The sequence below is a fragment of the Rhizobium sp. M1 genome (assembly GCF_002531805.1).
Classification (GTDB): Bacteria; Pseudomonadota; Alphaproteobacteria; order Rhizobiales; family Rhizobiaceae; genus Rhizobium; species Rhizobium etli_C.
Genome location: NZ_NWSW01000006.1, coordinates 227,971 through 279,829 on the forward strand (window position 1 = coordinate 227,971; position 51,859 = coordinate 279,829).

The window sequence follows — 51,859 nt, forward strand, 5'->3', positions numbered from 1 at the left end:
GCGCCTGTCCTGGAGTCGAGGTCAGTGCGATAGAGGACAATGGCGGCTATCTCGAGCATCTCCTGGTCGGCGGCGAACTCGATGTCGCCGTCATGGTGATATCGAACCTGCGCGACCGCATGGCGCTGCAGGCGGAAATCCTCGAAACCTCACCCTATCGGCTATGGCTGCCGATGGGCCATCCGCTGGTTTCGGCCGACATTATCTCGGTGGCCGATATCGCTCGCGAACCGCTGATCATGCTGACGGTCGACGAGATCGAGGAGAATACCGGCAAGCTGCTGTCGGCGCTCGGCGCCCGCCCGCATGTCGCCTTCCGCACCCGCTCGGTGGAGGCGGTGCGCAGCCTGGTTGCAACGGGCGCCGGCGTGGCGCTGCTTCCCGATCTCGTCTACCGCCCGTGGTCGCTGGAAGGCGACCGCATCGAGAGCCGCGACGTCTCCGGTTCGCTGCCGGTGGTCCAGGTCGGCATGGTCTGGCGCAAGGGCTCCAGCCTGCCGCAGGCGGCGCGCGACTTCGTTGGTATCGCCGAAAGCCTGCGATCCGGCCGCGTCCGTTGATATCGGAATTTCCGATATCGCCTTTCTGATAAATGAATTTGCGAAAGCGCCCATTTGGGATCACCTTCTTGAGCGGGAACAAACCGCCACGGAAAGTGGCACCAGACCGGGAGCCGGACGATGACGAATCTCTTGAAATCCTGCACGGCAGCGATCGCCTGCCTGAGCTTCGCGACGCAGGTGACCGCCGCCGAACCGCTGAAGGCGCTCGGCAAAGGCGAGGGTGCGGTCAGCATCGTCGCCTGGGCCGGCTACATCGAACGCGGCGAAACCGACAAGAACTACGACTGGGTCACCGGTTTCGAAAAGGAGACCGGCTGCAAGGTTTCCGTCAAGACCGCCGCCACCTCGGATGAAATGGTCTCGCTGATGAACGAGGGCGGCTTCGACCTCGTCACTGCATCGGGCGACGCGTCGCTGCGCCTCATCGCCGGCAAGCGTGTTCAGCCGATCAACACCGATCTGATCCCGAGCTTCAAGAATGTCGACCAGCGCCTGCAGAACGGCGCCTGGTATACGGTCGGCGGCGTACATTATGGCGTGCCCTACCTCTGGGGCCCGAATGTGCTGATGTACAATACCGATGCCTTCAAGGACAAGGCGCCGACCAGCTGGAACGTCGTCTTCGAAGAAGAGACGCTGCCCGACGGCAAATCGAACAAGGGCCGCGTCCAAGCCTATGACGGCGCGATCTATATTGCCGACGCGGCCATCTATTTGATGGCCCACAAGCCGGATCTCGGCATCAAGGACCCCTACGAGCTGACTGAAGATCAGTACAAGGCGGCCCTCGACCTGCTGCGCGGCCAGCGCAAGCTGGTCTCGCGCTACTGGCACGATGCGATGATCCAGATCGACGACTTCAAGAATGAAGGCGTCGTCGCCTCCGGCTCCTGGCCCTTCCAGGTGAACCTGCTGCAGGCCGACAAGCAGAAGATCGCCTCCACCTTCCCGGAGGAAGGCGTCACCGGCTGGGCCGACACCACCATGCTGCACGCCGACAGCGAACACCCGAACTGCGCCTATATGTGGATGGAACATTCGCTGCAGGCCAAGGTCCAGGGCGACGCCGCCGCCTGGTTCGGCGCCGTCCCCTCCGTCCCCGCAGCCTGCAAGGGCAACGAACTGATGGGTGAGGCCGGCTGCGCCACCAACGGCTTCGATCACTTCGACAAGATCAAGTTCTGGAAGACCCCGGTCGCCAAATGCACGACGCAGAGCGAATGCGTGCCGTACCATCGCTGGGTGTCGGATTATATCGGCGTGATTGGCGGGCGGTAATAGCCAGACCGGCTTATGTCGTCAAAGACCCCTCCCCAACCCCTCCCCACAAGGGGGAGGGGCTATAGGGGGCATCGCCTCACTCCTCTCTGAACGCCGAATTCTTCGCGAGGGTGCGGCAGGTTAAGCCCCTCCCCCTTGTGGGGAGGGGTTTGGGGCGGGGTCTTTTTTAGGCCCGGACCAAAGCCCTCTCTGAACATGCAAGACCCGGAGTTCCCAATGACCTCAGCCGTCCGTTTCCAGCAGGTATCGCGCTATTTCGGTCAGGTTCGCGCCGTCGACGGCGTCGATCTCGAGATCGCGGCCGGCGAATTCTTCGCCATGCTCGGCCCCTCCGGCTCCGGCAAGACGACGTGCCTGAGATTGATCGCTGGCTTCGAGCAGCCGAGCGCCGGCCATATCCAGATCTTCGGCGAGACGGCCGAGGGCGTTCCGCCCTATCGTCGCAACGTCAACACCGTGTTCCAGGACTACGCGCTCTTCCCGCATCTGAACATCCTCGACAATGTCGCCTACGGGCTGATGGTCAAGGGCGTCGGCAAGGCGGAACGGCTGAAGGCGGCGAACGATGCGCTGGAGCTCGTCAAGCTGCCGGGCTACGGCGCCCGCCGCCCCGGTCAACTGTCCGGCGGCCAGCGGCAACGCGTGGCGCTTGCCCGCGCGCTCGTCAACAAGCCGAAAGTGCTGCTGCTCGACGAGCCGCTCGGCGCGCTGGACCTCAAGTTGCGCGAGCAGATGCAGGAAGAATTGAAGAGCCTGCAACGCGCGCTCGGCATCACCTTCGTCTTCGTCACGCACGATCAGGGCGAGGCGCTGTCCATGGCCGATCGCGTCGCCGTCTTCAACAATGGCAACATCGTCCAGGAAGGCACGCCGCAGGATATCTACCGCCGCCCGAGGACCCGCTTCGTCGCCGATTTCGTCGGCTCCTCGAATGTGATCGCGCCGGATCTGATGGCCGCGCTCGGCGGCGAGAAACGCTGGGCGAGCCTGCGGCCCGAGGCCATCCGCCTGGCAGGCGACGGCATCGAGGCGACAATCGAACATGCAAGCTTCCTCGGCGCCGCCACCCGTCTCGGCGTCGATGTCAGGGGCAGCCGGCTGCATATCATGCTGCCGGCCGGCGCGCCTGTGCCCGACATCGGCACCGGCATCCGGCTTGCCTGGCAGCCTGCCGATATCCACTACATGGACGATGCGGCATGACGGCGCTCACCCTCTCCGACGCCAAGACATCGATCCTGCCGGGACGCAGCGGGCTCTTCGGCCGCATGTCGGACGTCTTCTGGCGGCACCCGAAACTCCTGCTCTTCCTGATGCTGACGCCGCCGCTGCTCTGGCTCGGCATCATCTATATCGGCTCGCTGATCGCCTTGCTCCTGCAGAGCTTCTTCTCGATCGACGATTTTTCCGGCCTGGTGAATTACGAATTCACCCTTGCGACCTATGCCCAGCTGCTGAGCCCGACGAATTTCGACATCATCATCCGCACCGTCGTCATGGCGGCGCTGGTTACCGTTGCCGCCGCGCTGATTGCCTTTCCGATCGCCTATTACGCGGCGCGCTATGCGCAAGGCAAATGGAAGGCGCTCTTCTATCTCGGCGTCATGCTGCCGCTCTGGTCGAGCTATCTCGTCAAGATCTACGCCTGGAAGCTGATCCTCGCCAAGGAAGGCATCCTCACCTGGCTCTTCGAGAAGCTCCATCTCACCTGGCTGCTCGACGGCATCCTCAATCTGCCCGTGGTCGGCGGCAATTCGCTCTCGGTGAGCTACCTCGGCACCTTCATCGTCTTCGTCTATATCTGGCTCCCCTACATGATCCTGCCGACGCAGGCGGCCCTCGAACGTGTGCCCGGCAATCTGATCGAGGCCTCGGCCGATCTCGGCGCCACGCCGCCCCAGACCTTCCGCACCGTGCTTCTGCCTCTGGCGCTGCCCGGCATCGTCGCCGGGTCGATCTTCACCTTCTCGCTGACATTGGGCGATTACATCATCCCGCAGATCATCGGCTCGTCCAGGCTCTTCATCGGCCAGGCCGTCTACGCCCAACAGGGAACGGCCGGCAACGTGCCGCTCGCCGCCGCCTTCTCCGTCGTGCCGATCGTCATCATGGCGCTTTATCTGTCGCTCGCCAAAAAGCTGGGGGCCTTCGATGCGCTCTGACCTCAAGACATCGCCGCTGCCCTTGAAGATCGCCGCCGCCGGCGGGCTGCTCTTCCTGCATCTGCCGATCCTGCTGATCTTCGTTTATGCCTTCACGACGGAGGAAAAGAGCTATCAATGGCCGCCGCCCGGCCTGACGCTGCAATGGTTCGCCGTCGCCTGGAACCGGCCGGACGTGTGGTCGGCGCTTGGCCTCTCCGTCCAGGTCGCCGTCATCGCCACCGCGATCGCGCTCGTCCTCGGCACGCTCTGCGCAGCAGCCGTCAGCCAGACGAAGTTCTTCGGCCGTGAGGCGATCTCGCTGCTGGTCATCCTGCCGATCGCCCTTCCCGGCATCATCACGGGCATTGCGCTGCGCTCCGCCTTCAGCCTGTTCGACATCCCGTTTTCGGTCTGGACCATCGTGCTCGGCCACGCCACCTTCTGCGTGGTCGTCGTCTACAACAATGCGGTCGCCCGCTTCCGCCGCACCTCGGGCTCGCTGATCGAGGCCTCGATGGATCTAGGCGCCGACGGCTTCCAGACCTTCCGCCACGTGATCCTGCCGAATATCGGCACCGCCCTTCTGGCAGGCGGCATGCTGGCTTTCGCGCTGTCTTTCGACGAGGTCATCGTCACCACCTTCACCGGCGGCCAGCAATCGACCCTGCCGATCTGGATGCTCGAAGAACTCATCCGCCCGCGCCAGCGCCCGGTCACCAATGTGGTCGCCATGGTCGTGGTGCTCGTCACCTTCCTGCCGATCCTGGCAGCCTATTACCTCACCCGCGACGGCGACCAGATCGCCGGCGCCGGCAAATAACAGGGAGAACGTCATGGATACTCAGATGCTGATCGGTTCGCGCTTCGAAAAAGGCACGGAGACGGAAGAGCACATCCTGAACCCGAAGACAGGCGCGACGGTGATCGACCTTGCCGAGGCCTCGCTATCGCAGATCGACGCCGCCGTCGATGCCGCCGAGAAAGCCTTCACAGGCTGGTCGCAAACGACACCGGGCGAGCGCTCCGGTTATCTCCTGAAGATCGCGGACGCCATCGAGAAGGATGCGGCCGGATTCGCTGCGCTGGAGGCGTTGAATTGCGGCAAGCCGATCAAATCAGTGCTCAACGATGAAATCCCGGCGATCGTCGATTGTTATCGTTTCTTCGCCGGCGCCGTGCGCAACCTGCATGCACCGGCCGCGGGCGAATATCTGCCCGGCCACACCTCGATGATCCGCCGCGATCCGATCGGCGTCGTCGGCTCGATCGCGCCGTGGAACTATCCGCTGATGATGATGGCCTGGAAACTGGCGCCGGCGATCGCCGGCGGCAATACCGTCGTCTTCAAGCCTTCGGAGCAGACACCGCTGACGGCACTGAAGATGGCGAGGCTGCTCTCCAAAATCCTGCCCGAAGGCGTCGTCAACGTCATCCTCGGCCGCGGCGAAAGCGTCGGCAACGCGCTGATCAATCACGCAAAGATCGGCATGGTCTCGATAACAGGCGATATCGCCACCGGCAAAAAGGTGCTGCAGGCCGCCGCCAAGACGGTCAAGCGCACCCATCTGGAACTCGGCGGCAAGGCCCCGGTTATCGTCTTCGACGATGCCGATATCGACGCCGTCGTCTCAGGCATCCGCACCTTCGGCTATTACAATGCCGGACAGGACTGCACGGCCGCCTGCCGCATCTATGCTGACGCCAGGGTCTACGACAATTTCGTCGCCGATCTCTCCTCGGCCGTCGCAAGCATCCGCTTCAACCACGCCGACGATACCGAAAACGAAATCGGCCCGCTGATCTCCCGGCGCCAGCGCGATCGCGTCGAAAGCTTCGTTGCCCGCGCCTCCGAACACAAGCACATGGAGATTACCACCGGCGGCAAGGTCTCCGGCGACAAGGGCTTCTTCTTCACCCCGACCGTCATTGCAGGCGCCGTGCAGGACGACGAAATCGTCCGCCGCGAGGTCTTCGGCCCGGTCGTCTCGGTCACCCGCTTTTCCGATACCGACGATGCAGTCGCCTGGGCAAACGACAGCGATTACGGCTTGGCCTCCTCGGTCTGGACCAAGGATATCGGCCGCGGCATGAAGACCGCCGCCCGTCTGCAATATGGCTGCACCTGGATCAACACGCATTTCATGCTGGTCAACGAGATGCCGCATGGCGGCCTCAAACAGTCTGGATACGGCAAGGACCTGTCGACCTATGCGCTGGAGGATTACACCGCCGTTCGCCACGTGATGATCAATCACGGCTGAACGGCGAACAGCCTGATCTGCTCAGCCAGTCTGGCGCAAGGCGCGAGCAACTGCTTGCCGCCGCGCCAGACCATATCGGAGCGCAGCCTAGACGATGGTTGCCGGTGATTGATCATCGATCGGCAAATCCCAGCCGGTTTACGCTTTGAAGTGAGCCGCGTTTCACCCCGAGGCGATGCGGTCTGGAGCCAACGATCTGGAACAATTTCCCGGCTGCGGCGTCTTCTCAGGCAAAAGCAAAGGATGACGCCATGCTGAAATGGGCTCTGATATTTTTCGTGATTTCGATCATCGCCGGCTTCTTCGGGTTTTCCGGTGTTTCCGCAGCCACGGCGACCATCGCCCGCGTGCTCTTCGGCATCGCCTTGGTGATCTTCCTGATCTTCCTCGTCCTCGCGCTGATGGCCGGACAGGCGGTGCTGTAAGCGGGCGCGGACGACCTGAAGCCACCTCTCGCTCTCTATCCGGCCTTTCGATGGCAGCGGGGCAGGATCGCGCCTGCTATAACATCGCCCTTAGCCAGCGGGGCATATGGTCCGTCCGCTTTTTCAGCAGATGGCCGATCGATATCGATCCAGTGCCCGCAGCCACCAGGACGAACATGCCGCCGGCAATCGCCAGATCCTTCTCGAAATGCAGGAGCTCGTTCTGGCTGGCAAAGTTGGTGTGGAAGAGGAAGGCGGTTGCCAGGCAAAAGAGCGCCAGCGCCAAGGCGCCGAGCCGGCTTAGGAACCCGGTCGCAACGCAAAGGCCGGCGCCGATCTGAAGGACGATGGTGGCAAAGGCGATCGGCGCCGAAAGACCCAGTTTTTCGAAGGTGTCTATGGTCGCGGCGAGATCGGCCGCAAGCGACAACCCCTCGTGCAGGAAGATCAGCGACAGCAGAAGCCTGCCCAGGAGAAGAATGAGATCGGACGGCCGCAGCCGGCTCGAGGCGCTTTCCATCTTACCCTCCGGTCGAAGAGCGGCGATCGGCAGCCGTTCTTGCTTCAGCTTTCCCCGTGGAAGCCGCATTATAGCAGGCTAGCGCCGACATTGATCGCCAGCGCCAGGATCGTCGTATTGAACAGGAAAGACAGCACGGCATGCAACAGCGTCAGCTTACGCATGCCGGTCGACCCGACTGCGACATCCGCCGTCTGCGCCGCAACACCGATGGTGAAGGAGAAATAGAGGAAGTCCCAATAGCTGGGCTCTTCGATCCCGTCGGGAAACTTCAAGCCACCCTCTTCGTCGGCCCCGCCATAGAAATAATGGGCATAGTGAATGGTGAAGAGCGTGTGCAGAAAAACCCAGGAGATCAGGATCGTCAGCACGGCGCCGCCTGCCCGCGTGAGCGCGACGTCGGGTGTAGCCTCCTTGATCGAATGAAGCTCGAGGCCGATGCCGGCGATGCTGGCAACGGCCGCGCCGATCGAAAGGACCAAAAGGACCGTATCGGAAAAATCGAGATCTGCGGCGCGTTCGCGGATGCTTTCCACCGACGCCCGCAGCATCTTGCGCCAGCTGAGCACGATGAACACACCGGCGCTGACATTCCATCCGAACAGGATATTGCGGGCGCTGACCTCGCGCGATGTCACCAGCAGAAACACCGCCAGCCCGGCCAGGAAAGCGATGATGAAGCTTGCATGTCTTCGGAAAAACGTCGCCAAAGAACTTGCCCGCTTCTCTTGCACGATCGTCGCCTCCGGCCGCATAGGCCGTTGATATCAGCACGAAAAAGGCGCGGGGGCCAGCCGGCCTCCGCGCCTCCAATTGTTTGCGCAGCTCGATCAGGCGGCAGCGAGCTGCAGTTCCTTCTGCACCATGCTGCGTAGCGTCGTCAGGTCCTTGGCGAAGGCACGGATGCCTTCGGCGAGCTTTTCCGTCGCCATCGCGTCTTCGTTCATCATCCAGCGGAAGGTCTTCTCGTCGACCGAGACCTTGGCGTCGGGCTTGCGGCTCTCCGGCGAGAGCCTGCGCTCCAGCTTGCCTTCATCCTTGGAAAGTTCGTCGAGCAGGGCCGGGCTGATGGTCAGACGGTCGCAGCCGGCAAGGGCTTCGATTTCGCCGGCATTGCGGAAGGAGGCGCCCATGACGATCGTCTTGATGTCGTTCGCCTTGTAATAGTTGTAGATATCACGCACGGAGATGACGCCCGGATCTTCCTCGGCGGTGTAATCCTTGCCGGTCGATTTCTTGTACCAGTCGAGAATGCGGCCGACGAAGGGCGAGATCAGGAACACTTTGGCATCGGCGCAGGCGATCGCCTGGGCCTTGCTGAAGAGAAGCGTCAGGTTGCAGTCGATGCCCTCCTTCTGCAGCACTTCAGCGGCGCGGATGCCCTCCCAGGTGGACGCGAGCTTGATAAGAATGCGATCCCGTTCGATGCCGCGATCCTTATAGGCGGCGATGATCGAGCGCGCCTTGGCAAGGGAAGCCTCGGTGTCGAAGGAAAGGTCGGCATCGACCTCGGTCGAGACCCGGCCGGGAACGAGATTCACCAGCGCAGCGCCGACCGAGATCGCAAGGCGATCGGCGACGGCGGAGGAGACGGCTTCAGGGTTGCCGCCCTGCGTCTTGCCCCAGGCGACGGCTTCCTTGATGGCGTCGGCGAACATCGGTGTGCCGAGCGCTTTCAGCACAATGCTCGGATTCGTCGTGCAATCGACCGGCTTCAGGCGCGCGACCGCCTCGATGTCGCCGGTATCGGCGACGACGGTGGTGATCTCGCGGAGTTGGTCAAGCTTGGATGTCATGGTCAATAATCCTTGTTGAACTTGGGCTGCGACCGGCGCGAGTTCCGCCCGGCAAAGGTGATCTACCGACAGGCTGTCGGCATGCTGCAGGCGAAAATGCGCACATCCGTCACGGATGATTCATAAACGTGAAGGACAGTGGCCATGTTCCCGCGGCCAAACCGCACGCCGAACGCAAGCGATGTCGCCTGCGGCTGGAAGGCCGGTCGTGACTTTCGGCATGCCCGCACTATGTCCTCCTCGGACGGACAGAACGACTTCGTGTCGCCGGGACTATCGCCATTCGCCCGAGGAAAAGTCAAGGACATTTGTGCATTTCAATTGACATAAGTGTCACACCCGTCATTATCCCGGCAACAAACGCGCCGCGACAGCCGTTCATTCCTGATGGGATTTAGGGCCAGGAAGTCGGCTGGAGGACATGTGGTCAAGCTCAAACGCGGCACGCATACGGCCTATTCGGAGGCATCCTCGCTGCGGCTGCGGGCCGCGTGGCTCTATTACAACGAGGGCCTGACCCAGAAGGATGTCGCCGAACAGCTCGGTATCAGCCGCACCACCGTCATCCGCCTGCTCGACGAGGCGATGAAGCGCAGCGAAGTCCAGATCTGGATCAACGATTCGATCGGCGATTGCGTCGAGCTTTCGGTGAAGCTGGAGCGCGCCTACGGCCTCGACGAGGCGATCGTCGTGCCGGCGCCGGTCCATGGCGACGTCGCCTCGCTGGCAAAGAATGTCGGCCTGGCGCTTGGCCAGTTCCTTTCCGAGGCCATCCCGGACGACTATACGATCGGCGTCGGCTGGGGCCGCACGATGACCGCCTCGCTGTCGAGCTTCCGGCCACCGCGCCGCGCCAATTGCAAGGTCGTGTCGCTGCTCGGCGGCATCGTCGCCGTCCACCAGACGAACCCGATCGATTACACGTGGCGGCTGGCCAATCAGCTCGGCGCCGAATGCTATATGTTCCTGGCGCCGCTTCTGGTCGATTCCGTCGAAACCAAACGCAATCTCATCGAGAAGTGCGGCCTGGACACCATCTACCGTCTCGCCGAGAATCTTGACCTGGCGATCGTCAGCTGCGGCGATATCGGCCCGCATTCGACCTCGCTGTCGGAAGGCTGGATATCGAAAGCCGAACTGCAGGAACTGATCGACGCCGGCTGCGTCTGCGACACCATGTTCAACTTCCTCGACAGAGATGGCAATTCGGTCGACCACTCGATCAATCGTCGGGTGATGTCCGTCGATCTCGACACGCTGAAGGAAGCCAAGCACATCGTGCTCTCCTCCGGCGGCGCCCATCGTGCCGTCGCCATCCGCGCCACGATCAAGCGCATCGGCTGCAACACGCTGATCACCGACGAAAGCGCGGCGCGAGAGCTATTACGACTGGCGGAATGAGTTCATGCTTTCACTCGATAGTCGGCGTTGGGGTGACTTGCGGCACTGCTATGGTCCTGCGACAAATACGCCTGAGCTGCTGAAAACGCTCGAAGAATCGCCTGGGCCAATGCCCGCCCCTGACGCAGAACCCTGGTTCAGCCTGTGGTCGAGCCTTTGTCATCAGGGTGATGTCTACACGGCTTCATATGCGGCCGTTCCTCATATCGTCAGGGTCGCCCTCACCACGGCGACGCCAATCGACTTCTCATTCTATCAGTTGCCGGCGAGTATCGAAGTTTCTCGAAGAATGGGGCGAGGACCGGATATACCTGGTGATCTGGAGCAAGCCTACCGGCACGCGATCGCATCCTTAACCGACTGTGTAAGCGTTCATCGCCATGAAGCATGGGATCGGCCGACCTTGCTGTCGGCAAGCGCGGCCCAGGCAGTTGCCAAGGGGCATATCGATATCGCGGAGGCGCTATCCAATCTGGATGACGACATCATCGCCCGGATCATCAATTCCGATTTTGACTAGCTCCGGCATCTATCAGGCGTGCGCCGATTCCCAGCCGAGCATGGCCCGCTTGCGGGTCAGGCCCCAATGATATCCGGTCAATGCTCCGTTCTTGCCAAGCGCGCGATGGCAGGGCACGACGAAGGAAATCGGATTGGCCCCGACAGCAGCCCCGACAGCGCGCATGGCGGTCGGCCGGCCGATATCTCTGGCGATATCGCTATAGGTCACCGCCTTGCCGAACGGGATCTTCAGCAGGCTCTGCCAGACGCTGACCTGGAAATCCGTTCCGATCAGGACGACCCGCAGCGGCTGGTCCGACGTCCAGCGGCCCGGCTGGAAGATGCGCTCGGCATAGGGAGCCGTCGCCTGCCGGTCCTCGATGTATTCCGCATTCGGCCAACGGCAGGTCATGTCTTCCAGGCAGGCCTTTTCGTCGCCGCTGTCGCTGAAGGCAAGGCCGGCGAGGCCGCGATCCGTGACCATGACGAGAGCCGCACCGAAGGGGCAATTATGGAAGCCGTAGCGGATCGTCAGGCCGCCGCCCTTCGCCTTCCATTCGCCCGGAGACATCGCCTCATGGGTGACAAAGAGATCGTGCAGGCGGCTCGGGCCGGAAAGCCCGACCTCGATGGAGGTTTCGAGCAAGGGCATCTCTTCCTTGCGCAGCAGCCGCTTGGCGTGATCGAGCGTGACGGCTTGCAGAAAGGCCTTGGGAGAGAGGCCGGCCCAGCGGGTGAAGGTCTTCTGAAGCTGCGTTGGGGACTGGTTCAGCCGCGCCGCGATCGCTTCCAGCGACGGCTGGTCGCGATATTCTTCGCTGATGAGTTCGATGACCCGACGGACGGTATCGTAGTCGGGGCCGCCGGGGGTGATATCTGTGTCGAGCTTCGCGATCATATTCATCGTTTTTCTCCTTTAGACAGGAGATAATCAAGGGCGGACGGCCAAACCACCCGATTCTTGCGCCTCCGGCAGATCGGTTCAGAGACGCTGCTTGACCGTGGCGAGCGCCCCTTTGAAAGCCTTGGCAAAACTCTCGCGGTCATCAGGGTTCAGGAAGGAGCCGACATCCGTGCGCCGGCCCTCGCCGAAAATCTGCATGGAGAGGATGCCGATTTCCTGATGCCGGCGGACGAGGAACCGCGCCCAGAACGGGTTGAAATGATGCTCCACCATCCGCCCCGACGGCGCAAACTTGCGCACCGAAACATCCGTGCGCGACACCATGACTTCCTCGCGCGCCCTTCCGGAGCGGTAACTCAGCCAGAAAGCACCGTAAAGCAGGACGAAATCCAGCCCGAAGAAGAAGCCGATCGGCCAGGCGCCGGTCACGGTGAAGAACATGCCGTAGAGAAAACAGACGGCGCCCGACAAAATGAGCAGCACCTTGAAGCCCTTGCGCCCGAGCGATCGGTGGGGAAAGAGTTCGGCTGCGAAAACAGGCTTTTCGTTGAAGCTGTCGGCGTTGCTTTCCATCATGGCCGTTGAGTATAGATTCTCCATGGCGAATCCGAAACTCAAATCCGTTGGCAAACCGTCCCAAAACTCGAATGTCATCACCCGCCGCAAACCGGCAGCGGCGGTGAAAACCGCCTATTCCGCGGCTGAGCGCGAGGAGATCTTCCGCCGTTTCTCGGTGCAGCGGCCGGAACCGAGGGGCGAACTCGAGCATACCAACCCCTTCACCCTCGTCGTCGCCGTGGCGCTTTCCGCCCAGGCGACCGACGCCGGGGTCAACAAGGCGACGCGGGCGCTCTTCAAGATCGCCGACACGCCGCAGAAAATGCTCGATCTCGGCGAGGAGAAGGTCCGCGATTACATCAAGACGATCGGCCTCTATCGCAACAAGGCAAAGAACGTCATCGCGCTTTCCCAGATGCTGGTCGACGAATTTGCAGGCAAGGTACCGGAAACGCGCGAGGAGCTGGTCCGCCTGCCCGGCGTCGGGCGCAAGACCGCCAATGTCGTGCTCTCCATGGCCTTCGGCCAGGCGACGATGGCGGTCGACACCCACATTTTCCGCATCGCCAACCGCATCCGGCTGGCCCCCGGCAAGACGCCCGACGAGGTCGAGGCGCGGCTGATGAAGGTGGTGCCAAAACAGTATCTCTATCACGCCCATCACTGGCTGATCCTGCACGGCCGCTACACTTGCAAGGCGCGCCGCCCCGAATGCGAGCGCTGCGTCATCGCCGACATCTGCAAGTCGCCGGAAAAGAGTTCGGATATTCCGGCGCCGCTCGTCGAGCTACCGCCGCAGCTGATCGGCGAGACCGTCGAGTAAGGCCGCAATCGCCCGCTCATAATCTCGCCGTTCCCCACCCGCTTCAATCGCAATCGCGGCACGATCAAAAGACGCCGACAGCAGCGATGTCAGCGGGTCAAGCAGGGCGCCTGCCTCCGGCAAAAGCGCCGCAAGTCCTTCCCGTAAACTCGCCTCCGCATTCTCCGCATCCAGTGCCGCGACCGCCGGCGATCCGAGAACGGCAGGTGCTTCCATCAGCAGCAGCCGTGTCCGCCCCGGCTGCGCCATCGCGGCGAAATAGGCTGAAGCGCCGGCGATCAGTGCAGCCCGCGCCCCTTGTTCCGGCGCCGAAGCCGCCTCGATTGCCTTGGCCACCGCTTGCGCCTCGCTCGTGATCACCGCCTGGAACAGTGCCTTCTTGTCCTCGAAATGATGGTAGAGCGCCCCGCGCGTCACGCCTGCCGCCGCGACGATCTCCGGCGTCGCCGTTTCGGCATAACCTTTCTCGACGAAGATACGCCGCCCGGCGTGGATCAGCGCCTGCCTTGTCTGTTCGGTTCTCTCGCGATTGCTGCGACTCATACCGTCTATATACATACAAACTGCATGTATGTTAATACACAAAAACATACAGATTGTATGTAAAAGGGAAGGACGCAAGAGATGAAATCGACCAGCTATTATCCTGTCATCATGACGGGCGACGTTGCGGGCACCGCCGCCTTCTACTGCGCCCACTTCGGCTTCAAGGCGCTTTTTGAAAGCGACTGGTACGTTCACCTGCAATCGGCCGAGGCGGAGCATGTCGCGCTCGCCATCCTCGACGGCAGCCACGAGACCATCCCTACCGCTGCGCGCGGTGAGGTTCGCGGCTTGCTGCTCAATTTCGAGGTCGAGGATGTCGATCGTATCTACGAGGCCTGCCGGAGCGCCGGCCTGCCGATTTTGAGAGAGATCCGCGATGAGGATTTCGGTCAGCGGCATTTCATCACCGCTGATCCGAACGGCGTGCTGATCGACATCATCAAGCCGATCCCGCCCAGCGCGGAATTCGCCGCGATGTACGACGCCTCCGCCCTGCCCGGCTGAGCCTCAGGCGCGCGAACCCTCGCGAGCCGAAATCAGCTTGTGCAGATGCACCATCATGCCGGCGGCAAAGAGCGGCGTCAGCAGATTGATGAAGGGGATCATCAGAAACAGCGCAATCACCAGCCCGCCGAGAAAGACGGTGGGCGCATGCTTGGCGCGAAAAAGCCGCGCCTCCTGCGGCGGGCGGAAGCGCATGGCGGCGAATTCGAAAAATTCCCGCCCAAGCAGGTAGCCGTTCACCAGAAAGAAGGCGACCAGATTGACGCCGGGAATGAACAGCAGCAGCAAGGCGACGATATTGCCGAGGATCACCACGCCAAGGAACTTGATCGAGCTTGCCATCGCCGGTCCGAGCGGCATGGCGGTGCCCGGTGCGTCGCCGGGATAATCGCGTTTTTCGATGACATCGGCGACATCGTCGAGAAACAGGCCGGCGATCAGCGCCGTGACCGGTGACAGCAGCAGCGCCAGCATGAGCGCAAGGCCGATGCCCGCGAGGATCGCGAAGACCAGGGTGAACCACCCTGCCCATTCCGGCAGATCGGGAAAGAAGCCCGTCAGCCAGGGAAAGAGAAAGGCCATGAAGGCTCCGCGCAATGCGAACCACAGGCCGACCAGCACCAGAATCGTCAAGCCGAGCACTTTCCAGAAGACCGAACGCGTTTCCGGCGCGAAAAGGTTGGCGAGCGATAGTCGAGCGGCGTCAAGGATCATTTCTTCAGCGTCTCCGGTTGCGCAGAAGATGTAGGAAAGGCGAATGCGACCGACAAGAGAGAATAAAATTGCAGGCTGTAATAGAAACTTGTCGCAATATAAGTGCTAATATAATATTATGGCCAATAGAAATAAGCATGGGCCTGAGAAGCAGCTTCCGACAATAGTTGCAAAGACAAGGGATCGCGATAGCGCTCCACGGAACGCCTCTGAGGGAAGACGGGGGGAGGCTGACGTGGAAGATTTTGTGCACAAACTCAGGCAATACGTTAAAAGCGGCACACCGGCCGAGCGTCGTATCGCGAAATATTTCTCCGAACACCTGAATGACCTGCCGTTTGAGACGGCGGCGTCGGTCGCCGACCGGCTGGATCTGTCGCCGATGACCGTCGGGCGCTTCCTGCGCGCGCTCGGTTACCAGGGGCTGGACAGCGTCAAGGTGGAGATCCGCGAGACCGTGACGACATCGCCGGCACAGTTGCAGAGCGCCATGAGTGAGCTGCATGCGGATGCCGCGGAAGGCAAACCGCTCGCCGTGCTGGTCGCCGAACAGATCCAGGCGCTCCATCATATCTATCATCTGACGGCGCAGCCGCACTGGTCCGAAGCCGTCAGCCTGATCAGAACCGCCCGGGAAGTGTCGATCGCCACCCACGCGCGGCTTGCAAGCCTCGCCAATCATTTCTGCCAGCGGCTGACACAGGCCCGCGACGGCGTGCGCACGCTCGACGGCGCCGACAACCGTTTTGCCGACCTCTTTGCCCGGCTGGCGGTCGACGACGCGCTGCTCGTCATCATCGACTGTCGCCGCTTCGCCAAGGCGCGCCTGCTTGCCAGAACCGCGCGGCGCTACGGCTACAAGGTCGTCCTCATTTCACCGCAGCAGGCGGATTGGATGGCGGATCAGTCGAACGTCATGCTGCCCCTGCCGCCCGCCCGCGCCCCCGATCTCGACAATCTTCCACCGCTGATCGCGCTGCTCGATTGCCTGTCGGAATCGGTCATCCTCGAAGTCGGGGAAGAGGCCGCGCTTCGCCGCCGCCGCATGCTGGAATTCGCAACCGTGCTCGGCGAGACGGCCAACCACTGAAACAGCTTCAAACACGCGCTTTCGGCGGCTACTGCATCGCTTCCAGCTCGGCGCGGTGCCGATACATCGCCAGAAGGCGGCGATAATCGCGGTCGTAGAAGGCTTGCTTCGCCCTGTCGGGCAGCCGTTCCTCGCCGCCCGGATACATCGCCTCGCCGGCCGCCGCCAAATCCTTGTGCAGGCCGCAGGCAACCGATGCCGCGATCGCCGTGCCGAGCAGCACCGCCTCGTTCATCTTCGGCACCACGACCCTGCAGCCGGTGGCATCGCTATAGAGTTCCATCAGCACCGGGTTTTTCACATGCCCGCCGGCGACATGCAGCGTATCCGGCACGTAGCCATATTCCTTCATTTTCTCCAGGATATGGCGAATGCCCAGCGCAATAGCCACTGCAGACCGCCAATAGAGCGCACAGAGCCCGTCGAAGGAGGTATCGAGCGTCAGCCCGCTGACGACACCGACCGCATGCGGATCGGCGCGAGGCGAACGGTTGCCGTGAAAATCCGGCAGCACGAAGATGCGCTCCCCGAAAGCATCACCTTCCTCGGCCCGCAATTCGGCAATGCGCGCGACGATCCTCTGATGCAGCGCCGCCGTCGGCTCGCCGCCGGCCGCATGCATGCGCACCATATGGTCGAGCAGCGCCCCGGTCGCCGATTGCCCGGCCTCCACCAGCCAGGACTGCGGGAAGACCACTTCATAATAGGGACCCCACATACCGTGGCTCGGTTTGCGGTCCTGCGAAAAGGCGACGATGCAGCTCGACGTGCCGGCGATCAGCGCCAGCTGATGCTCGCGTTTCACGGGATCGGCGGCATAACCGCCGAGTGCGCCGAGCGCGCCGGCATAGGCGTCGATCATCCCGGCCGACACGTGGCAATCGGTGGTCAGCCCCAGGGCTGCCGCCGCCTCCGGCCTCAGCCGGCCGACGCTACCGCCGACCGGCGTCGTCTCATCCGGCAGGCGCCCGCGCGCCTGAAGATCTTCGAGACCGATGCGCTGCAGGAAATCCTGCTGCCAGCCCTTTTCGAGATGGGCGAGATAATTCCATTTTGCCGTCAGCGTGCAGCGCGAGCGGGCGGGCGATCCGGTCGATTTCCATGTCATGAAATCGGCGAGATCGAAGAAGTAGCCGGCCTTTTCCCATGTGGCGGGCAGCTTCTTCTTCAGCCACATCAGCTTCGGCATTTCCATTTCCGGCGACATCACGTGGCCGGAATGCTCGAGCACCGCGTGCTCCGTCGCCGTACAGAAATCGGCTTCCTTCAGCGCCCGATGGTCGAGCCAGACGATGGTGTCGAAACGCTGCTCGCCGCCGGTGGAAACGCTGATCTGCCGGCCCTCGACGTCGCGCACCACGAGCGAACAGGTGGCGTCGAAACCAATCGCGCCGACCGAGGCGGCGGCAATGCCGGATTGCGCCATCGCGCGACGCACCGCCGTGCAGGCGGCCGACCAGATGTCTTCAGAATCGTGCTCGGCGTGGTTTTCGCGCGGCCGGTTCATTGCAATCGGATGTTCGGCCTTGGCCAGCAAACGGCCGGCGGCATTGAAGACACCGGCGCGCGCGCTGCCGGTGCCGACATCGACCGCAACCACATGATCACGCATCAAATCTTGGTCCCGTCCAGCTTATGGTTGCGGACAAGGTGTATCAAATCCGGCATGGCGTCAAACACGACTTCCGGCGAAAGCCGGTCGAGTTCGGCACGGTATCCGGCGAAATTCGCATGCGATCCGCCGGTGAAGGCAAAGACCGTCATACCCGCCGCCTTGGCGGCGGCAATGCCGGCCGGACTGTCCTCGACGACGACGCAGGAACCAGGTTCGACTTGCATCTGCCGCGCCGCATGCAGGAAGAGATCGGGCGCCGGCTTGCCGCGCTTGACCATCGTCGCGCTGAAGATGTCGGGCAGCTTGTCGAGAAGGCCGGTGACGGAAAGCGACAGCCGGATTCGCTCCATCTGGCTGGACGAGGCGACGCAGCACGGAATGCCGAGCCGGTCGATCGTCGCGGCGATGCCGTCGATCGGCTTCAATTCGGTGCGGAAGCGAGCGTAGAGATCGGTGCGGATGCGTTCGAGGAATTCCTCGCTGGCATGGATGTTGAATTCGGTTTCCAGCGTAGAGATGAGCGTCGACAGGCTGCGGCCGAGAAAACGCTCATAGGCCTGATCTTCGCTGATCGAGACGCCGAGATCGTTCATCGCGCCGACGAGGACGCTGATCGAGATCGGCTCGCTGTCGACGAGCACGCCGTCGCAATCGAAGATGACCAGCCGTGGTTCAGCATCAGCCATGAAAGACCCAACCTGAGTTCAATTCGCACGCACGTCCGCGCCGCTCGCAGACCGGACGGATGGCGGCGCGAGTGCCGCCACCCGGTCCTTACACCGCGAGCTTGCCGTCGAGATAGAGCTGCAGCGTCGCCCGCGTGCCCTTTTCCCACAGGGTTTTGAGCGCATGGGCGAAACGCTTGCGGAAGAGTTCGGATTTTGCCACCTCGCCGAAAATATCGTCGAAGGCGAGGAAGGCGGACGGATCGTCCTTGGCCTTCAGCGCCGCCGCATGCAGGCGCTCGGCGCTGGCATCGTTGAAGACGATATCCTTGCCGCTATCGGTCTTGCCGGCGAAATAGCGGCACCAGAGCGCCGAGACCAGCGCCAGACCGACGACGTCCCTGCCCTGACTGAGATTGTCGAGCGTCGACGGCAGGATGAATTTCGGCTGGCGGTTCGAGCCGTCCTGCGCCAGGCGCGGAATGGTGTCGGCAATCTTCGGATTGAGCAGGCGATGTTCGATCAGCGCAAAATAATCCGTCAGCGACGTGTTCGGCACCGGCGGCACGATCGGAATGATCTCGTCTTTCTCAAGCTTGGCGAGAAAGGCGCGAATCAACGGATCTTCCATGGAGTCATGCACGAAATGAATGTCCATCAGCGCCGCCGGATAGGCGATCGCCGCATGTCCGCCGTTGAGGATGCGGATCTTCATGTGCTCATAAGGCGTAACATCGGGCACGAAGGTGACGCCGACCTTTTCCAGCGCCGGCCGGCCGGCGGTGAACTTGTCTTCGAGCACCCACTGCTTGAATTCCTCGCAATAGACCGGCCAATTGTCCTCGATGTCGAAATTATCCCTGAGGAAATCGATCTCCCGCTGGCCGGTCGCCGGCGTGATGCGGTCGACCATCGCATTCGGGAAGGCGACGTTTTCCCGGATCCAGTCGGCAAAGGCGGGATCTGAAAGTGCCGCCGTGCCGACCACGGCATTGGCGGTGACGATGCCGTTATGGGGAATGTTGTCGCAGGACATGACGGTGAACGGACCGATGCCCTTTTCCTTGCGCGCCTTCAGGCCGGCGACGATCAGCCCGAACACCGTCTTCGGCGCGCCGGGACTGTTTCCGTCGGCGGCGATATCAGGATGGGCCGGATTGAATGTGCCCGATGCATCGATGAAGTAACCACCCTCGGTGATCGTCAGCGAAACGATGCGGATCTCGGGATCGGCAAGCCTGGCGATGATCGCGGCGGGGGCGCCGACCGGCAGGATGTCGATCATCGGCGCGGTGACGCGCGCCGCCGTCTTGTTATTGTCCTGCTCGACGACGGTTGTCAGGAAATCCTGGGCCGCAAGCTTCTCACGCATGGCGGCATCGGACGGCAGCACGCCGGCGCCGACGATCGCCCAGTCGTGATCCGTGCCCGCGTTGAAGAGATCGTCGAGATAGATCGCCTGGTGGGCGCGGTGGAAGTTGCCGACCCCGAAGTGCACGATGCCGGCTTTCAGCGACGCCCTGTCATATCGGGGGATGGCGGCAGTGCGCGCCGCGTCCGGAAGCGTTGCCAGCGATAGTTTGCACGTCATGTTCCAGTCCTCTTGAAGGTCTTGCCGAAACGGCCGGGCGCCATCGCCCGGCTCGCATGCCTGCCCCCAGCCGGCCGCCTGCCTCAGATGGCAAGGCCGCCCTCGTTGAATTTGTGAATGCGCGAACGGTCCGGCGTCAGGTAGACCGTATCGCCCGCCTTGGCGGCAAAATCGCCGCTGCCGCGCGCCGTCACCATGCCGATGTCATCGGCATCGATATGCAGGAAGGTGTCGGAGCCGAGATGCTCGGCGACCACCACCCTGCCCTTCCAGTCACCGCTCTCCATCGACAACAGCATATGTTCGGGACGGATGCCGATCGTGTGGGCGCCGAGCTGGGCGGCGTTCTGGCCCTTGATGAAATTCATCTTCGGCGATCCGATAAAGCCGGCGACGAAAAGGTTGCGCGGGCGGCTGTAGAGTTCGAGCGGCGAGCCGACCTGTTCGATATTGCCCCGGTTCAAGACGACGATCTTGTCGGCCATGGTCATCGCCTCGACCTGGTCGTGGGTGACATAGACCATCGTCGTCTTCAACTGCTGATGCAGCTCGCTGATTTCCAGGCGCATGTTGACGCGCAGTGCGGCATCGAGGTTCGACAGCGGCTCGTCGAACAGGAAGGCCGAAGGCTGGCGCACGATGGCGCGGCCGATCGCGACGCGCTGGCGCTGGCCGCCGGAAAGCTGACGCGGCTTGCGCTCCAGATAATCGGTGAGATTGAGCACGCGGGCGGCATCGGTCACCTTGCGGTCGATCTCGGCCTTGTCGACGCCCGCCATCTTCAGCGGGAAGGCGATGTTGTTGCGCACGCTCATATGCGGATAGAGCGCATAGGACTGAAACACCATGGCAAGGCCGCGTTCCGACGGCGCCTTTTCGGTGGCGTCCCTGCCGTCGATGACGATCTTGCCGCCGGAAACGTCCTCGAGACCGGCGATCAATCTCAGCAGCGTGGACTTGCCGCAGCCCGACGGGCCGACGAAGACGACGAATTCGCCGTCCTTGATATCGAGATCGATCGAAGGGATGACCTTGGCTTCGCCGAAGACCTTGGAAACCTTCTGAAGGGTAATGCTGCCCATGTTTGTCTCCCTTTTCTTATTTCACTGCGCCGAAGGTCAGGCCGCGGACGAGTTGCTTCTGGCTGAACCAGCCGAGGATCAGGATCGGCGCGATCGCCATGGTCGAGGCTGCCGAGAGCTTGGCGTAGAACAGGCCTTCCGGGCTGGAATATGAGGCGATGAAGGCCGTCAGCGGCGCCGCCTTGGAGGCGGTGAGGTTGAGCGTCCAGAACGCCTCGTTCCAGGCAAGGATAATGTTCAGGAGCAGCGTCGAAGCGATGCCGGGCACCGCCATCGGCGTCAGCACGTAGATGATCTCCTTCATCAGCGACGCCCCGTCCATGCGCGCCGCTTCGAGGATCTCGCCGGGGATTTCCTTGAAATAGGTGTAGAGCATCCAGACGATGATCGGCAGGTTGATCAGCGTCAGTATGATCACCAGGCCGGTGCGGGTGTCGAGCAGGCCGGAATTGCGGAACATCAGATAGATCGGGATCAGCGCGCCGACCGGCGGCATCATCTTGGTCGACAGCATCCACATCAGCACGTCCTTGGTCCGCTTGGTCGGCGAAAACGCCATCGCCCAGGCGGCCGGGATCGCGATGATCAGGCCGATCAGCGTCGAGCCGAAGGAAATGACCACCGAGTTCATGAAGTGGCCGAGATAGTTCGACCGGCTCTGCACCTCCGCATAGTTCTCCGTCGTCCAGTGGAAGAACAGGAACTGCGGCGGCGAAGCGATGGCGTCGGCTTCCGACTTGAAGCTCGTCAGGAAGGTCCAGAGAATCGGGAAGAAGATCAGGATGCCGAGCGTCCAGGCAATCGCGGTGACGATGACCTTGCGCTGCGTTGTGACTTTTCTGGCCATCTCAAGCCTCCAGATTCTTGCCGACGAGGCGCACGAGGAAGATCGCGACGATATTGGCCAGCACGACCGCGACGATGCCGCCCGCCGACGCGCCGCCGATATCGAACTGCAACAGCGCCTGCGCATAGACGAGATAGGTGAGGTTGGTGCTGTCGGTGCCCGGCCCGCCATTGGTGGTGACGAGGATTTCGGCAAAGACCGAAAGCAGGAAGATCGTCTGAATCAGGATCACCACGGTGATGGCGCGGGCCATGTGCGGCAGGATGATATAGATGAATTTCGAGATCGCCCCGGCGCCGTCCATCTCGGCCGCCTCCTTCTGCTCCTCGTCGAGCGACTGTAGCGCGGTCAACAGGATGAGGGTGGCAAACGGCAGCCACTGCCAGGCGACGATGAGAACGACGGAAAACAGCGGCGCATTCGCCAGCCAGTCGATCGGCTGCAGGCCGAGCGCCTTGGCAAGATGCGCAAAGAGGCCGTTGACCGGGTTCATGAACATGTTCTTCCAGACGAGCGCGGCGACCGTCGGCATGACGAAGAACGGCGCAATGACAAGGATGCGCACGATGCCCTGGCCGTACATCGGCTGGTCGAGCAGCAGCGCGAAGGCGATGCCGCCGATGACGGTAATGACAAGCACGCCGGCGACAAGCAGCAGCGTATTGACCAGCGCGGCGAAGAAGGCCGGATCGGACAGGAAATATTCATAGTTCAGAAAGCCGACGAAGCTCTCCATGCCGGGGCTGAGCAGATTGTAGTTCAGCGTCGAGAAATAGATCGTCATCGCAAGCGGAACGATCATCCACGCAAAGAGGAGCAGCACGGAGGGCGCGATCATCAGGCGCGCGGAAGAGCGAGTGTGCAAGGTTGCCATGGCAATCACCGATCTGGTCTGAAGCGGGGAGCGGCCGCAGGAAAGCTTTGTCTGGAAAAGCGGCCGCCGATGCGGTTCGGGCGATCGGCGGCCAAGAGGGGCGGATTGTCAAGGATCCGCCTTCTCAGGAGGTTTACTTAATGTAGCCGGCTTTGGTCATTTCGCGGGTTGCCAGCTGCTGTGCGCTCTTCAACGCCTGATCGACCGAAATCTGGCCGGCAAGGGCTGCCGAGAACTGCTGACCCACTGCCGTGCCGATGCCCTGGAATTCCGGGATCGCCACGAACTGGACGCCGACATAGGGGACCGGCTTGACGGTCGGCTTGGTCGGATCGGCCGAGTTGATCGAGTCGAGCGTCATTTTGGCGAAGGGAGCAGCCTTCTGGTAATCCGCGCTCGCATAGAGCGAGGTGCGGGTGCCGGGAGGTGCGTTCAGCCAGCCTTCCTTTTCAGCCACAAGGTTGGTGTAATCCTTGCTCGTTGCCCAGGCGACGAACTTCTCGGCGGCTTCGACCTTCTGCGAGCCTGCCGGGATGGCGAGGTTCCAGGCCCAGAGCCAGTTGCCGCGCTTGCCGAGGCCCTTGTCCGGAGCGAGCGCGAAGCCGACCTTGTCGGCAACGGTGGATTCCTTCGGGTTGCTGACGAAGGAAGCGGCGACCGTTGCATCGATCCACATGCCGCACTTGCCGGTCTGGAAGAGCGCCAGGTTCTCGTTGAAGCCGTTGGAAGAAGCGCCCGGAGGGCCGGCGTCCTTCATGAGCTTGACGTAGAAGTCCAACGTCTCCTTCCACTCCGGCTGATCGAACTGCGGTTTCCAGCTTTCATCGAACCAGCGCGCGCCGAAGGAGTTGGACATGGCCGTCAGGAACGCCATGTTCTCACCCCAGCCGGCCTTGCCGCGCAGGCAGATGCCGTAGATCTCCTTGTCCTTGTTGGTGATCTTGCGGGCAGCATCCGCAACGAAGTCCCAGGTCGGGGCATCCGGCATCTTCAGGCCGGCGGCGTCGAACAGGTCCTTGCGGTACATGACCATCGAGCTTTCACCGTAAAACGGCGCCGCATAGAGCTTGCCATCCGTGGTCAGGCCGCTGCGGATTGCCGGCAGCAGGTCGTCAACATCGTAATTGGCGCCAAGATTGTCGAGCGGCAGCAGCCAACCCTGTTTTGCCCAGATCGGAACTTCATAGGTGCCGATCGTCAGAACGTCGTACTGGCCGCCCTTGGTCGCGATGTCGGTCGTGACCTTCTGGCGCAGCACGTTTTCTTCGAGAGTGACCCATTCAAGGTCGATGCCGGGATTCTTCGCCTTGAAGTCATCCGTCAGCTTCTGCATCCGGATCATGTCGCCGTTGTTGACGGTCGCGATTGTCAGCGTTTCGGCCGAAGCCATGCCGGCAAACGCCAGTGCCGAGCAGGCGCCCAGCAGGAAAGTTCTCAATGTCATATCTTCCTCCCAGAAGACGAGATGTGAGCATTCGCTTTGCTCATGAGCAATTACCCACCAAACAGCAAAAAATGTCAATCGGCAATCGTTGCTGCGATGCCGAACACATCACCTATCCAATTGATTCAGAAGAAGAATTTTTTGCTCAGTTCTTGAGCAAAAACTCAGCAGTCTCTTCGTCGGTGATCAATCCATTGATCTGGTGGCCGACGACGGCAGCCTTGATCGCCTTGAATTTACGTTTGCCCTTGGCGAGCCCGATGACCATTGATGCCTCGCGGGACGGGATCGGCGCGGACGCGACACGCTCGTTGATCGGGTTGTCGAGCAGCCGGCCGTCGACATCGAAAATCCACCCGCAGATCTCGCCGACCGCGCCGCCGCGCATCAGCTCCATCATCTCGTCCTTCTCGAGAAAACCGTCGACGCAGAGCGGCCCGTCGATGCCGAGTTCGCCGATGCCGACGAAGGTGACGTCGGCCTGTGCGCTCATGTCGAGCGTCGAACGCACAAGCTGCTGGCCGTGCAGCAGCTCCCGCTCCTCGGCCGAGGTGACGAGAACCGGCAGCGGCATCGGATAGTGCCGCGCCTTCACCGCATCCGCCATGCTGAAGATGACGTTGTAATAGGCCGCCGATCCGTCCGGCGCGATATTGCCGGTCAGCGAGACGATGCGGTGATTGGGACATTCGATGGCCGGAAGCTGGTCCACGGCCGCCTTCAGCGTACGGCCGGTGCCGACCGCAAGCACGATCGGCTCCGCCCGCTTCAGCCAGCGCTCGATCTCGGCCGCCGCCGCCTCGGCGATGCCGATGGTGGTCGACGAGGAGCCCGGATCGCTCGGCACCACCTCCACATGTTTCAGTTCGAATTTCCGCCGCAGCTGACTGCCGAGTTCAAGACAGGCAGCGATCGGATGATCGAGCCGCACCTTGATCAGACGTTCGGCGACCGCCAGCGACACCAGCCGCTGCGCCGACTGCCGCGAGATTCCCATCGAGGCGGCGATTTCGTCCTGCGTGCGCCCGGCGACGTAATAAAGCCAGCCGGCACGCGCCGCATCGTCGAGCCGTGCAGGGGTCTCGGATCTTTTTGCCATATGATGCCTACCACGCAAAGTGAGCCGGCTTGCCGCCCGCCGGATATGATTTCGAGTCTGTACCGCGCCAGATCAAAACAAAATTCCTGAAAATGTCGAGCCTGTTGACAAAAGCCCTGCCGAATAACCGCTGCTATTCAGGCAAACCATTGCATCACGAGATAGACCCCCGCCTTTGCGAGGCCGTAAATCACGCCGCCGGCAATGACGAGCGACACCGCGGTCATGATGAAGCCGATGAGCGCGAAGAGCCCGTCGCGGCCCATGATGCCGAAAGCGAAGACCGAGATCGTGATCGCCGGCAGGATATTGCCGAGCGGAACCGGCAGCACCAGCACGATCGACAGCAGCAAGCATGCGAGACCGGCGAAATACTCCGCCGGCGGCTCGGCGAAGATGGCAAGCCTCGGCTTCAGCATGCGTTCGGCCCAGGCGAGCCAGCGATGGATGCGGACGACGACGCTCTCGAAATCCTCCCGCAGCACCGAACGGTCGGCGATCGCCCTGGGCAGCCAGGGTTTTAACCCGAAGGTCAGCTGCGCCGCCAGAAAGACCAAAGGCGCACCGAGCAGGGCGGAGGTGCCGGGCGGTGTGGGAAACGCGTTCGGCAGCGCGAAGATCAGCATCAGCGCGCTGATCGCCCTGTCGCCCATCGTCTGGAACAGATCACCGATCGAAATCCGCTCACGGCTGCGGTCGGCGGCCAACTGCCGCAGGATGGATGAGAGGCGGCGGCCTTTGGCCCGTGGCGGACGTGGTCTTCGGCGTTTGTTGGAATCGGCGTTTTCGATTGTCATGATACCGGTGGATGATGGAAGTGCGGAATCCGATTTTGGCGGCGCAATATGCCAATTGAATGACTTATGCGGTCAGAATTACGGCACAACCCTGAACCCGAGGAGGGAATGAAGGCTTGTAATTCCCCGCCAACAGTGCGAGCAGACGGCCCAGATCAGGAAAGCGGCAGAATGGCAATGATCATTTCGTTCGACATCGGCGGCTCCGCCATCAAGGGCGGCATCGCCCGCTCCGAGACGGACATCGTGCCGCTCGGCCGCCGGCCGACGCCGAAGGATGATTTCGCCGCTTTCGTCGACACCCTGCGCGCCATCATCGCCGAAACCGGCGAAGCGCCGAGCCGCATCGCGCTGTCCATCGCCGGCGTCGTCGATCCCGATACGCAGCGGTTGATCTGCGCCAACATTCCCTGCATCCATGGCCGCGCACTCGCCGCCGATCTCGAAGCCGAACTCGGTCTGCCGGCACTGATCGCCAACGACGCCGACTGCTTCGCCATCGCCGAAGCCGGCCTCGGCGCCGGTCGCGGCCACCGCATCGTCTTCGGCGCCATCCTCGGCACCGGCGTCGGCGGCGGATTGGTCGCCGACGGGCGCCTCGTCAACGAAGCCGGCGGCTTTGCCGGCGAGTGGGGTCATGGCCCGATCATCGCGTCGGCAGCCGGCAATCCGCCAGTCGCCATTCCCGCCTATGCCTGCGGCTGCGGCCAGAAAGGCTGCGTCGATACGGTCGGCGGCGCCCGCGGCCTGGAGCGCCTGCACAACACGCTGCACGATCTCGATCTTTCCAGCGAAGAGATCATCGGTCAATGGCAGCAAGGCGAGGAGAGGGCGACACGCACCATCGACGTCTATGTCGATCTCGTCGCCTCGCCCCTGGCGCTGACGATCAACATCACCGGCGCGACCATCGTGCCGGTCGGCGGCGGCCTGTCCAACGTCGAGCCCTTGCTTGCCGAACTCGACCACGCCGTGCGCGCCCGCATCCTGCGCAAGTTCGACCGGCCGCTGGTGGTGCGCAGCCAATGCCGCATCGAACCCGGCCTGATCGGCGCCGCGCTGCTGGGGTTGAAGGCCGAGGCAGCCGCTCTTTAAAGTACCGGCCACATCCGCACGATCGCTGCAAACCGATCCCAGTCCTTGCGCGTCAGAGGTGTCCATGCCGCTTCGGCGATTGCCGGAAGACGCGGAAAGACCAGCCGGTTGAAATGGGCGCGCGAGGCGACATTGCCGTCCCAGATGCAGGCTTGGATGCCGCGTATCTTGTCCCTCAAGGCCTCCGGCAGCCCGTCCTCGGCCTCATAAGCATAGGTGCGTTCCGGCGGCGTGAAACCGGCCCAACTGGCGCCGGGCTCGTCCCAGGCTTCGGCCTGGGCCATGTCGAGATAACAGGCCTGTCCGGGCGTCATCACCACGTCGTAGCCGTCCTTTGCCAGCGCGAGGCCGAGCTCGGGCTTTTCCCAGGCCATCAGCAGCGTGCCGTCACGATCGACGCCGCCGCCGTGCGATACTTCGTTCCAGCCGGCGAGCTTCTTGCCGCGCTGCGACAGCATGGCTTTGATGCGCTTCAGGAAATAGGATTGCAGCGCGGCGGTGCCGGCAAGCCCCTCCCGCTCCATCAGCGTCTTGCAGAGCGGCGAGGGAAGCCATGCCCCCTCGGCCACCTCGTCGCCGCCGATATGGACATATTCGCCGGGAAACAGCACCACGATCTCGTCGAACACCTTGCCGAGGAATTCATAGGTGAATTCGACCGCCGGGTTGAGGGCGTTGTTGGTATAGCCCTGCGGCGAGCGGTAACTGTGCGGCGGCTCCTGCCGGTCGACGAGATCGGGAAGCGCAGAGAGCGCCGCGGCGCTATGGCCGGGAATATCGATTTCTGGCACCACCTCGATGTGCAGCGAGGCGGCATGCGCAACGATGCGCCTGACGTCGTCCTGCGTATAGTGGCCGACGCGCGCGTCCTGCCCATCGCCGAAGTCAGGTATGAGCGTTTCATCCGGCCCGCGCTCTGCGCTCGCTCCCATCAGTTCGGGATAGGCCTTGATCTCCAGCCGCCAGGCTTCGTCGTCGGTCAGGTGCCAGTGGAAGATATTGAGCTTGTTCCAGGCGAGGATATCGATCAGCCGCATGACATCGGCCACCGGATAAAACTGCCCCGCCACGTCGAGGTGGCAGCCGCGCCAGCCATGACGCGGCTGGTCGGCGATCGTCCCGAAATTCGGGAATTTGAAGACGTCGTGGCCGGCGCGGGCGCCGTGCAGCAGTTGCGCCAGACTGATCAGCCCATAGTGCTGTCCCGCTGCGTCCGCGCTCGAAAGCACGATCTCCCGCGCGGTGAAACGCAGTTCGTAAGCTAAGGCTGCGATCGACGATTCGGTGACGAAACGAATGGCCCGCCCGCCCTTGATGGCAGCAAGCGAGAACGGCGCGGGCTCGGCAGGATAGAGCCGCTGGTAAAGCGCAAGAAGCAGAGAGAGTGCCTTGATCGCCTCCGGCCGGGTCCTTTCGGCAGGATAGAGGACGGAGGGCAAATCTCCCGCCTTCAGACCGAGCGACAGCGGCCAAGGCAGCAGCGCAAAGGGTTCCTCGACCCGACCCGGCGGCAGCAGCGGCGGCGTCACACCGCCGTCCCCGCCTTCAAGCATGAGATCGCCGAAACCGACCGCAACGCGACGGCCGTCCGCCAGCGTCAAACCGGCCGATTTGATGCCGTCGGTCCGATGTTTCGGTTCGTCGGCCAGCCCCTCGACGGTGAACCGCCAGTGCCCGCCCGGGGGAATGCTCAGCTCCTCGGGCGGCAGGAATTCATGGAAATTCGCGACCTGCCGCCGCATGCTGGCACCGTCGCAGACATGGGTGTCGGCAATCCGCGTCGGTGATCTATAGGCAAGCGAGAAGCCGGACAGCGGTTCGGACGAAAGATTGAAGAGCGTCAAGGTCAACCGGCCGGAACCACCCTCGACCGGGCTCCAGCTCGCTTCCAGATGGTAATCGGCCATAGTCCTGCCTCCCGCCGCGAATTGATCGCGGCAATGCATGGCCGCGATCGCGGCGGAACTCTCGGCATGCTTTCGCAAGCTTAGCTTTTTCGAGACGGCAATGGAATCGGCCGCCCGAGTTCAAGGCGGAACGGCCTGCGCAGGTTGCGGAAATTACAGCGCAATAACGGATTGGGCGGTCCGCGTTTCCGTGAACCGCCCCAAGAAACGCGCTTTGACAGGGATGACGACCCCGCAAAGGAAAACGGCGCGGCTTTCGCCGCGCCGTCCTCACTCAGCTGCCAACGCCGGCGGATGTCTGTCATCCGCCTCTTCCTGGATGGCGTCGGCATCCCTGCCCAGCTCGTTCTTTGCCTTCGGCTCTCGGCCGAAGAAAAGCGCGTAGCCGGCAGGCAGAACCAGGATGGTGAGCACTGTCGCAACCAGGATGCCGCCCATCATCGCGTAGGCGAGCGGCCCCCAGAAGACGCCGCGCGAGATCGGGATCAGCGCCAGCACCGCGGTCAGCGCCGTCAGCATGATCGGCCGGAAACGCCGCACGGCAGCACCCACGATCGCCTCCTGCCGGTGCATGCCGGCCTTGATATCCTGGTCGATCTGATCGACGAGGATGATCGAGTTGCGCATGATGATGCCGAGCAGCGCGATGACGCCGAGGATCGCCACGAAGCCGAAAGGCGCGCCGCTGATCAGCAAGGCGGCCGCCGCACCGATAATGCCGAGCGGGCCCGTGGCGAGCACCAGCATCGCCTTGCCGAAATGCTGCAGCTGTATCATCAGCAGTACGATGATGACGGCCAGCATGATCGGCGCCTTGGCGGCGATCGACATCTGGCTTTCCGCCGCATCCTCGGCGCCGCCCTGGATCTCGACCTTGTAGCCGGCCGGCAGACTGTCGCGCAGGTCCTGCATGTCGGCATACATCTTCATCACCACGTCGTTCGGCTGCACGCCGTCCGGCAGCGTTGCACGCACGGTGATGGTCGGCAGCCGGTCGCGCCGCCATTCGATGCCCTGCTCCATGACGGGCACGACCTTGGCGACCTGCGAGACCGGCACGAAGCCGCCGAAATCCGTCGGGACATAGACCGAATTGACCGCAGAAAGCAGCGAGCGGCTGGAATCCGGCTCACGGGCGACGATCGAGACCGTCTCCTCGCCGTCACGGAAATCGTCGAGCGGCGTCCCCGACATGGCGGTCTGCAGCATCTGGCGCACGCGCTGCGAGGTGACGCCGAGTGCCCGGGCGCGGTCCTGGTCGATCACCAGCTTCATCGCCGGCACCTGTTCCAGCCAGTCGTCATGGATAGCGCCGAGCATCGGATTGGCCTCAAAGCGGGCCCTCACCTGGTCGGCGATCGCTCGCACTTCCTGGCGGTCCGGTCCCATGACGCGCATCTGCACCGGCCAGCCGGTCGGCGGACCGAGGAACAGGCGGTCGACCTTGCCGCGGATATCGGGGAAGTCTTCCGCAAGGATCGTCCGCAGCTTGACGATCAGCCGTTCGCGCGCCGGTTCGTCATTGGCCATGACGAGGAGCTGGGCGAAGTTCGGATTACGCAGCTGCTGGTCGAGCGGCAGGAAGAAGCGCGGCGCGCCTTCGCCGATATAGGTGGCGATGAACCGCTTGTCGGGATCATCCATCATCTTGGCTTCGAGCGCCTTTGCCTGCACCTCAACTTCCTTGATGCTGGTGCCCTCGGGCAGCCAGAGATCGACGAGAATTTCCGGCCGCGACGATTGCGGGAAGAAATTCTGCGGAATGAACTGGAAAGCCCAGAGGCTGGTGACGAAGGTGCCGAGCGTCAAGAGCAGCACGATGACTCGGTGGCGAACCGCCCAGCCGACGGTGCCGCGCAACCGGCGATAGAAGCCGGTGTCGAAGGCATCGTGATGCTCGCCGGCGTGATGGCGCTGCTTGAGGATCATGTAGCCGAGCCAGGGCGTAAAGTAGACGGCGACGAACCACGAAGTCACCAGCGCGATGCCGACGACATAAAACAGCGACCTGACATATTCGCCGGCCGTCGATGCGGCGAAGCCGACCGGAATGAAGCCGGCCGTGGTGATCAGCGTGCCGGTCAGCATCGGGAAGGCGGTCGAGGAATAGGCAAAACTTGCCGCTTCGATCTTGACCAGCCCCTCCTCCAGCTTTCGCTCCATCATCTCGACGACGATCATCGCATCGTCGACGAGCAGGCCGAGCGCGATGATCAGCGCGCCGAGCGAGATGCGCTGCAGGTCGATGCCGAGTTCGTACATCAGCGCAAAGGTGGCAGCGAGCACCAGCGGAATGGCAATGGCGATGACGAGGCCCGAGCGCCAGCCGATCGACAGGAACGAGACGACAAGCACGATGACGAGGGCTTCACCGAGCGCATGCATGAATTCGCTGATCGCATCCGTTACCACGTCGGGCTGGTTGGCGATCTGGTCGACGGCGACGCCGTAAGGCAGCGCGTCCTCGAAGCGCTGATAGGTCGTCTCCACGCCCTTGCCGACATCGGTGACATTGAAACCCTTGGCCATTACCACGCCGACCTGGACGCTGTCATGGCCGTTGAAGCGGTACTTGCGCTGATAGGGGTCCTCGAGGCCGGAACTGACGGTGGCGATATCGCCGAGGCGCGTCACCTGGCCGCCGGCACGAAGGCGCAGCTCGCGGATATCGGCCGCCTTCTTGACGTCGCCTTCGACGGAGATGCGCACCGAGCGCAGGCCGGTATCGACGGAGCCGGCCGGATCGACGTTGTTCTGGCCCTTGACGGCATTCTGCAGGTCGAGGATCGTCAGGCCGCGCTCGGCGAGCGCCTTAGACGAGACATCGATATAGATCTTCTCCGGCTGGTCACCGATGATGACGGCCTTCTCGACGCCCGGCGTCGTCAGCAGCATGTCGCGCGCCTGGATCGCGAATTTTTTCAGTTCCGGATAGGAATAACCGTCGCCGCTGATCGAGTGCAGCGTGATGAAAGTATCGCCGAATTCGTCGTTGAAATAGGGGCCGAGCAGGCCCTGCGGCAGCTCGCTGGAGATGTCGCCGACCTTCTTGCGCACCTGGTAGAAGGCATCCGCCACGTCTTTCGAATTCGTGTCGCCCTCGACCTGCAAGGTGATGATCGCGCTGCCCGCCCGCGTATAGGATTTGACCCAGTCGATATGCGGGGTTTCCTGCAGCTTGCGCTCGATCTTGTTGACGACCTGGTCTTCCATCTCCTGGATGGAAGCACCCGGCCAGATCGCCTGCACGACCATGACGCGGAAGGTGAATTCCGGATCCTCGCGCTGGCCCATGCGCATCAGGCCGAGCACACCGGTGATAATAATCAGGCCGAAGAGGAAGCGGGCGATGCTCGGATGGCCGATCGCCCAGCGCGACAGATTGAAGGGCCGCTTTTCAGTGGTGGTGGCATCCATGGTTTTCTTCCCTTTGCGACGCGATCAGCGGACCGTCTGGTCCGTGGCGGCCAGGGCCGATTGCTGGTCCGGCACCTTCACCTTCAGATTTTCGTGCATGAACTGCGTGCCGGCGGCAACGACGAGATCGCCGGTATCGAGGCCCTCCGTCACATGCACGCCGTCGCCGGTGAAATCGGCGACCTTGATGTCGCGGCCATGCACGGTCGCCGTGTCGCGGTCGACGGTCCAGACCATCTGCTTGCCGTCCTTTTCAGCGAGCGCGCTGAGCGGGATCGAGACGTAGCTGTTGCCGTTGCTGATATCGGCCTCGATCGTCGCCGTCATGCCAAGAAGCACGCGCGGATCGTTCGGCAGGCTCACCCGAACCGCAAAGGTGCGCGACTGCTGGTCGGCGCTGCCTGAGACTTCACGCACCTTGCCGTCGAGCACCAGCCTGTCGTCGGCCCAGAAGCTTGCCTTGACCGTCTTGCCCGGCTTGAATTCGGCGATATCGTTTTCCGGGACGGCGATCTGCACTTCCTTCTCGCCGTCGACCGCAACCGTGACGACCGGGGTGCCGGAGCCGACCACCTGGCCGATATCGGCATTGATCGATGTGACGATGCCGCTCTGACCGGCCTTGAGATCGGTGTAGCTCACCTGGTTCTTCGCCTGATCGAGCGCCGAGAGCGCGGCATCGCGCTGCGAGATCGCCTGGTCATGGCTGAGGGCGGCCTGTTCGAGCTGCGACTTCGGGGCGACGCTCTTGTCGAACAGCTGCTCGGCGCGTTTGTTGGCCAGATCGGCGGTTTCAACGCCCCTTTCGGCCGCGGCGAGATTGGCTTCCGCCGTCTTGACCGCCAGCTGGTAATCGGTGGCGTCGATGCGGGCAAGAGCGTCGCCCAGCGTCACCCGATCGCCGATATCGACGAGGCGTTCGGTGATCTTGCCGGCGACGCGAAAGCCGAGGTTCATCTCCGTGCGCGCCTTGACCGAGCCGGAATAATCGAGCTTGCGGGTGTCGCCGGCCCTGGCGATCTCGACGACCTTCACCGGCCGGATGACCTCTTTCACCTCGGCCTTCTCCTCCGAGCAGGCGGAAAGGCCGATGCCGACGGCGCTGACGAGCACGAGGCTGGCGACGGACGGCATGCGGTGACTGAGGGTCTTGAGCGAAAACATCTTCCGCACTCCTGGATCGTTTCGGGGGATTCGGCGGCGGCTGCCGCCCGTTATTTCTTCAGCGCCCTGATCACATAATCGATCAGTTCGTCGACGCTCGCGCGGTTGGTTTTGGCAAGACATTGCGCCACCATCTGCGGGTGGCAAAGATTGATCGTCGCCGCGCCGAAGCAGCGCGAGGCAACGACCGGATCCTGCTCGGCAAACTCGCCGGCCGCGATCCCTTCAGCGATGATTTCGGCAATGAGATCATGGACGCGGTCGATATGCTTCTCGATGACATGCCAGTCGCGCTCGATCGCGACGATGATCATCTCATGCACCTTCATCTCGTCGAGCATCAGATCGAGCGTCAACTGATGCTGGGTCTCGACATAGCGGCGCAGCCGCTCGCTGGCGCTGATCGGCTGGTGGCGGATGTCGTAGGCGATTTGATAGGCCGTGGCGAGCATGCGCCCGCAGAGCGCCTGGTGGATTTCCACCTTCGAGGCGAAGAACCGATAGATATTGGCCGGCGACATGCCGAGATCGCGGGCAATGTCGGCCACCGTCGTCTTGCTGTAGCCATAGTGGCGAAACAGCCGCTCGGCCGCATCGAGAATGCGGGTGACATTCTCCTGCCGGGTGACGTCGAGCGTATTTTCCGCGATGTCGTTCATGGTTTTCGGAGCCCGAATTACTACTGACGATTTTCGAATTTCGTCAGTCGTAAAATATCAGCCGACATTTGTCAATATACCGCCACGGGAATGCGGCGCGAAGGGCTCCTGCCATCGGAGCAGCCCGGCGCATTGAACACAGCGAATTCTCGGAAAGACGCGAGGAAATTGGAAAGTGCCGCGACAGAGACGCGCGGCACTTCCCGTCGGCGGCAGCAGCAATCAGGCGAGCTTGACGTCGAGCGTGATCGGAACGGCGGCGAGCGCCTTGGAAATCGGGCAGCCGGCCTTGGCCTTATTGGCGAGTTCGGTAAAGGTCGCCTCGTCGGCGCCGGGGATGCGGCCGGAGAGCGAAAGATGGATGGCGGTGACGGCAAAGCCGCCCTCGACGCTTTCGAGCGTCACCTTGGCGGAGGTTTCCATATGCTCGGCGGTGAAACCGGCTTCACCGAGGATCAAGGACAACGCCATGGTGAAGCAGCCGGCATGGGCAGCACCGATCAGCTCTTCCGGGTTGGTGCCGGGAATGCCTTCGAAGCGGCTGGCAAAGCCGTAAGGGTAGTCCGTCAGGGCGCCGCTCTGCGTCGAGATCAGGCCTTTGCCGTCTTTGAGGCCACCGGTCCAATGGGCCGAAGCCGTGCGATTGATCTGCATGCCGTCCTCCTGTTTCGATTGTGCTTTCGAGGAAGCGGCAGGGTGCCGCTCCATGCCTGCGGGAGATCAGATTGTCTTCCCGATGGCAATATAATGCTCTATCGCCAGAAGACGACAGGCCTGTAAAAATCAGCCGGCTTGAAGCCCTTTCAGGCGGAATGCTGCAGCACGCTGAGGCCGCCGTCGATCGTCAGGCAGGTCGCGTTCATGCACGGGCACTCGTCGGAGATCATGAACACCGCCGCCATGGCGATCTCCTCCGGTGTTGCGATCCGCCCGCCGGGATGCAGCCTCATCGTCGCGGCCTTTGCCGCTTCCGGATCGGGAAAGCTGTTCCAGTAATCGATCACCTTCTGCGTCGAGACATAGCCCGGCGCCAGCGCGTTGACCCGGATATTGCGGGCCGCATATTCGAGACCGAGCGACTTCGTCATGCCCAGCAATGCATGTTTTGCCAGCGGATAGGGAAATGTGTGCGGGATGACGGTGAAGGCATGCGTCGAGGCAATGTTGAGAATGACGCCGCCGCCGTGTTCGATCAGGCCCGGCAGCACCGCCTTGCAACAATTCCATGCGCCCTTGAGGTTGATGTCGAAACAGCGGTTCCATTCGTCGTCGGTCGTGGCGAGCGGCTCGGCAAAGACGTTGACCCCTGCATTGTTGACGAGCGCGTTCAGCGGACCGATCTCCTCATTCGCCTCGGCAACCACCCGCGTGATCGTCCCGGCATCGGTTATATCGGCTGGCAGATAACCGACCTGGGCGCCGGTGCTTGCGAGATCCGCCGCTGCGCGAGCCAGCAGCGCCGCATCGCGGTCAACGAGATAGACGGCCGCATTTTCGCTGATGAACGCCTTCGCGATCGCAAGGCCGATACCTTGCGCAGCGCCCGTTATCAGGATGTTCTTGCCTTGCAGACGGTTGCTCATCATCTTCCCTCCGGTTGAACCGGCAGCGCCGACAGCTCGATCGTGACCTTGCCGGAAAGAACCTCACCCGGCGAAAGCGGTATGAGGCCTCCGAACTCAGGCAGGTGATGGCCGTTCGGCAGATGGCTCATCGGCTCGAGGCAGAAGAAATCCGTGCGGTCGGTCCGCATATACAGCATGAACCGGCCGAGCGCGGCATCGGCTTCCAGCGCCGCCTGAATTGAAAGCTCCGGCCAGGCGATGGCTGCCCGCCCGTCCCATCCCTCGAAGGTATTGTTCATCCAGAGCCGCGGCAGCGGCTTGCCGGAGCTGAAATCGAAATCATCAGGAACCGGCCCGGGTTCTCCGGGGAGATGGTCGTGCCGCTCGTTCCAGAAGCGTTCGGCGGCAATCGTCAACCGCGTTTCCGGCGTCCTGACGAAGAAAGGATGCTGGCCGAGGCCGAAGGGCAGAGCCGCCTCACCGCGGTTCTCCACGGAGAGCGTCAGCGCCAGTTGATTGCCGGCAAGACGGATCTCCTGCCGGGCGAGATAGGCGTAGGGCGAAATGCCGTCAGGATCTCTGGAAAAGCCGAGCTGCACATGCTCGGGGCTCGATTCCTCCACCTGCCAAAGGCTGATCCAGCCGTCGCCGTGCAGGTAGAGAGGATCGTGACAATTTCGCTGGAAGACATAGTCGCGTCCGCCGAAGGACATGGCATTGCCTTCCACCCGGTTGCCGAACGGCACCATGGGAAAATTCGCGAAATTTCCGCCTGGGCCGCCGGCTGGAAGGAGAAAGGGCTTGCCCCGAAACGTTGCGGCGGTGACGGCAGCGCCCCGGCGGCTGACCCTGACCGAGAGGTCGCCGTGGCTCAGCTCGATGTCATCTCCGCCATGTCCGTTGTTCATCCACGTCGTCCCGCGGCCGAAGATCTCAAATTGTCGAGCAGCACCGCGATCAGCAGGATCAGCCCGCGCACGACATACTGATAGAATGCCTGGATATTGAGGAGATTCATAACGTTTTCGGCAATGCCCATGATCAGCACGCCGACAATGACGCCGCTCATCGCCGCCCGGCCGCCGGCCAGCGAAACCCCGCCAAGAACGCAGGCCGAAATCACCGACAGCTCGAGCCCGGTCGCCGCATTCGGCTGGCCGGAGGTGATGCGCGAGGCAAGCAGGATGCCGGCAATGCCGCAGACGAGGCCCTGCAGCGCAAAGATCCAGATGCGCGTATTGACGACATTGACGCCGGCAAGCCGCGAGGCCTCGGGATTGCCGCCGATCGCCAGCGTGTTTTTGCCGAAGACGGTACGGTTGAGCACGAAGCCGAAGACGACGAAAAGGATCAGCATGATCCAGATCGGCGTCGGCACGGTGGCAAAGCGCGACAGGGCGAGTTGATAGAAGGCCGGGTCATTGATGCCGACGGCGCGGCCATCCGAGGCGATCAGCGCCAGCCCGCGCACGATCTGCATCGTCGCAAGCGTGGTGATCAGCGCATTGATGCGAAAGCGGGCAATGACGATGCCGTTGACGAAGCCGACGATGGCGCCGCTCAGCAGGGCGGCCAGCAAACCGACCGGAATCGAGCCCGTCGCGTTCGAGACCATCACGGCGATCATGCCGGAGAAGGCGACGATCGAGCCGACCGAAAGATCGAAATCGCGCGATGCCAAGCAGAACATCATCGTGCAGGCGACGATGCCGATGGTGACGACCGACTGCAAGAGCCCCAGCATGTTTCGCTCGGTCAGGAAGTTCGGGACGAAGAGCGAGACGACCACGAAGGCGGCGGCGAAGATCACCACCAGCCCCTGTTCGCCGAGAAGGGTTTTTTTCAACGCGTTCATTGTCCGTATTCCTGATCTTAAATGGTGCCGGCGGCGTTCTTGTCGGGCAGTGCCGCCGTCAGGATGCTGCGCTCGTCGAAATCCGGCCGGGCGACATTGGCCGCCACCCTGCCCTGGCACATCACCATGATGCGATCGCAGATGCCCATGACTTCGGGCAACTCGCTCGATATCACCACGATCGCCATGCCGCCGGCCGCCAGCTCATAGAGAATGTCGTAGATTTCCGACTTCGCCCCGACGTCGATACCGCGGGTCGGCTCGTCGATGACGAGAACCTTGATGCCCTGCTCGGAGAGCCAGCGCCCGAGAATGACCTTCTGCTGATTGCCGCCCGAGAGATTGACGATGTCCTGCCGGCGCGACGGTGTGCGCACCCAAAGCTTGGCGATAAATTGGTCTGCCTGTGCCGCCTCCATCTTCGGCTTCAGAATGCCGAAGGGCGAAAAGTGCCGGCGTGATGAAATGGCGATGTTCTCTTCGATCGACCGACCTTGGATGATGCCGTCGAATTTACGATCCTCCGGGCAGAGCACCATGCCGGCCTTGATGGCAGCCTTCGGATTGTTGGGCGAGACGGCAATGCTGTCGATCGTGACCTGGCCCTGATCTCTGGCATCGGCGCCATAAAGCAGCCGCGCCATCTCACTGCGGCCGGCGCCGATCAGGCCGAAGAAGCCGAGAATTTCGCCCTGGCGCACGGAAAAACTGATCGGATTGCGTAGCCTCGGCCCGGATAGGCCCCTGACCTCCAGCCGGATGTCGCCGAGCGCGCGTTCGCGCCATCCCCAGACATTGCTGATCTCGCGCCCGACCATTTCCGAAATGATCTGTTCGCGCGTCGTCTCGGCGATCTTCGGGTGATGGGCGGCAAGCTTGCCGTCGCGCAGCACCGTCAGGCTGTCGCAAAGTCGAAAAATCTCGTCGAGACGATGCGAGACGTAAAGGATGACGGCTCCCCTCGCCTTCAGCCTGCCGATCAGCGAAAACAGGATTTCGCTTTCACGCGAAGAAAGCGAGGAAGTCGGCTCGTCGAGCGCGATCACCCGCGCGTCGAGCTTCACGGCCTTGGCGATCTCGATCATCTGCCGCGCGCCGATCGAAAGCGAGCTGACCTTGGCCGACGGATCGACATCGATGCCGATCTCCTCGAGTTTCGCGCGCACCGTTTCGATCAGCGTCTTCGACTGGATGACGCCGCCCTTGGCCGGAAAGCGCCCGAGCCAGAGGTTTTCGGCCACCGTCAACTCCGGGACGAGCTGCAGCTCCTGATGGATGACGACAATGCCGGCATGGAAGGCGTCGCGCACGGAGGTGTATTTTTGTTCCTCACCATCGATGAAGATGCTGCCGTCATCGGCGGTCTGATCGCCGGAAAGAACGCGGATCAGCGTTGATTTGCCGGCGCCGTTTTCGCCCATCAGGCCGTGGACGGCGCCCTTCTCGACGGTGAAGGAAACATTCGCCAGCGCCTGCACGCCGGGATAGCCCTTGGAAATATTGTTGAATTCGAGGAAAGCCATCACCGCTCCGCCGAGAAGGATCCGGCAGCACGCTTGGGTGCTGCCGGATTGACATCATCCGGAGATGATCACTCGATGCCAAGATCCTTGCGGACCTTCTCGTAGTCGCCGCGCAGCGCCAGCGAGCCGGAGGTCAGCGTCAGCTTTGCCGGCTCCTTGCCGTTGGCGATCCAGTCGTACATGTTGATCGCCGTCTCGTAGCCATGACGCTTCGGCGAGATGATGACGGTGCCGAAGAAACCGGTCGCCGCCGGCTTCTTGAATTCGTTGATCGCCGATTCCGCCCCGCCGATGCCGACACCGATGATGTTGGCCGCCGGGATGCCGACCGATTCGGAAGCACGGACGGCGCCGAGAACGGCTTCGTCGTTGAGGCCGAAGGCGACCCAGTATTTCACATCGGCATGTTTGTTGAGAACGGTGGTCGCGGCATTGAGCGCCGCTTCCGTATCGGTCTTCGCCTGCGGTGCGTCATAAATATTCTCGGCCGGGAAGCCGGCTGACTTCAGCACCGAAATCGCACCCTCGACGCGATCGACCGCGGTCGGCAGCTGATCGTAAGAAACCCGGATCGCGCCGACATTCTTCATGTCCCAACCACGCTTCTTGATCTCGTCGACGATGGCCTGCCCCACGGTCTCGCCGATCTTGGTGGCCGAAATGCCCATATGCGGCACGTCCTCCAACGGCTTGCCGTCGGCGCTGACGAGGCGGTCGTCGACCGTCATCAGCTTCAATTGGTTGGCTTCCGCCTTGGCGACGATGCCGGGGCCGAGCTTGACGTCGGGCGTGCAGACGATAAAGCCCTGCGCGCCCTGAGCGCCGAGATTGTCGATCGCCGACTGAACCTTCTCGCCGTCTTCGGCCCCGATCTTGACGACGGTGAAGCCTTTCTCCTTCGCTGCCTGGTCGGCGAATTTCCACTCGTCCTGAAACCACGGCTCCTCGGGCTGCTTGACGATGAATCCAATCTTCACGTCGGCGGAAAATGCCGAGCCGGCTGCCAGGATGGCGAAAGCGCCAGCCACAATAGCTGCTTTGAACAAGCGCATGTCTCTCTCCCTAAACTCTGAAATCGAGCCACTGCCTCCCCGGCAGTGTCCAATGAATTATGTTAAATCATCATACCAGTCAATTGCCAATGTATGATGATTGGAATAATAGGATACAGCGAGAGCCGGGAGGGCCCGTCGCAAAGCCGATCGAATTCGGATAATGAGGTCCAGTTGCTTCCCGGGAGCAAGTTGCGGAGAGGTGAAGTTGGAATCTGAGGGACAGGGCCGAGCGGAAAGCTCCAGCAGCAGCGAACGCCGGCCGCGCGTACGCCGTAACGTTACGGCGGCGATCGCGCAGGATATCTGTGCGGATCGCTATCCCTCGGGCTCGCCGCTGCCCCGCGAGAACGACCTCTGCGAGCTCTACGGCGTCAGCCGCACCGTCATTCGCGAATCGCTGAAAGTGCTGGAATCCAAGGGACTGGTGCGCGGCAAGCCGCGGGTCGGAACGACCGTTTGCGACAGGGACGAGTGGAATATCCTGGACGCCGAGGTGCTCGACTGGATGGGGCCTTACATCAAGGACTTCGACCTGCTGGGCTGCATTCTCGAAGCCCGGCGCACCATAGAGCCGGCAGCCGCCGAATATGCCGCCGAACGCGCCAGCGCCCAGGAAATCGCCGATCTCGACAAGGCCTGGCGGCAGATGCGCGACAGCGCCGGCGAACCGGAAAGCTTCACCGACGCCGATGTGATGTTTCATACGGTGCTGCTCACCGCCAGCCACAACCAGGTCTTCCGCCGCCTGTCGAGCGCCATCCATGCGGCGCTGAAATATGCATTGCATGCCTCCAACATCGCCGTCGAAAACCGGGAGGATGCGGTGCTCGTTCACGGCCAGCTGGTCGAGGCTTTGCGCATGCGCGACAAAACCGGCGCCCGCGAATGCGCCAACCGCATGCTCGACCTTGCGGTGCGCGACCTTGCCGCCGCCGAAAAGGTGATCGGCAGAACGAAATGATGGTTGCCGAGGAATGAGCGGCGCCGCCGCCTGAAACATGAGAAAAGACGGAAAGAACCGCGATGAAGATCACCAAACTCACCACCTATATTGTTCCGCCGCGCTGGCTGTTTCTGAAGGTCGAGACCGACGAAGGCATCGTCGGCTGGGGTGAGCCGGTCGTCGAAGGCCGCGCGCTGACCGTCGAGGCCGCCGTCCACGAGCTCGAAGACTACCTGATCGGCAAGGATCCCTTCCTGATCGAGGACCACTGGACGGTGATGTATCGCGGCGGCTTCTATCGCGGTGGCGCGGCCCATATGAGCGCCATCTCCGGCATCGACCAGGCGCTCTGGGACATCAAGGGCAAGGCCCTCGGACAGCCGATCCATTCGCTGCTCGGTGGCCAGCTCCGCGACCGCATCAAGGTCTATTCCTGGATCGGCGGCGACCGGCCCGCCGATGTCGCCAACAATGCCAGGGACGTGGTCGCCCGCGGCTTCAAGGCGATCAAGCTCAACGGCTGCGAAGAAATGCAGATCGTCGATACCAACGAGAAGGTGGAGAAGGCGGTCGAGACCATCGCCGCCATCCGTGAGGCGATCGGCCCGCATATCGGCATCGGCGTCGATTTCCACGGCCGCGTGCACAAGCCGATGGCCAAGGTCCTCGCCAAGGAGCTCGAGCCCTACAAGCTGATGTTCATCGAGGAGCCGGTGCTTTCCGAAAACAAGGAAGCGCTGCGCGACATCGTCAACCATACCTCGACGCCGATCGCGCTCGGCGAGCGGCTCTTTTCGCGCTGGGACTTCAAGCAGGTCCTTGCGGACGGCTATGTCGACATCATCCAGCCGGATCTTTCGCATGCCGGCGGCATCACCGAATGCCGCAAGATCGCGGCGATGGCCGAAGCCTACGACGTGGCGCTGGCGCCGCATTGCCCGCTCGGCCCGATCGCGCTCGCCGCCTGCCTGCAGGTCGACGCCGTCAGCTACAATGCCTTCATCCAGGAGCAGAGCCTCGGCATCCACTACAACACCGGCAACGACATTCTCGATTACATCTCCAACAAGGAGGTGTTCCACTATGCCGATGGTTTCGTCTCGATCCCGCAGGGGCCTGGTCTCGGCATCGAGGTCGATGAGGCCTATGTCATCGAGCGCGCCAGGGAAGGCCATCGCTGGCGCAACCCGATCTGGCGCCATGCTGACGGCAGCTTCGCCGAGTGGTAAAGATTGGAGGGGTCGCGCAAGCGGCCCTTTTTCATGCGCCGTGTCGGATGTCGCCCGTCTCATCCGTCATAGTGGAAACTCAAAGAGGAGAGTCAGCATGGCCAGAGCAATCGCAATCATCGTCGCCCGCGTCATCTTCAGCTTCATCTTCTTCATGGCCGCCGGCTTCAAATTCGCCGATATCGGCGCGACGGCGGACTATATCACTGCCGCCGGTTTTCCGATGGCGACATTCCTGACCTGGGTCGCGGCCTTCTTCGAGATCGCGCTGGCGCTCGCCTTCATCTCCGGGGCCTTCTTTACCGAAGCCAGCCTGCTCGCAGGCATCTACGTGATCTTCCTCGCCTTTGCCTTCCACGGACCGTCTCGTTGGCAGCAGAACCAGGCCGAATTCGGCTTCTTCGTCGATCACTTCACCTTCCTCGCCGGCCTGCTCTTCGCCGCCGTCCATGGGCCGGAGAGATGGGCGCTGCGCTACAGCCTGTTGAAATAGCGATCGCTCTGCAATCGTTCCGGAACCAAGCGCCGCGGCGATCATTGCTTCTCCACCACTTGGCAGAGGAGCGTCTCATGGCATTAGAGGGAAAGAGCGCCTTGGTGACGGGGGCAGGCTCCGGCATCGGCAAGGCGGCTGCATTGAAGCTTGCCGCCGAAGGCGCAAGGGTCGCGGTCCTCAGCCGCACGGAAAGCGAAGTACAGGAAACCTGCAACGAGATCGTCGCTGCCGGCGGCCGGTCGATCGCACTGACCGCCGATACGAGCGACGAATCCCAGATGCGGGCGGCGATCGAAGGGATGACCGAGGATTTCGGCGGCATCGACATCGTCGTCGCCAATGCCGGCATCAACGGCGTCTGGGCACCGATCGATGATCTGAAGCCTGACGAATGGGATCAGACGATGGCAGTCAATCTGCGCGGCACCTATCTGACGCTGCATCTGACCGTGCCCTATCTGAAACGGAACGGCGGCTCCATCGTCGTCGTCTCCTCGATCAACGGCACCCGCACCTTTACGACACCCGGCGCCACCGCCTATACCGCCACCAAGGCGGCACAAGTTGCCATGGTCCAGCAGCTTGCGCTGGAGCTCGGCAAACATCGCATCCGCATCAATGCCGTCTGCCCCGGAGCGATCGAAACCGGCATTTCCGCCAACACCACCATGCGCCATCGCGAGGAAACCGAAGTGCCGGTCATTTGGCCGGAAGGCGAAATTCCGATCACCAACGGCAAGAAGGGTTCGAGCGAGGATGTCGCCGAGGCGATCCTCTTCCTCGCATCCGACCACGCCCGTCACATCACCGGCACGCCCATCTGGATCGATGGCGGCCAGAGCCTTTTGCGCTAACGGCCCTGGAAATCAGCCGTTCAGTCGGGCGCTGTCAAGCGTATACAGTTCCTGCGCGCGCTGCACGCCGCGCAACGCATAACGTCCGACACATGCGAGCGCGGCACGCTCTTCCTGGGGTATGGCCGCAGCGAAATCAGAGGAGATCAGCAGGTTGAGATCGACCGAACGGCACATCGAGGCGATCCGGCTGACCTCGTTGACGGCAGGGCCGATGACGGTGAAGTCCAGCCGGTCCTGGCTGCCGATATTGCCGTAAAAGACATCGCCGATATGCAAGCCGATATAGACGTCCGTCGTCGCCCGGCCGTCGGCCGCGCGCGCGGCATTCAGCGCGGCGAGCTTTTCCCGTAGCAGCGATTCGGCGCTGAGCGCCGCACGGCATGTCTCAGCCGGCACCTCGCCCTTGAAGATCGCGAGCACACCGTCGCCGATCAGCTTCAGCACGTTGCCGCCCGCCTCGTGGATCGCCGAGATCGCCACCTCGCTGTAATCGTTGAGCAGCGGGATGATTTCCTCGGGCGGCACACGGTCGGAAATCTTGGTGTAGTTCAACAGATCGGAAAACCAGAGCGCCGCCGAAATCCGCTCCGACTTGCCGCGGCTGATCTTGCCTTCCATCACCTGGCGCGCCGCGTCCTCGCCGAGATAGACTTCGGCGATGGTGCGGGCGATGCGCCCGAGCGCGATGCACTTGATCGCCAATCCGAGGACCGGCACGAGCTTGCGCAGGATGGCGAGATCGTGATCGGAAAAACCCTCAGGATGTTTCGTCGCGAAATGCGAGAAGAAGCAATCCATCTCGCCGATCGTGCCGGCCTCGCTGAAACGATGCATCATCGCCACGAAATCCGTGTGACCGGCTTCCGCGATCTTGTCGAGCATGCTGAAATCGGTCGGATCGCCGAAGCCCAGGCGTCGGCGCACCTCCCGCTCGTTGCCCGACCAGAGATGGTAGAAGGCCGAGCGCTGCCAGTTCGCGGCCGCTTCGCCCGAGCTCGTCGGACCGTATTCGAATTCGGCTTCAATCTCCTCCACGCTGTCCCAGCGGAAGGCTCGGCCCTCATGCACGGGGTGCAGCGTGTCCATCAGCGCCAGGCCGCGGTCGAGCGGCAGGCCGGCATTCCGGCAGGCCGCGCAGAAGCCGGTCATCAGTTCGGCTTCCGAAGCGCCCTTCAGTCCCTGCTCCGTAACCCAGGCCGCAATTGTGCTGACGTCGCTGTAATCCATGCCGCTTACCTCGCTGATATCAAGCTTTAGCCCAAATCCGGCATCGATGGAAAGCCGATTGGCTCAATCGCCGGCCGGCATGTTGTAGGGCGTGATGATTTCAACCGCTGAAAGCAAGGCCGGAACCGCCCGCCGGGCTGAGGCCTCGCGGCTCATGATCGCCCTGAAGGCCGAACGCGCATCGGTTCTGAGATCATGATGCAGCACGAAGCCGATCCGGCGTCCCGCAAGCAAAGCCCGATTGTCGGCATCGAGATCATGGGCGACAAAGACGCGGACCGGAAGGTGGGCGGCTTCGAAGGCCGCCAGCACGGCTCGGTTGCCGCCGCCGATCGAATAGACGGCATTGATCGCGGAATCGGCCGCGAGCGCTGCCGCCGCAAGCGTTCCCGTCGCCGCATCGCTGCCGTGCCCCTCGCTGATTTCGGTGACGCCGATCTCGGGGTAATGGGCGCGGATGACGCGGCGAAAACCGATTTCGCGCTCCTCCTCGCCGCGGAACCGCCCGCTCGACAGCGTCACCAGCACCTTGCCGCCGTCACTCCCGAGGCATTCGCCGACAAGATGGGCCGCAGTTTCTCCCGCCGCCCGGTTGTCAGCGCCGGCATAGGCGATGCGCGCCGAATTCGGCAGGTCGGTCACCAGCGTCACCACGGGAATCCCGGCCGCATCCGCCCGCGCGACGGCGGCAACGACCTCGCCGACATCAGGTGCCTTGAGCACGATGCCGTGCGTGCCGCGCAGCCGGATGCGGTCGAGAAGCTGCACAAGTTCTGCCGGCTTCAGCACTTCGGCAAAGTGGAAGCGGCAACGAAAGACGCCGGGAAGAAAGGTTGCCATCTCGGCCTCGAAGGCGGCCCGCACCGCATCACTGAAACGCTGCGGCGTCTCCATGACGATATCGATCGCCAGCGTGCGCCCGCTGCTCATCGCCCCCGTCTGCTGCTTCTCCAGCTCCGCGATCGCCGCTCTCACCCGCATTTCCGTCTGTTGCCGCACGCCCGGCCGGCCGTTCAGCACCCGGTCGACGGTGGCGGTGCTCAGTCCGGCCTGAAAAGCGATGTCCTTGACGAGAAAAGGATGCGCCATGGGAGCCCTTCCTGATGGTTTTTTGATGGATTCCTGATCTACATCACCGCGCATCGCGGCGTATAGTGCCTCATCGGAAACAGGGAGGAGCCTGGGATGAAAACCGATAACCAGCAGAAATTGCGCGCCGACCGTGTCTGGCTCTCCGAAGATGCCTGCGATCTTGCCGATTTTCGCCGTCTTGCGGAAAAGACGACCGCGCTTGCCGATTATCCCACCGCGTCAGCGGTCGAGAAAAACATCCTGATTTATGACAGCCGCAAGGTGATGGCAGCGGCAGCGGAAGACCGGCGCGCCGTGCTGGCCGAAATCTGCGAGGCCTTCGGCGACGGTCCCGGCGTCATCGTATTCAAACATGCTTACGAGCATACCGGCATCATCGACCGCGCCAGCGCGATCTTCGATCAGATCATCGAGGAACAGCATCGCACCTCGACCGGCGGCGGCGATCACTTCGCCAAGCCCGGCGCCAACGACCGCATCTGGAATTCGCTGGAAAAACACTGCCTCGCCGATCCGGCAAATTTCGCCGAATATTACGGCAACGCCATCGTCGCGCTGGCAAGCGAAGCCTGGCTCGGCCCGAGCTATCAGATGACGGCGCAGGTCAACCGCGTCAATCCGGGCGGCGCAGCACAGTCGGCGCACCGCGACTACCATCTCGGCTTCCAATCGTCTGAGGTGATCGAGCAGTTTCCGGCGCATGTGCACCGGCTCTCGCCGGTGCTGACGCTGCAAGGCGCGATCGCCCATTGCGACATGCCGCTCGAAAGCGGCCCGACGCTCTTCCTGCCGCACAGCCAGACCTATGTGCCGGGTTATCTCGCGCTGAAGCGCCAGGAGTTCCGCGATTATTTCGAAGCCAACCACGTGCAGCTGCCGCTCGAAAAAGGCGATGTCGTCTTCTTCAATCCCGCCCTCTTTCACGCCGCCGGCACCAACCGCTCGGCCGACATCAAACGCGTCGCCAACCTCCTGCAGGTTTCTTCCGCCTTCGGCCGCGCAATGGAAACCGTCAATCGCGAGAGGATGAGCGCCAGGCTCTTTCCCGCGTTGAAAACCTTGCAGGGCAGGCTTCCACCCGATGAAATCACCAACGCCGTCGCCGCTTGCGCCGAAGGCTATTCCTTCCCGACCAATCTCGACCGCGACCCGCCGCTCGGCGGCCTGGCACCGAAGACGCAGGCACAGTTGATGCACGAGGCATTGAAGGAAGGCTGGAGCGACGAGGCCTTTACGGCGGCGCTTGCCGAGCAGGCGAGGAAGAAGCTGAGCTGAACTTGGAGACTGGAGCCACACACGTTGACATAACCGCCTCCCGTACCCGCGGGAGGCCATTCGCGCATCACCACCGAGGAGGAACCCCATGAGCACGAACCACGGCCGCCTTGACGGCAAGATTGCGATCGTCACCGGCGGCACGCAAGGGCTGGGCGCCACCATTGCCCGTCTCTTCGCCGAACGCGGTGCGAAAGGCATCGTCATTTGCGGCCGCAACGAAGCCAAGGGCGAGGCGAAGGCAGCGGAGATATCCGCTGCAACCGGCACCAGGGTCGTCTACGTCAAGGCCGACCTCGGCAAGGTCGAAGACGCGCGGAATGTCGTGCACGCCTGCGACGAGGCCTTCGGCCGGGTCGACGCGCTGGTCAATGCCGCCGCCATCACCGATCGCGGCACCATCCTCGATACCAGTCCTGAACTCTTCGACGCCATGTTCGCCGTCAATGTGCGCGCGCCGTTTTTCCTGATGCAGGAGACGGTGAAGGTCATGCGCCGCGAAAAGACCGAAGGCACGATCGTCAATATCGGCTCGATGTCGGCCAAAGCCGGCCAGCCCTTCATCGCCGCTTATTGCGCCTCCAAGGGCGCGCTGGAAACGCTGACGAAGAACACCGCCTATGCGCTCTTGCGCAACCGCATCCGCGTCAACGGCCTCAACATCGGCTGGATGGCTTCCGAGGGCGAGGACCGCATTCAGCGCGAATATCACGATGCACCCGCCGACTGGCTGGAGAAGGCGGCCGCCAGCCAGCCCTTCGGCCGCCTCGTCGATCCGCATGAGGTGGCGCGCGCCTGCGCTTACCTGTCGTCGGCCGAATCCGGACTGATGACCGGCTCGGTCATCTGCTTCGACCAGTCGATCTGGGGGGCTTACGACGGCTCGCCGCATCCGGTCGCCGCCCTCTGAAAAACCGGAGCCCGGCATTTCCGCTCGCCGGGCTCTGGCACCTCCCAGCATTTGTCGCTAGGAAAAGGGCGGCAGCATTCAGGGAGGAACTGGCGTGGCCGACAATCCGCTTTACGACATCCGCGATGAACGTTTCGGCGCCCTGGTCATCGGCAGCGCCGCGCTCGAGGAACTCTATGGCGGCTGCCGCTGGACGGAAGGCCCGGTCTGGTTTTCCGACCTCAACTGCCTGCTCTGGAGCGATATCCCGAACGAACGCATGATGCGCTGGACGCCCGACGGCACGGTCTCGGTCTTCCGCTCGCCCTCCAATTACGTCAACGGCAACACCCGCGACCGGCAGGGCCGACTTATCTCCTGCGAACATGGCGGCCGCCGCGTCACCCGCACCGAACTCGACGGCAGCATCACCGTTCTCGCCGACAGCTACAGGGGCAAACGGCTGAACTCGCCGAACGATGTCGTCGTCCATTCCGATGGCGGGATCTGGTTCACCGATCCGACCTACGGCATCCTGTCCGATTACGAGGGCCACAAGGCCGAGCCCGAGCAGCCAACCCGAAACGTTTACCGGATCGACCCTTCAAGCGGCGCAATCGAGGCCGTCGTCGAGGATTTCATCCAGCCGAACGGCCTTGCCTTCTCGCCCGACGAGACGAAACTCTACATCGCCGATTCCGGCTCGGCCAAGCATGACGTGCCACGCCATATAAGAGTTTTCGACGTCGTCGACGGCAGGAGGCTCGCAAACAGCCGCTATTTCTGCAGCCTCGATGTCGGCAATCCCGACGGCTTCCGCTTCGACGTCAGCGGCAATCTCTGGACGAGTGCCGGCGACGGCGTGCATTGCTTTTCGCCCGACGGCACGCTGCTCGGCAAGATCAGGGTGCCGCAGACGGTCTCCAACCTCACCTTCGGCGGCCCCAAGAAAAACCGGCTCTTCATCACCGCGACGCGCTCGGTCTATTCGATCTATACGAAGACCAACGGCGCCCAATATCCGTGAGGATCAGGCACCGGCTTGAAGATCGCCGTTCCGGGATGACGACTTGCATAAAAAAAGCTAAAGCGCGTCACACGAATGAGATTCGATGTGCGTGCTTCAGAGCATGAGGCCGAAACCTGTGAGCGGTTTCGGACAACATCCTGTTCTGGCAGCCCGCAGATCCATTGCATCAAGAAGGGATGTCCCGATGACTCGATTTTCACGCGCCGAAGGGCGCCGCACCACTTCTGATGCCATGACCGGGAGAGCCTGAGATGCGTTCCGTCGTTTCCTTCAACGAAGGCTGGAGTTTCCACGAGGGCTTCGGCCAGCGTCTGCTCGAAAGCTTCGACGCCGCCAAGTCGGCCAGCCTGCCCCATACCGCCGTCGAATTGCCGTTCAACTATTTCGACGAGAAAAGCTATCAGCGTGCCTTCACCTATCAGAAAGTGCTGCGCTGGCTGCCCGAATTCGAGGACCGCGAGGTTTCGCTCGTTTTCGACGCCGCCATGGCCGACAGCGTCGTCTATCTGAACGGCGAAGAAATCATCGCCCACAAGGACGGCTACACCCCCTTCGAGGCCCGTTTCACCGGCAAGCTCATCAAGGGCGAGAACCTCGTGACCGTCAAGATCGACGGCAGCGAAAATCCTGAGATCCCGCCCTTCGGCGGCCGCATCGATTATCTGACCTATGCCGGCATCTACCGCGACGTCTGGCTGAAGGTCACCGATCCGGTGTCGATCCGCAATCTCAAGATCGAAACCGCGGACGTTCTCGCTCCGGAGAAATCGGCAACCATCCGCGTCGATATCGCCAATCCCGAGGGCCGCAGCTTCTCGGCGACCGTCACCGCCACGCTGAAGCAGTCAGACGGCGCGGTGATCGCCACCGCAGCAACCGAGACGATCGGCGACCGCACCAGGCTTTCCTTCGGCGGCCTCACCGGCATTACCCTCTGGGACATCACCGATCCCACGCTCTACGAAGTCACCGTCGAACTCAGGACGGAGCATGGCTCCGACCGTGTCTCCTCCCGCTTCGGCTTCCGCACCGCCGAATTCACGCCGGAAGGTTTTCTCTTGAACGGCAAGCCGCTCAAGCTGCGCGGCCTCAACCGTCATCAGTCCTTCCCCTATGTCGGTTATGCCGCCGGCCGCTCCGCCCAGGAGCGCGACGCCGACATCATGAAGAGCGTGCTGAAGTGCAATATCGTCCGCACCTCGCATTATCCGCAGTCGAAATGGTTCCTCGACCGCTGCGATGCGATCGGCCTGCTGGTCTTCGAGGAGATCCCCGGCTGGCAGCATATCGGCGATGCCGACTGGCAGAAGGAATCGATCGAAAACGTCCGCCGCATGATCGAGCGCGACTGGAACCATCCCTCGATCATCATCTGGGGCGTGCGCATCAACGAATCGCAGGATAATCACGATTTTTACGCCGAGACCAATCGCCTCGCCCGCGAGCTCGACAGCACCCGCCAGACCGGCGGCGTGCGTTACATCACCGAGAGCGAGCTGCTCGAGGACGTCTATACGATGAACGACTTCATCCTCGGCAACGAGGAGCTGCCGGGCGCCAACCGCCCGCGCACCGCATTGCGCGGCCAAGAGGAAAATACCGGGCTGTCGAAAAAAGTGCCGTATCTCATCACCGAGTTCAACGGCCACATGCACCCGACGAAGATCTATGACCAGGAGCAGCGCCAGGCCGAGCATGTGCGCCGTCACCTGGAGGTGCTGAATGCCGCCTATGGCGACCCCGATATCTCGGGCGCCATCGGCTGGTGCATGTTCGATTACAACACCCACAAGGATTTCGGCTCGGGCGACCGCATCTGCTATCACGGCGTCATGGACATGTTCCGCGAGCCGAAATTCGCCGCCTATGCCTATATCAGCCAGTGCGACCCGTCCGACGAGATCGTCATGAAGCCGGTGACCTTCTGGGCGCGCGGCGAGCGCAATATCGGCGGCGTGCTGCCGCTGATCATCCTGACCAATTGCGACGAGGTGGAACTGCAATATGGCGGGCTCAGCAAGCGCATCGGCCCGGACCGCGAGAATTATCCGCATCTGCCGCATCCGCCCGTCGTTCTCGATCATCGCCACTTCACCGCCGACGAGCTCGGCACCTGGGGTCTGGAATGGATCGACGGCACCTTGACCGGTTATATCGGCGGCGAGCCGGTGGCGAGCCTGACGTTTGCCGCCGATCCTCTGCCGACCACGCTGGAAATCGTCGCCGACAGCCACACGCTGAAAGCCCGGGAACGCGACAGCACCCGCGTCATCATTCGCGCCCTCGACCAATGCGGCCAGCGCCTGCCCTTCATGAACGACAGCATTTCGCTGAAAGTGCATGGACCCGGAAAAATCGTCGGCCCGGCCAATGCGCCGCTGCAAGGCGGCACCGCCGGCTTCTGGCTGGAGGCGACGGGTCTGGTCGGCGAGATCACCGTCGAAGCGATCTCCTCGCGTTTCGCGCCGGTGACCCTCACTGTGACGGCCGCCGCCTGACGGCCATCACGCGATCCGCATCTGGCTGTCTGGATCGA

General features: G+C 62.5%; 49 protein-coding genes (1 of these 49 cut by a window edge). 21 read left to right on the top strand and 28 right to left on the bottom strand.

From position 1 onward, the window contains the following. The 7 genes from CO655_RS07215 to CO655_RS07245 all read left to right on the top strand — a co-directional run. Nucleotides 1–560, top strand: the 3' portion of a protein-coding gene (locus tag CO655_RS07215) for a LysR family transcriptional regulator (RefSeq protein ID WP_097664218.1). 349 nt of this gene lie to the left of the window's left edge; 560 of the gene's 909 nt are visible here — the last part of the coding sequence; its start codon lies beyond the left edge, outside the window; the stop codon is at nt 558–560. Nucleotides 561–680: 120 nt separating this feature from the next. After that, nucleotides 681–1,841 (top strand): ABC transporter substrate-binding protein, encoded by a 1,161-nt coding sequence (locus CO655_RS07220; RefSeq protein WP_097664219.1) that lies wholly within the window; start codon nt 681–683, stop codon nt 1,839–1,841. A gap of 219 nt (nt 1,842–2,060) precedes the next feature. Then, nucleotides 2,061–3,047 (top strand): ABC transporter ATP-binding protein, encoded by a 987-nt coding sequence (locus CO655_RS07225; RefSeq protein ID WP_097664220.1) that lies wholly within the window; start codon nt 2,061–2,063, stop codon nt 3,045–3,047. Continuing rightward, the gene (locus CO655_RS07230) at nt 3,044–4,006 is read left to right on the top strand and encodes an ABC transporter permease (RefSeq protein WP_097664221.1); all 963 of its coding nucleotides are present in this window, start codon (nt 3,044–3,046) and stop codon (nt 4,004–4,006) included. Before CO655_RS07225 ends, CO655_RS07230 begins: the two co-directional genes overlap by 4 nt. Continuing rightward, entirely contained in the window at nt 3,996–4,808 is an 813-nt protein-coding gene (locus CO655_RS07235) for an ABC transporter permease (RefSeq protein ID WP_018072710.1), read from the top strand. Before CO655_RS07230 ends, CO655_RS07235 begins: the two co-directional genes overlap by 11 nt. Nucleotides 4,809–4,821: 13 nt before the next feature. Beyond that, on the top strand, nt 4,822–6,249 hold the full coding sequence (locus tag CO655_RS07240; RefSeq protein WP_097664222.1) for a gamma-aminobutyraldehyde dehydrogenase: 1,428 nt from the start codon (nt 4,822–4,824) through the stop codon (nt 6,247–6,249). Between the two features lie 251 nt (nt 6,250–6,500). After that, a complete protein-coding gene (locus CO655_RS07245) occupies nt 6,501–6,674 on the top strand; it encodes a DUF1328 domain-containing protein (protein WP_004678026.1) in 174 nt (57 codons plus the stop codon). Between the two features lie 76 nt (nt 6,675–6,750). On the opposite strand, the gene CO655_RS07250 is transcribed toward CO655_RS07245, so the two are convergent. The 3 genes from CO655_RS07250 to tal all read right to left on the bottom strand — a co-directional run bounded on the left by CO655_RS07250 (nt 6,751) and on the right by tal (nt 8,990). After that, entirely contained in the window at nt 6,751–7,194 is a 444-nt protein-coding gene (locus CO655_RS07250) for a DoxX family protein (protein WP_097603853.1), read from the bottom strand. Between the two features lie 68 nt (nt 7,195–7,262). Continuing rightward, nucleotides 7,263–7,931: a DUF1345 domain-containing protein gene (locus CO655_RS07255; protein ID WP_097604069.1), complete on the bottom strand. Its 669-nt coding sequence runs from the start codon at nt 7,929–7,931 to the stop codon at nt 7,263–7,265. 93 nt (nt 7,932–8,024) lie between these two features. Next, on the bottom strand, nt 8,025–8,990 hold the full coding sequence (gene tal / locus CO655_RS07260) for a transaldolase (protein WP_010030259.1): 966 nt from the start codon (nt 8,988–8,990) through the stop codon (nt 8,025–8,027). Between the two features lie 423 nt (nt 8,991–9,413). Between tal and CO655_RS07265 the strand changes: the two genes are divergently transcribed. Further along, nucleotides 9,414–10,391, top strand: coding sequence for a sugar-binding transcriptional regulator (locus CO655_RS07265; protein ID WP_064683142.1), 978 nt, complete (start codon nt 9,414–9,416; stop codon nt 10,389–10,391). A 4-nt stretch (nt 10,392–10,395) separates the two neighbouring features. Beyond that, nucleotides 10,396–10,911 carry a hypothetical protein gene (locus tag CO655_RS07270; protein WP_097603852.1) on the top strand — a complete coding sequence of 172 codons (516 nt, stop codon included), beginning with the start codon at nt 10,396–10,398 and terminating at the stop codon, nt 10,909–10,911. 12 nt (nt 10,912–10,923) lie between these two features. Here CO655_RS07270 and CO655_RS07275 read toward each other — a convergent pair whose 3' ends face one another. Beyond that, nucleotides 10,924–11,796, bottom strand: a complete 873-nt coding sequence (locus CO655_RS07275; RefSeq protein ID WP_097603851.1) for a bifunctional helix-turn-helix domain-containing protein/methylated-DNA--[protein]-cysteine S-methyltransferase — start codon at nt 11,794–11,796, stop codon at nt 10,924–10,926. A 78-nt stretch (nt 11,797–11,874) separates the two neighbouring features. After that, on the bottom strand, nt 11,875–12,372 hold the full coding sequence (locus CO655_RS07280) for a DUF2244 domain-containing protein (protein ID WP_097664223.1): 498 nt from the start codon (nt 12,370–12,372) through the stop codon (nt 11,875–11,877). Between CO655_RS07280 and nth the strand changes: the two genes are divergently transcribed. Next, entirely contained in the window at nt 12,371–13,177 is an 807-nt protein-coding gene (gene nth / locus CO655_RS07285) for an endonuclease III (protein WP_176539224.1), read from the top strand. The two genes, CO655_RS07280 and nth, sit on opposite strands and share 2 nt — an antisense overlap. Here the strand turns inward: nth and CO655_RS07290 are convergent. Continuing rightward, nucleotides 13,142–13,720 (bottom strand): TetR/AcrR family transcriptional regulator, encoded by a 579-nt coding sequence (locus tag CO655_RS07290; RefSeq protein ID WP_097664250.1) that lies wholly within the window; start codon nt 13,718–13,720, stop codon nt 13,142–13,144. The genes nth and CO655_RS07290 overlap by 36 nt on opposite strands. A gap of 81 nt (nt 13,721–13,801) precedes the next feature. Here CO655_RS07290 and CO655_RS07295 point away from each other — a divergent pair, with 81 nt between their 5' ends. Further along, a complete protein-coding gene (locus CO655_RS07295; protein WP_097664225.1) occupies nt 13,802–14,227 on the top strand; it encodes a VOC family protein in 426 nt (141 codons plus the stop codon). A 3-nt stretch (nt 14,228–14,230) separates the two neighbouring features. Here the strand turns inward: CO655_RS07295 and CO655_RS07300 are convergent, their stop codons facing one another. Next, nucleotides 14,231–14,941: a sulfate transporter family protein gene (locus CO655_RS07300; protein WP_097664226.1), complete on the bottom strand. Its 711-nt coding sequence runs from the start codon at nt 14,939–14,941 to the stop codon at nt 14,231–14,233. A gap of 235 nt (nt 14,942–15,176) precedes the next feature. Between CO655_RS07300 and CO655_RS07305 the strand changes: the two genes are divergently transcribed. Further along, nucleotides 15,177–16,031, top strand: a complete 855-nt coding sequence (locus CO655_RS07305; protein ID WP_064683134.1) for a MurR/RpiR family transcriptional regulator — start codon at nt 15,177–15,179, stop codon at nt 16,029–16,031. 28 nt (nt 16,032–16,059) lie between these two features. Here CO655_RS07305 and CO655_RS07310 read toward each other — a convergent pair whose 3' ends face one another. The 9 genes from CO655_RS07310 to CO655_RS07350 form a co-directional block, all read right to left on the bottom strand. Further along, nucleotides 16,060–17,643 (bottom strand): FGGY-family carbohydrate kinase, encoded by a 1,584-nt coding sequence (locus tag CO655_RS07310; RefSeq protein ID WP_097664227.1) that lies wholly within the window; start codon nt 17,641–17,643, stop codon nt 16,060–16,062. Continuing rightward, entirely contained in the window at nt 17,643–18,332 is a 690-nt protein-coding gene (locus CO655_RS07315; RefSeq protein WP_010029693.1) for an HAD family hydrolase, read from the bottom strand. The genes CO655_RS07310 and CO655_RS07315 overlap by 1 nt, the downstream gene beginning before the upstream one ends. An 88-nt stretch (nt 18,333–18,420) precedes the next feature. Further along, the gene (locus tag CO655_RS07320) at nt 18,421–19,902 is read right to left on the bottom strand and encodes a mannitol dehydrogenase family protein (RefSeq protein WP_097664228.1); all 1,482 of its coding nucleotides are present in this window, start codon (nt 19,900–19,902) and stop codon (nt 18,421–18,423) included. A gap of 83 nt (nt 19,903–19,985) precedes the next feature. Next, on the bottom strand, nt 19,986–20,984 hold the full coding sequence (locus CO655_RS07325; protein WP_097603843.1) for an ABC transporter ATP-binding protein: 999 nt from the start codon (nt 20,982–20,984) through the stop codon (nt 19,986–19,988). A 16-nt stretch (nt 20,985–21,000) separates the two neighbouring features. After that, nucleotides 21,001–21,831 (bottom strand): carbohydrate ABC transporter permease, encoded by an 831-nt coding sequence (locus CO655_RS07330; RefSeq protein WP_038691452.1) that lies wholly within the window; start codon nt 21,829–21,831, stop codon nt 21,001–21,003. Between the two features lies 1 nt (nt 21,832). Then, nucleotides 21,833–22,705 (bottom strand): sugar ABC transporter permease, encoded by an 873-nt coding sequence (locus CO655_RS07335; RefSeq protein WP_097603842.1) that lies wholly within the window; start codon nt 22,703–22,705, stop codon nt 21,833–21,835. 133 nt (nt 22,706–22,838) lie between these two features. Continuing rightward, nucleotides 22,839–24,149 carry a sugar ABC transporter substrate-binding protein gene (locus tag CO655_RS07340; RefSeq protein ID WP_064683128.1) on the bottom strand — a complete coding sequence of 437 codons (1,311 nt, stop codon included), beginning with the start codon at nt 24,147–24,149 and terminating at the stop codon, nt 22,839–22,841. Nucleotides 24,150–24,294: 145 nt separating this feature from the next. Then, a complete protein-coding gene (locus CO655_RS07345) occupies nt 24,295–25,248 on the bottom strand; it encodes a sugar-binding transcriptional regulator (RefSeq protein ID WP_097603841.1) in 954 nt (317 codons plus the stop codon). A gap of 137 nt (nt 25,249–25,385) precedes the next feature. Continuing rightward, on the bottom strand, nt 25,386–25,964 hold the full coding sequence (locus CO655_RS07350; RefSeq protein ID WP_170964909.1) for an exopolysaccharide biosynthesis protein: 579 nt from the start codon (nt 25,962–25,964) through the stop codon (nt 25,386–25,388). Between the two features lie 258 nt (nt 25,965–26,222). Between CO655_RS07350 and CO655_RS07355 the strand changes: the two genes are divergently transcribed. Then, a complete protein-coding gene (locus CO655_RS07355; protein WP_097664251.1) occupies nt 26,223–27,140 on the top strand; it encodes an ROK family protein in 918 nt (305 codons plus the stop codon). Here the strand turns inward: CO655_RS07355 and CO655_RS07360 are convergent. The 10 genes from CO655_RS07360 to CO655_RS07405 all read right to left on the bottom strand — a co-directional run bounded on the left by CO655_RS07360 (nt 27,137) and on the right by CO655_RS07405 (nt 40,282). Then, nucleotides 27,137–29,047 (bottom strand): family 20 glycosylhydrolase, encoded by a 1,911-nt coding sequence (locus CO655_RS07360; RefSeq protein ID WP_097664229.1) that lies wholly within the window; start codon nt 29,045–29,047, stop codon nt 27,137–27,139. The two genes, CO655_RS07355 and CO655_RS07360, sit on opposite strands and share 4 nt — an antisense overlap. Before the next feature lie 270 nt (nt 29,048–29,317). After that, a complete protein-coding gene (locus CO655_RS07365; protein ID WP_097664230.1) occupies nt 29,318–32,464 on the bottom strand; it encodes an efflux RND transporter permease subunit in 3,147 nt (1,048 codons plus the stop codon). A gap of 24 nt (nt 32,465–32,488) precedes the next feature. Then, nucleotides 32,489–33,628, bottom strand: coding sequence for an efflux RND transporter periplasmic adaptor subunit (locus CO655_RS07370; protein WP_097603837.1), 1,140 nt, complete (start codon nt 33,626–33,628; stop codon nt 32,489–32,491). 50 nt (nt 33,629–33,678) lie between these two features. Continuing rightward, nucleotides 33,679–34,287, bottom strand: coding sequence for a TetR family transcriptional regulator (locus CO655_RS07375; RefSeq protein ID WP_064694220.1), 609 nt, complete (start codon nt 34,285–34,287; stop codon nt 33,679–33,681). Between the two features lie 222 nt (nt 34,288–34,509). Continuing rightward, nucleotides 34,510–34,941 carry an OsmC family protein gene (locus CO655_RS07380; RefSeq protein WP_010028352.1) on the bottom strand — a complete coding sequence of 144 codons (432 nt, stop codon included), beginning with the start codon at nt 34,939–34,941 and terminating at the stop codon, nt 34,510–34,512. A 149-nt stretch (nt 34,942–35,090) separates the two neighbouring features. Further along, entirely contained in the window at nt 35,091–35,870 is a 780-nt protein-coding gene (locus tag CO655_RS07385) for an SDR family oxidoreductase (protein WP_097664231.1), read from the bottom strand. After that, nucleotides 35,870–36,760 carry an aldose 1-epimerase gene (locus CO655_RS07390; RefSeq protein ID WP_097603835.1) on the bottom strand — a complete coding sequence of 297 codons (891 nt, stop codon included), beginning with the start codon at nt 36,758–36,760 and terminating at the stop codon, nt 35,870–35,872. Before CO655_RS07390 ends, CO655_RS07385 begins: the two co-directional genes overlap by 1 nt. After that, entirely contained in the window at nt 36,757–37,707 is a 951-nt protein-coding gene (gene araH, locus CO655_RS07395) for an L-arabinose ABC transporter permease AraH (RefSeq protein ID WP_097664232.1), read from the bottom strand. Before araH ends, CO655_RS07390 begins: the two co-directional genes overlap by 4 nt. A gap of 17 nt (nt 37,708–37,724) precedes the next feature. Next, nucleotides 37,725–39,230 carry an L-arabinose ABC transporter ATP-binding protein AraG gene (gene araG / locus CO655_RS07400; protein WP_097664233.1) on the bottom strand — a complete coding sequence of 502 codons (1,506 nt, stop codon included), beginning with the start codon at nt 39,228–39,230 and terminating at the stop codon, nt 37,725–37,727. A 68-nt stretch (nt 39,231–39,298) separates the two neighbouring features. Continuing rightward, nucleotides 39,299–40,282, bottom strand: coding sequence for an arabinose ABC transporter substrate-binding protein (locus CO655_RS07405; protein WP_097603832.1), 984 nt, complete (start codon nt 40,280–40,282; stop codon nt 39,299–39,301). 202 nt (nt 40,283–40,484) lie between these two features. Between CO655_RS07405 and CO655_RS07410 the strand changes: the two genes are divergently transcribed. The 4 genes from CO655_RS07410 to CO655_RS07425 all read left to right on the top strand — a co-directional run bounded on the left by CO655_RS07410 (nt 40,485) and on the right by CO655_RS07425 (nt 43,807). Next, nucleotides 40,485–41,246 (top strand): FadR/GntR family transcriptional regulator, encoded by a 762-nt coding sequence (locus tag CO655_RS07410; RefSeq protein ID WP_176539225.1) that lies wholly within the window; start codon nt 40,485–40,487, stop codon nt 41,244–41,246. Between the two features lie 62 nt (nt 41,247–41,308). Continuing rightward, nucleotides 41,309–42,457: a galactonate dehydratase gene (gene dgoD, locus CO655_RS07415; RefSeq protein WP_097664235.1), complete on the top strand. Its 1,149-nt coding sequence runs from the start codon at nt 41,309–41,311 to the stop codon at nt 42,455–42,457. A 97-nt stretch (nt 42,458–42,554) separates the two neighbouring features. Then, entirely contained in the window at nt 42,555–42,950 is a 396-nt protein-coding gene (locus tag CO655_RS07420; RefSeq protein ID WP_010027505.1) for a DoxX family protein, read from the top strand. A 77-nt stretch (nt 42,951–43,027) separates the two neighbouring features. Then, nucleotides 43,028–43,807, top strand: coding sequence for an SDR family NAD(P)-dependent oxidoreductase (locus CO655_RS07425; protein WP_097664236.1), 780 nt, complete (start codon nt 43,028–43,030; stop codon nt 43,805–43,807). A 12-nt stretch (nt 43,808–43,819) separates the two neighbouring features. Here CO655_RS07425 and CO655_RS07430 read toward each other — a convergent pair whose 3' ends face one another. Further along, a complete protein-coding gene (locus tag CO655_RS07430; RefSeq protein ID WP_097603827.1) occupies nt 43,820–45,037 on the bottom strand; it encodes an adenylate/guanylate cyclase domain-containing protein in 1,218 nt (405 codons plus the stop codon). A 63-nt stretch (nt 45,038–45,100) separates the two neighbouring features. Continuing rightward, nucleotides 45,101–46,126: a LacI family DNA-binding transcriptional regulator gene (locus CO655_RS07435; RefSeq protein WP_097664237.1), complete on the bottom strand. Its 1,026-nt coding sequence runs from the start codon at nt 46,124–46,126 to the stop codon at nt 45,101–45,103. A gap of 96 nt (nt 46,127–46,222) precedes the next feature. Here CO655_RS07435 and CO655_RS07440 point away from each other — a divergent pair, with 96 nt between their 5' ends. The 4 genes from CO655_RS07440 to CO655_RS07455 all read left to right on the top strand — a co-directional run bounded on the left by CO655_RS07440 (nt 46,223) and on the right by CO655_RS07455 (nt 51,821). Continuing rightward, a complete protein-coding gene (locus CO655_RS07440; RefSeq protein ID WP_097603825.1) occupies nt 46,223–47,404 on the top strand; it encodes a phytanoyl-CoA dioxygenase family protein in 1,182 nt (393 codons plus the stop codon). 88 nt (nt 47,405–47,492) lie between these two features. Continuing rightward, the gene (locus CO655_RS07445) at nt 47,493–48,314 is read left to right on the top strand and encodes an SDR family oxidoreductase (protein ID WP_097603824.1); all 822 of its coding nucleotides are present in this window, start codon (nt 47,493–47,495) and stop codon (nt 48,312–48,314) included. A 94-nt stretch (nt 48,315–48,408) separates the two neighbouring features. Continuing rightward, a complete protein-coding gene (locus CO655_RS07450; protein ID WP_097664238.1) occupies nt 48,409–49,320 on the top strand; it encodes an SMP-30/gluconolactonase/LRE family protein in 912 nt (303 codons plus the stop codon). Nucleotides 49,321–49,574: 254 nt separating this feature from the next. After that, on the top strand, nt 49,575–51,821 hold the full coding sequence (locus tag CO655_RS07455; protein ID WP_097664239.1) for a glycoside hydrolase family 2 TIM barrel-domain containing protein: 2,247 nt from the start codon (nt 49,575–49,577) through the stop codon (nt 51,819–51,821). Nucleotides 51,822–51,859 lie beyond the last annotated feature (38 nt).

What these genes read in the sequence shown, in the direction of transcription:
- CO655_RS07220 (WP_097664219.1), top strand. Translation starts at nt 681, where the DNA reads ATGACGAATCTCTTGAAATCCTGCACGGCAGCGATCGCCTGCCTGAGC.
- CO655_RS07225 (WP_097664220.1), top strand. Translation starts at nt 2,061, where the DNA reads ATGACCTCAGCCGTCCGTTTCCAGCAGGTATCGCGCTATTTCGGTCAG.
- CO655_RS07230 (WP_097664221.1), top strand. Translation starts at nt 3,044, where the DNA reads ATGACGGCGCTCACCCTCTCCGACGCCAAGACATCGATCCTGCCGGGA.
- CO655_RS07235 (WP_018072710.1), top strand. Translation starts at nt 3,996, where the DNA reads ATGCGCTCTGACCTCAAGACATCGCCGCTGCCCTTGAAGATCGCCGCC.
- CO655_RS07240 (WP_097664222.1), top strand. Translation starts at nt 4,822, where the DNA reads ATGGATACTCAGATGCTGATCGGTTCGCGCTTCGAAAAAGGCACGGAG.
- CO655_RS07245 (WP_004678026.1), top strand. Translation starts at nt 6,501, where the DNA reads ATGCTGAAATGGGCTCTGATATTTTTCGTGATTTCGATCATCGCCGGC.
- CO655_RS07250 (WP_097603853.1), bottom strand. Translation starts at nt 7,194, where the DNA reads ATGGAAAGCGCCTCGAGCCGGCTGCGGCCGTCCGATCTCATTCTTCTC.
- tal (WP_010030259.1), bottom strand. Translation starts at nt 8,990, where the DNA reads ATGACATCCAAGCTTGACCAACTCCGCGAGATCACCACCGTCGTCGCC.
- CO655_RS07270 (WP_097603852.1), top strand. Translation starts at nt 10,396, where the DNA reads ATGCTTTCACTCGATAGTCGGCGTTGGGGTGACTTGCGGCACTGCTAT.
- CO655_RS07275 (WP_097603851.1), bottom strand. Translation starts at nt 11,796, where the DNA reads ATGAATATGATCGCGAAGCTCGACACAGATATCACCCCCGGCGGCCCC.
- nth (WP_176539224.1), top strand. Translation starts at nt 12,371, where the DNA reads ATGGCCGTTGAGTATAGATTCTCCATGGCGAATCCGAAACTCAAATCC.
- CO655_RS07280 (WP_097664223.1), bottom strand. Translation starts at nt 12,372, where the DNA reads ATGATGGAAAGCAACGCCGACAGCTTCAACGAAAAGCCTGTTTTCGCA.
- CO655_RS07290 (WP_097664250.1), bottom strand. Translation starts at nt 13,720, where the DNA reads ATGAGTCGCAGCAATCGCGAGAGAACCGAACAGACAAGGCAGGCGCTG.
- CO655_RS07295 (WP_097664225.1), top strand. Translation starts at nt 13,802, where the DNA reads ATGAAATCGACCAGCTATTATCCTGTCATCATGACGGGCGACGTTGCG.
- CO655_RS07300 (WP_097664226.1), bottom strand. Translation starts at nt 14,941, where the DNA reads ATGATCCTTGACGCCGCTCGACTATCGCTCGCCAACCTTTTCGCGCCG.
- CO655_RS07310 (WP_097664227.1), bottom strand. Translation starts at nt 17,643, where the DNA reads ATGCGTGATCATGTGGTTGCGGTCGATGTCGGCACCGGCAGCGCGCGC.
- CO655_RS07315 (WP_010029693.1), bottom strand. Translation starts at nt 18,332, where the DNA reads ATGGCTGATGCTGAACCACGGCTGGTCATCTTCGATTGCGACGGCGTG.
- CO655_RS07320 (WP_097664228.1), bottom strand. Translation starts at nt 19,902, where the DNA reads ATGACGTGCAAACTATCGCTGGCAACGCTTCCGGACGCGGCGCGCACT.
- CO655_RS07325 (WP_097603843.1), bottom strand. Translation starts at nt 20,984, where the DNA reads ATGGGCAGCATTACCCTTCAGAAGGTTTCCAAGGTCTTCGGCGAAGCC.
- CO655_RS07330 (WP_038691452.1), bottom strand. Translation starts at nt 21,831, where the DNA reads ATGGCCAGAAAAGTCACAACGCAGCGCAAGGTCATCGTCACCGCGATT.
- CO655_RS07335 (WP_097603842.1), bottom strand. Translation starts at nt 22,705, where the DNA reads ATGGCAACCTTGCACACTCGCTCTTCCGCGCGCCTGATGATCGCGCCC.
- CO655_RS07340 (WP_064683128.1), bottom strand. Translation starts at nt 24,149, where the DNA reads ATGACATTGAGAACTTTCCTGCTGGGCGCCTGCTCGGCACTGGCGTTT.
- CO655_RS07345 (WP_097603841.1), bottom strand. Translation starts at nt 25,248, where the DNA reads ATGGCAAAAAGATCCGAGACCCCTGCACGGCTCGACGATGCGGCGCGT.
- CO655_RS07355 (WP_097664251.1), top strand. Translation starts at nt 26,223, where the DNA reads ATGATCATTTCGTTCGACATCGGCGGCTCCGCCATCAAGGGCGGCATC.
- CO655_RS07360 (WP_097664229.1), bottom strand. Translation starts at nt 29,047, where the DNA reads ATGGCCGATTACCATCTGGAAGCGAGCTGGAGCCCGGTCGAGGGTGGT.
- CO655_RS07365 (WP_097664230.1), bottom strand. Translation starts at nt 32,464, where the DNA reads ATGGATGCCACCACCACTGAAAAGCGGCCCTTCAATCTGTCGCGCTGG.
- CO655_RS07370 (WP_097603837.1), bottom strand. Translation starts at nt 33,628, where the DNA reads ATGTTTTCGCTCAAGACCCTCAGTCACCGCATGCCGTCCGTCGCCAGC.
- CO655_RS07375 (WP_064694220.1), bottom strand. Translation starts at nt 34,287, where the DNA reads ATGAACGACATCGCGGAAAATACGCTCGACGTCACCCGGCAGGAGAAT.
- CO655_RS07380 (WP_010028352.1), bottom strand. Translation starts at nt 34,941, where the DNA reads ATGCAGATCAATCGCACGGCTTCGGCCCATTGGACCGGTGGCCTCAAA.
- CO655_RS07385 (WP_097664231.1), bottom strand. Translation starts at nt 35,870, where the DNA reads ATGAGCAACCGTCTGCAAGGCAAGAACATCCTGATAACGGGCGCTGCG.
- CO655_RS07390 (WP_097603835.1), bottom strand. Translation starts at nt 36,760, where the DNA reads ATGAACAACGGACATGGCGGAGATGACATCGAGCTGAGCCACGGCGAC.
- araH (WP_097664232.1), bottom strand. Translation starts at nt 37,707, where the DNA reads ATGAACGCGTTGAAAAAAACCCTTCTCGGCGAACAGGGGCTGGTGGTG.
- araG (WP_097664233.1), bottom strand. Translation starts at nt 39,230, where the DNA reads ATGGCTTTCCTCGAATTCAACAATATTTCCAAGGGCTATCCCGGCGTG.
- CO655_RS07405 (WP_097603832.1), bottom strand. Translation starts at nt 40,282, where the DNA reads ATGCGCTTGTTCAAAGCAGCTATTGTGGCTGGCGCTTTCGCCATCCTG.
- dgoD (WP_097664235.1), top strand. Translation starts at nt 41,309, where the DNA reads ATGAAGATCACCAAACTCACCACCTATATTGTTCCGCCGCGCTGGCTG.
- CO655_RS07420 (WP_010027505.1), top strand. Translation starts at nt 42,555, where the DNA reads ATGGCCAGAGCAATCGCAATCATCGTCGCCCGCGTCATCTTCAGCTTC.
- CO655_RS07425 (WP_097664236.1), top strand. Translation starts at nt 43,028, where the DNA reads ATGGCATTAGAGGGAAAGAGCGCCTTGGTGACGGGGGCAGGCTCCGGC.
- CO655_RS07430 (WP_097603827.1), bottom strand. Translation starts at nt 45,037, where the DNA reads ATGGATTACAGCGACGTCAGCACAATTGCGGCCTGGGTTACGGAGCAG.
- CO655_RS07435 (WP_097664237.1), bottom strand. Translation starts at nt 46,126, where the DNA reads ATGGCGCATCCTTTTCTCGTCAAGGACATCGCTTTTCAGGCCGGACTG.
- CO655_RS07440 (WP_097603825.1), top strand. Translation starts at nt 46,223, where the DNA reads ATGAAAACCGATAACCAGCAGAAATTGCGCGCCGACCGTGTCTGGCTC.
- CO655_RS07445 (WP_097603824.1), top strand. Translation starts at nt 47,493, where the DNA reads ATGAGCACGAACCACGGCCGCCTTGACGGCAAGATTGCGATCGTCACC.
- CO655_RS07455 (WP_097664239.1), top strand. Translation starts at nt 49,575, where the DNA reads ATGCGTTCCGTCGTTTCCTTCAACGAAGGCTGGAGTTTCCACGAGGGC.